The organism is Bacillus sp. FSL M8-0025 (genome assembly GCF_037975475.1).
Lineage (GTDB): Bacteria > Bacillota > Bacilli > Bacillales > Bacillaceae > Bacillus > Bacillus subtilis.
The window spans coordinates 1,715,761-1,773,431 of record NZ_CP150258.1; the positions used below are offsets into that span (position 1 = coordinate 1,715,761).

General features: G+C 44.3%; 36 protein-coding genes (2 of these 36 only partly in view). 34 read left to right on the plus strand and 2 right to left on the minus strand.

The features are described 5' to 3' along the window. The 21 genes from bcbE to mutL form a co-directional block, all read left to right on the plus strand. Positions 1–213 carry the 3' end of a bacillibactin exporter BcbE gene (gene bcbE, locus MKX38_RS08935; protein WP_031600514.1) on the plus strand. It extends 999 nt beyond the left edge of the window, so the window shows 213 of its 1,212 coding nt (coding positions 1,000–1,212); the start codon falls outside the window, past its left edge; the stop codon is at positions 211–213. A 179-nt stretch (positions 214–392) separates the two neighbouring features. After that, positions 393–1,673, plus strand: a complete 1,281-nt coding sequence (locus tag MKX38_RS08940; RefSeq protein ID WP_339189205.1) for a pitrilysin family protein — start codon at positions 393–395, stop codon at positions 1,671–1,673. After that, entirely contained in the window at positions 1,670–2,956 is a 1,287-nt protein-coding gene (locus tag MKX38_RS08945) for a pitrilysin family protein (RefSeq protein WP_003244823.1), read from the plus strand. The genes MKX38_RS08940 and MKX38_RS08945 overlap by 4 nt, the downstream gene beginning before the upstream one ends. A gap of 54 nt (positions 2,957–3,010) precedes the next feature. After that, positions 3,011–3,739: an EF-P-5 aminopentanone reductase gene (gene efpI / locus MKX38_RS08950; RefSeq protein ID WP_038428977.1), complete on the plus strand. Its 729-nt coding sequence runs from the start codon at positions 3,011–3,013 to the stop codon at positions 3,737–3,739. A gap of 80 nt (positions 3,740–3,819) precedes the next feature. Then, on the plus strand, positions 3,820–4,077 hold the full coding sequence (locus MKX38_RS08955; protein WP_003245199.1) for a DUF3243 domain-containing protein: 258 nt from the start codon (positions 3,820–3,822) through the stop codon (positions 4,075–4,077). Between the two features lie 129 nt (positions 4,078–4,206). Continuing rightward, a complete protein-coding gene (locus MKX38_RS08960; protein ID WP_003220998.1) occupies positions 4,207–4,998 on the plus strand; it encodes a YmfK family protein in 792 nt (263 codons plus the stop codon). 66 nt (positions 4,999–5,064) lie between these two features. Then, positions 5,065–5,931: a cell shape determination protein RodZ gene (rodZ, locus tag MKX38_RS08965; RefSeq protein ID WP_010886511.1), complete on the plus strand. Its 867-nt coding sequence runs from the start codon at positions 5,065–5,067 to the stop codon at positions 5,929–5,931. Positions 5,932–5,980: 49 nt separating this feature from the next. After that, entirely contained in the window at positions 5,981–6,562 is a 582-nt protein-coding gene (gene pgsA / locus MKX38_RS08970) for a CDP-diacylglycerol--glycerol-3-phosphate 3-phosphatidyltransferase (RefSeq protein ID WP_003244753.1), read from the plus strand. A 17-nt stretch (positions 6,563–6,579) separates the two neighbouring features. Next, positions 6,580–7,830: a competence/damage-inducible protein A gene (locus tag MKX38_RS08975; RefSeq protein ID WP_003231847.1), complete on the plus strand. Its 1,251-nt coding sequence runs from the start codon at positions 6,580–6,582 to the stop codon at positions 7,828–7,830. Positions 7,831–8,002: 172 nt separating this feature from the next. Continuing rightward, positions 8,003–9,049, plus strand: coding sequence for a recombinase RecA (gene recA, locus MKX38_RS08980; protein ID WP_003245789.1), 1,047 nt, complete (start codon positions 8,003–8,005; stop codon positions 9,047–9,049). Positions 9,050–9,216: 167 nt separating this feature from the next. Next, a complete protein-coding gene (locus MKX38_RS08985) occupies positions 9,217–10,392 on the plus strand; it encodes a serine hydrolase domain-containing protein (protein ID WP_003245877.1) in 1,176 nt (391 codons plus the stop codon). Between the two features lie 275 nt (positions 10,393–10,667). Next, positions 10,668–12,230 carry a ribonuclease Y gene (gene rny / locus MKX38_RS08990; protein WP_003221010.1) on the plus strand — a complete coding sequence of 521 codons (1,563 nt, stop codon included), beginning with the start codon at positions 10,668–10,670 and terminating at the stop codon, positions 12,228–12,230. Between the two features lie 68 nt (positions 12,231–12,298). Further along, positions 12,299–13,093, plus strand: coding sequence for a 2',3'-cyclic-nucleotide 2'-phosphodiesterase (gene ymdB / locus MKX38_RS08995; protein ID WP_003245138.1), 795 nt, complete (start codon positions 12,299–12,301; stop codon positions 13,091–13,093). 199 nt (positions 13,094–13,292) lie between these two features. Then, positions 13,293–13,553: a stage V sporulation protein SpoVS gene (gene spoVS, locus MKX38_RS09000; protein WP_003154135.1), complete on the plus strand. Its 261-nt coding sequence runs from the start codon at positions 13,293–13,295 to the stop codon at positions 13,551–13,553. A 265-nt stretch (positions 13,554–13,818) separates the two neighbouring features. Continuing rightward, positions 13,819–14,862 carry an L-threonine 3-dehydrogenase gene (tdh, locus tag MKX38_RS09005; RefSeq protein ID WP_033883737.1) on the plus strand — a complete coding sequence of 348 codons (1,044 nt, stop codon included), beginning with the start codon at positions 13,819–13,821 and terminating at the stop codon, positions 14,860–14,862. Between the two features lie 12 nt (positions 14,863–14,874). Next, entirely contained in the window at positions 14,875–16,053 is a 1,179-nt protein-coding gene (locus tag MKX38_RS09010; protein ID WP_041336018.1) for a glycine C-acetyltransferase, read from the plus strand. Positions 16,054–16,200: 147 nt separating this feature from the next. Beyond that, the gene (gene miaB, locus MKX38_RS09015; protein ID WP_014664026.1) at positions 16,201–17,730 is read left to right on the plus strand and encodes a tRNA (N6-isopentenyl adenosine(37)-C2)-methylthiotransferase MiaB; all 1,530 of its coding nucleotides are present in this window, start codon (positions 16,201–16,203) and stop codon (positions 17,728–17,730) included. 1 nt (position 17,731) lies between these two features. Next, positions 17,732–18,163: a regulatory iron-sulfur-containing complex subunit RicA gene (gene ricA, locus MKX38_RS09020; protein WP_003231834.1), complete on the plus strand. Its 432-nt coding sequence runs from the start codon at positions 17,732–17,734 to the stop codon at positions 18,161–18,163. Between the two features lie 253 nt (positions 18,164–18,416). Continuing rightward, positions 18,417–18,962: an outer spore coat protein CotE gene (cotE, locus tag MKX38_RS09025; RefSeq protein ID WP_003231833.1), complete on the plus strand. Its 546-nt coding sequence runs from the start codon at positions 18,417–18,419 to the stop codon at positions 18,960–18,962. Positions 18,963–19,094: 132 nt separating this feature from the next. Further along, entirely contained in the window at positions 19,095–21,671 is a 2,577-nt protein-coding gene (gene mutS / locus MKX38_RS09030; protein ID WP_339189207.1) for a DNA mismatch repair protein MutS, read from the plus strand. A 15-nt stretch (positions 21,672–21,686) separates the two neighbouring features. Then, positions 21,687–23,570: a DNA mismatch repair endonuclease MutL gene (mutL, locus tag MKX38_RS09035; RefSeq protein ID WP_339189210.1), complete on the plus strand. Its 1,884-nt coding sequence runs from the start codon at positions 21,687–21,689 to the stop codon at positions 23,568–23,570. A 398-nt stretch (positions 23,571–23,968) separates the two neighbouring features. On the opposite strand, the gene MKX38_RS09040 is transcribed toward mutL, so the two are convergent. Together MKX38_RS09040 and MKX38_RS09045 are read right to left on the minus strand one after the other, a co-directional pair. Beyond that, the gene (locus tag MKX38_RS09040) at positions 23,969–24,424 is read right to left on the minus strand and encodes a regulatory YrvL family protein (protein ID WP_015252068.1); all 456 of its coding nucleotides are present in this window, start codon (positions 24,422–24,424) and stop codon (positions 23,969–23,971) included. 127 nt (positions 24,425–24,551) lie between these two features. Beyond that, the gene (locus MKX38_RS09045; RefSeq protein WP_032725722.1) at positions 24,552–25,109 is read right to left on the minus strand and encodes a hypothetical protein; all 558 of its coding nucleotides are present in this window, start codon (positions 25,107–25,109) and stop codon (positions 24,552–24,554) included. Positions 25,110–25,228: 119 nt separating this feature from the next. Between MKX38_RS09045 and MKX38_RS09050 the strand changes: the two genes are divergently transcribed. The 13 genes from MKX38_RS09050 to pksL all read left to right on the plus strand — a co-directional run. Continuing rightward, positions 25,229–25,846 carry a TetR/AcrR family transcriptional regulator gene (locus MKX38_RS09050; RefSeq protein WP_003231827.1) on the plus strand — a complete coding sequence of 206 codons (618 nt, stop codon included), beginning with the start codon at positions 25,229–25,231 and terminating at the stop codon, positions 25,844–25,846. A 189-nt stretch (positions 25,847–26,035) separates the two neighbouring features. After that, positions 26,036–26,713 (plus strand): MBL fold metallo-hydrolase, encoded by a 678-nt coding sequence (locus tag MKX38_RS09055; RefSeq protein ID WP_163131289.1) that lies wholly within the window; start codon positions 26,036–26,038, stop codon positions 26,711–26,713. 109 nt (positions 26,714–26,822) lie between these two features. Beyond that, positions 26,823–27,089, plus strand: coding sequence for a hypothetical protein (locus tag MKX38_RS09060; RefSeq protein ID WP_120363368.1), 267 nt, complete (start codon positions 26,823–26,825; stop codon positions 27,087–27,089). Next, positions 27,086–27,952, plus strand: coding sequence for an ACP S-malonyltransferase (gene fabD / locus MKX38_RS09065; protein ID WP_326353827.1), 867 nt, complete (start codon positions 27,086–27,088; stop codon positions 27,950–27,952). The genes MKX38_RS09060 and fabD (MKX38_RS09065) overlap by 4 nt, the downstream gene beginning before the upstream one ends. A 502-nt stretch (positions 27,953–28,454) precedes the next feature. Continuing rightward, positions 28,455–29,429, plus strand: coding sequence for an acyltransferase domain-containing protein (locus tag MKX38_RS09070; RefSeq protein WP_339189214.1), 975 nt, complete (start codon positions 28,455–28,457; stop codon positions 29,427–29,429). Continuing rightward, positions 29,426–31,729 carry an ACP S-malonyltransferase gene (fabD, locus tag MKX38_RS09075; RefSeq protein ID WP_339189217.1) on the plus strand — a complete coding sequence of 768 codons (2,304 nt, stop codon included), beginning with the start codon at positions 29,426–29,428 and terminating at the stop codon, positions 31,727–31,729. The genes MKX38_RS09070 and fabD (MKX38_RS09075) overlap by 4 nt, the downstream gene beginning before the upstream one ends. A 61-nt stretch (positions 31,730–31,790) precedes the next feature. Beyond that, a complete protein-coding gene (locus tag MKX38_RS09080) occupies positions 31,791–32,039 on the plus strand; it encodes an acyl carrier protein (protein ID WP_339189220.1) in 249 nt (82 codons plus the stop codon). Next, a complete protein-coding gene (gene pksF / locus MKX38_RS09085) occupies positions 32,017–33,264 on the plus strand; it encodes a polyketide biosynthesis malonyl-ACP decarboxylase PksF (protein WP_029726473.1) in 1,248 nt (415 codons plus the stop codon). The genes MKX38_RS09080 and pksF overlap by 23 nt, the downstream gene beginning before the upstream one ends. Next, complete coding sequence (gene pksG / locus MKX38_RS09090; RefSeq protein ID WP_015383707.1) at positions 33,265–34,527, plus strand: polyketide biosynthesis 3-hydroxy-3-methylglutaryl-ACP synthase PksG; 1,263 nt, start codon at positions 33,265–33,267, stop codon at positions 34,525–34,527. Further along, positions 34,515–35,294 (plus strand): enoyl-CoA hydratase/isomerase, encoded by a 780-nt coding sequence (locus MKX38_RS09095; RefSeq protein WP_010886512.1) that lies wholly within the window; start codon positions 34,515–34,517, stop codon positions 35,292–35,294. The genes pksG and MKX38_RS09095 overlap by 13 nt, the downstream gene beginning before the upstream one ends. A gap of 31 nt (positions 35,295–35,325) precedes the next feature. Further along, positions 35,326–36,075, plus strand: a complete 750-nt coding sequence (locus MKX38_RS09100) for a polyketide synthase (RefSeq protein WP_167408161.1) — start codon at positions 35,326–35,328, stop codon at positions 36,073–36,075. A gap of 44 nt (positions 36,076–36,119) precedes the next feature. Further along, entirely contained in the window at positions 36,120–51,251 is a 15,132-nt protein-coding gene (gene pksJ, locus MKX38_RS09105) for a polyketide synthase PksJ (protein WP_339189223.1), read from the plus strand. Beyond that, a protein-coding gene (gene pksL / locus MKX38_RS09110; protein WP_339189225.1) for a polyketide synthase PksL crosses the window boundary here: on the plus strand, positions 51,235–57,671 show its start. The gene runs 7,192 nt beyond the window's last position; 6,437 of the gene's 13,629 nt are visible here — the first part of the coding sequence; its start codon is at positions 51,235–51,237; its stop codon lies off the right edge, out of view. Before pksJ ends, pksL begins: the two co-directional genes overlap by 17 nt.

A 57,671-nucleotide genomic window follows, 5' to 3' on the forward strand; every position in this document is an offset into this window, starting at 1 on the left:
GAACAATGCGGAACCATTTCCTCCTTCTACAATAGCATGCGCTTTATAGGAGTAGCTCTCGGTCCACCTGTTTTTGCTGCATTAATGTCTAATGCAAACTGGATTATTTTCATACTCTCGGCGTTTTGCAGCATCGTTTCTTTATTTTTAGTGCTCTTTACTGTAGATGCTAAAAAAAGTGAAGAAGAAGAAAAAAACTTAGGGACGGTCTAGCCAGCCGTCTTTTTTTGCGCTTCCTTGCACAGTTTACAACTGTACCTATACAGCATGCGGAGGTTATTGTTTCCTTATAAATCCTACAGTTGCTATAATTACATGAAAGAGTGTTTCTGCGGATGCTGAAAATTGGTCATAATACATACTAATTAAGAAATGAACGAAGGAGGTTCCATATGTCATATGTTAATGAACTCAAATCAAAGCACGGCGGTTTAACCGCACACATTGTAGAAACAGAAAAATTCAAAACCGTCTCGCTTATTTTTAAGATGCTTGCGCCGCTGACAAAGGACCAAGTCACCAAAAGAGCGCTGCTCCCGCATGTGCTTCTTCGCGGAACGAAAAGCCATCCGAAAACCGCAGAATTGCGTTCATATTTGGATGAGCTGTACGGCACATCAGTATCGGCTGATCTCACGAAAAAAGGAGAGCGGCATGTCATTACGTTCAGGCTTGAAATCCCGAATGAAAAATATTTAAAAGACCAAACGCCGCTTCTCGAGAAAGGGCTCCAGCTTCTCGCAGAACTCGTCTTTTCACCTGCTTTGGAGGGAGACGCTTTTCAGTCACAATATGTGGCTCAAGAAAAACGGACGCTTAAGCAAAGAATCCAAGCCGTCTATGATGATAAAATGCGCTATTCGAATTTAAGGCTGATACAGGAAATGTGCAAAAATGAGCCTTACGCGCTTCATGTCAATGGTGAAATCGACGATGTCGATGACATTACGGCAGAGCAATTATACGAAACATACCAAAGCGCTATCCAAAAAGACCAGCTTGATTTATATGTAGTTGGCGATGTGGACAGTAACCAGGTACAATCGGCAATTGATAAGTATTTCAAAACAGAAGAGCGCACTCTTGGCACGATTGAAAACAATCACGCTGATGAAAAAGTTCAGCCAAAAGAAGTAATTGATGAAGAGGATGTCAAGCAAGGAAAACTGAATATCGGCTACCGCACCAGCATCACTTATACAGATCAGGATTATCCTGCTTTACAAGTGTTTAACGGATTGTTCGGCGGATTCTCTCATTCTAAACTTTTCATTAATGTTCGGGAAAAAGCCAGTCTTGCTTACTACGCGGCTTCCCGTATAGAAAGTTTTAAAGGCTTGTTAATGGTGATGTCAGGCATTGAAGTGAAAAATTTTGAACAGGCGGTTTCGATTATTGCTGAGCAATTCCAGGCAATGAAAAATGGCGATTTCAGTGAGCAGGATATAGCACAGACAAAGGCCGTCATTCGAAATCAAGTGCTGGAAACGATTGATACAGCATACGGTTTATCTGAATTTTTATATCAGCAGGCTGCTGCTCAAGTCGAGATTCCTATCGAAGACTTTCTTGCCAATATTGAGAATGTCACAAAAGAGGATATCATTAAAGCCGGCGAAAAGATTCAGCTTGATACGACTTATTTCTTAAAAGGGACGGAGGGTGCATCTTGATCAAACCAATCGAATATGAACAGCTTCAGGAGACGTTGTATCATGAAAAAATGTCCAACGGCCTTGATGTTTACGTTTTGCCGAAAAAAGGCTTCAACAAGACATATGCGGTCTTTACAACAAAGTACGGCTCGATAGATAACCGGTTTGTCCCTTTAGGTAAAAACGAGATGGTTCACGTGCCGGACGGGATTGCGCACTTTCTTGAGCACAAGCTGTTTGAGAAAGCGGACGGAGACGTTTTTCAAGATTTCAGCAAACAGGGGGCTTCTGCCAATGCGTTTACGTCATTTACAAGAACGGCTTACCTTTTCTCAAGCACATCAAATGTTGAACGCAATTTAGAGACGCTTATCGATTTCGTACAGGACCCATATTTTACTGAAAAAACGGTTGAAAAGGAAAAAGGGATTATCGGGCAGGAGATTAATATGTACGACGATAACCCTGATTGGAGGCTTTACTTCGGGGTCATTGAAAACATGTACAAAGAGCATCCTGTCAGAATTGACATAGCGGGAACAGTGGAAAGCATTTCACATATTACAAAAGACCTTCTTTATGAATGCTATGAAACGTTTTATCACCCGAGTAACATGCTCCTTTTCATTGTCGGACCTGTAGATCCTGAAGCGATTATTTCTCAGGTAAGAGAAAACCAGGGGAAAAAGCCGTATACTGATCAGCCGGAGATCAAACGGGAAGAAGTGAAAGAGCAAGAAGCGGTTTTCCGAAAAGAAAAAGAGATCAAAATGAACGTGCAGGGACCGAAATGTCTTGTTGGGCTGAAATCCAAAAATCCGTTTAAATTAGGCAAAGAGCTCTTAAAGCATGAACTTTCAATGAACTTATTGCTTGAAGCTCTTTTTGGCAAAAGCTCTGCCCAGTATGAATCACTTTATGAAAAAGGATATATTGACGAAACGTTTAGCTTTGATTTTACTGCTGAATATGGGTTCGGTTTTGCGGCGATCGGCGGAGATACGCCTGAGCCTGATCAATTGGCTGAAGACATTTCAAGCATGCTTTTGCGCGCCGGTGAACTGATTACTGCTGAAAAGATTGAACTTGCCAGAAAGAAAAAGATTGGCACATTCTTAAAAGCGCTGAATTCCCCTGAATACATTGCCAATCAATTTACCCGTTATGCGTTCTTGGATATGAGTCTGTTTGACGTTGTAACGGTACTCGAGCAGATTACCCTCGAGGATGTCCAGAACGTAATACAAGAGGAAATTGCTGCAGACAGACTGACTGTCTGCAAGGTTGTTCCTAAATCATAAACAAAACATCCCTCCAGTGTGAGGGGTGTTTTTCTGCGGAAAGAAGGAAAGAGGATGAACAAAACAGCACTAATCACCGGAGCAAGCGGCGGCATTGGCAAAAGCATCAGCGAAACCCTTGCAGCTAGAGGATACAATCTGCTGCTGCATTACAATACAAATCAAAATGCGGCAGCGGAGCTTGCTGAAAAACTAAGTCAGATGTTTGGCGTAAATGCGGAGATATTACAAGCTGATCTGTCCGCGCAAGATGGAGCAGATAAGCTGACAAGTTCAATTGTTCAGCCTATTGATGCGATTGTTTTAAACAGTGGAAGAAGCCATTTTGGGCTGATTACGGATGTAGATAACGCAACAGTCCAGGAAATGGTTCAGCTTCATGTGGCGAGTCCGTATATGCTGACGAGAAACCTTCTGCCAGGCATGATTCGGAATAAATCGGGAGCGATTGTGGCTGTCAGCTCGATTTGGGGAGAGACTGGAGCATCCTGTGAAGTGCTGTACAGCATGGCAAAAGGAGCTCAGCATTCGTTTGTAAAAGGATTGGCTAAGGAGCTGGCGCCAAGCGGAATCAGAGTAAACGCCGTAGCGCCGGGCGCAGTTGATACAAATATGATGAATCAATTTACCCCGGCTGAAAAAGAAGAGATCGCTGATGAGATTCCGATCGGCCGGCTGGCCCGGCCGCAAGAAATTGCGGATGCAACAGCTTTTCTCCTGTCTAAAAAAGCGTCATATATCACCGGCCAAATTCTGTCGGTGAATGGCGGCTGGCACTGCTGATCCGAAAATATTCGGTGTATAGTTTCTTTTGTGAAGGACACAATAATCTTGTAACTTCACATGAAATGGAGGAAACAAGCATGTCAGTATTAGAAAACTGGGATAGCTGGAAAAACTTCCTTGGCGACCGTCTAAACTATGCGCAAGATAAAGGTATGAGCCAGGATACGATTACAGATCTTGCGACAGAAATCGGCAGCTACTTGGCTAATGAAGTGGAATCTAAGAACGAGCAGGAAAAAGTGCTGGCAGATCTTTGGAGTGTAGCATCAAAAGATGAACAGCACGCCATTGCCAATATGATGGTTAAGCTTGTTGAAAATAACAGCACTCACTAGGAAGAGAGGGGATTTTTCCTCTCTTTTTTATGTTTTCCTCATCACAGCAACATTCTTCTTTCTAATTAGAGAAAAATGCTTTATGATAAAGGAAGGTAAAATTTTGCCACAATGAAGGGGGTATATCATTTGGCAAAGCTCGAATGGTATTTTGAATATGAAATTCAAGTGAACCGCCCCGGACTGCTCGGGGATATTTCATCTCTTCTTGGGATGCTTTCTATCAACATCGTAACGATAAACGGCGTCGATCTTTCCAGAAGGGGAATGCTCCTCAGGTGCCGCCATATAGATCAAATTAAACGATTAGAATCAATCTTAAAAACGATGGAAACAATTAAAGTAACGAAGCTTAGAGAACCGAGGCTTCGCGACCGTCTTGCCGTACGCCACGGCCGTTATATTCAACGGGATGCCGATGACAAGAAAACGTTCCGCTTTGAACGGGACGAGCTTGGCTTATTAGTCGATTTTATGGCCGAATTGTTCAAAAAAGAAGGCCATAAATTAATCGGAATCAGAGGTATGCCGCGTGTCGGGAAAACGGAATCGATTGTAGCCTCTAGTGTGTGTGCGAGCAAAAGGTGGCTGTTTGTGTCATCAACCTTGCTGAAGCAGACGATAAGAAGCCAGCTGATTGCCGATGAATACAGCACTGAAAATGTCTTTATCGTTGACGGAATTGTGTCAACACGAAGAGGGTCAGAACGCCATCTCCAGCTGGTCCGAGAAATCATGCGGCTGCCTGCAACAAAAGTGGTGGAGCATCCGGACATATTCGTTCAAAATACAGAGTATACACTAGATGACTTTGATTATATTATTGAACTGAGAAATGACCCTGATGAGGTTATTACATATGAACATGCCGAGGAACCCCAAATGTTTGATCAATCCGGGTTTTCAAGCTTTGATTTTTAAAATTGGAAGGTGTTTGTTGTGACTGAACTAGGAATCCGGCTCAAAGAAGCCAGAGAGGAAAAAGCAATGTCATTGGATGATCTCCAAGCGGCAACAAAGATTCAAAAAAGGTATTTAACCGCCTTGGAGGAAGGAAACTATGACATTATTCCGGGGAAGTTTTATGTTCGGGCATTCATCAAGCAATATGCAGAAGCCGTTGGGCTTGATGCGGATCAGCTGTTTGAGGAGCATAAAAAAGATATCCCTAATACGTATCATGATGATGTGTCTGAAAAGATCTCCGGCATGAATCTTCAAAAGGAAATGCCAAAGCCAGCATCTAAGGCGCTGGAGCTGCTGCCAACAATACTTGTTATTCTCGGCGTGATTGTCGTGATTGCCATTGTGTACGCGATCATTCAATTTGCCAATCACAAAAACAGTGATGATCACAATGCGGCATCAGAAAAAGCAATTACGCAAAGTGAGAGCAAGTACGAAATCCCTAAAGATTCAACGCTGAAAGAGAATCAAAATAACAGCTCTGAAAAAGAGACAGACACTAAAAAAGAAACGAAAGAAAACGAAGATAAGAAAAAAGAAAATGACAGTGAGAAGCTGGAGATTAAAGCTGCTGGCACTGAAGGATCGTTAACGACTTATGAAGTGTCCGGCGCTGATAAAATCGAGCTGGAACTGAAGGCATCAGACAGCTCCTGGATTCGAGTGCGCGATGAAAACAGCAGCTCTTTAAAAGAAGGAACGCTGAAAAAAGACGAAACCTATAAAAAAGACATAACTGATCAGAAACAAGTTGATATCCGCACCGGATATGCACCTAATCTGAAAATAAAAATCAACGGTAAGGTTCTTTCATATGAACTTGATCCGAAAAAAGTGATGGCACAAACCATAAAGATTGTAAATAAAAAGGAAGAAAAGTCATCTTAATTACCAGATGACTTTTCTTCACGTCCGAGTATGAAATTGGAGGGGCTTTATGTTTAACTTACCAAATAAAATCACACTAGCTAGAATCGCATTAATCCCAATCTTCATGATTATCATGCTGGCGCCGTTTGACTGGGGCAGGCTCGAAGTTGGAGACGAATCCATCCCGGTCGCACATTTGGCGGGGGCCATTCTATTTATTATTGCATCTACAACAGACTGGGTGGACGGGTATTATGCCCGAAAATTAAATCTCGTAACAAACTTCGGGAAATTTCTTGATCCGCTTGCGGACAAACTGCTCGTATCCGCAGCGTTAATTATCCTTGTTCAATTTGATCTCGCTCCAGCTTGGATGGTCATTGTGATTATCAGCAGGGAGTTTGCCGTGACAGGTTTAAGGCTTGTTTTGGCTGGAACAGGAGAAGTCGTAGCTGCTAACATGCTTGGTAAAATCAAAACCTGGGCACAGATTATTGCGGTATCCGCATTGCTTCTTCATAATCTTCCATTTGAACTTGTGTCATTCCCGTTTGCGGACTTGGCGCTGTGGGTAGCCGTCTTCTTTACTGTCGTTTCAGGCTGGGAATATTTCTCTAAAAACTGGGAAGCGTTAAAAACATCTAACTAAGAAAGAAGGACTTCGTCATGGAATTTCCAAAAAAAGCAGAAATAATTGCAGTCGGTTCAGAGCTGCTGCTTGGCCAAATCGCCAATACAAATGCTCAATTTATCAGCAAACAGCTCGCTGAAATCGGGGTCAACGTATTTTATCATACAGCGGTCGGAGATAACCCGGAGCGGCTGAAGCAGGTCATCCGCATTGCTGAAGAACGCTCTGACTTCATTATTTTTTCAGGAGGGCTTGGACCCACAAAAGATGATCTGACGAAAGAAACGATTGCAAATACGCTGGGACGTCCGCTTGTGTTAAATGATGAGGCATTCCAATCCATTGAGGACTATTTCAAACGAACAAAACGCACGATGTCACCTAATAACCGAAAACAGGCGCTTGTGATCGAAGGCTCTGACGTGCTGGCGAATCACTTTGGAATGGCCCCGGGAATGCTCACAGAGCATGAATCGCGCTATTATATGCTTCTTCCTGGACCGCCGAGCGAATTGCGTCCAATGTTTGAAAACGAGGCAAAGCCTCTTCTGCTGAAAAAGATGGGTTCAAATGAAAAAATTGTGTCAACTGTTCTTCGCTTTTTCGGTATCGGTGAATCTCAGCTTGAAGCCGATTTGGAAGATATTATTGATGCACAAACCAATCCGACAATTGCGCCTTTGGCGGCTGATGGAGAGGTGACGCTGCGTCTGACAGCCAAACACGCCGATGAAAAGGAAACAGAGCGTCTGTTAAAAGAAACAGAGGCCGTTATCTTAGAGCGTGTCGGTGAATTTTTCTATGGTTACGATGATACTTCTCTTGTAAAAGAGCTATCTATAGCGTGTAAGGAAAAAGGCATAACAATTTCTGCGGCAGAAAGCTTTACCGGAGGGCTGTTTTCTGAATGGCTGACGGATCATAGCGGTGCCTCAAAATTATTTGCCGGGGGCGTTGTTTGCTATACAAACGACGTGAAGCAGAATGTGCTTGGTGTCAAGAAGGAAACATTAGATCGTTTTGGGGCGGTCAGCAAGGAGTGCGCATCCGAACTGGCTAAGGGTGTTCAAAAACTCACTGGCAGCGATATCGGCATTAGCTTTACTGGTGTAGCAGGACCTGATGCTCAAGAAGGGCATGAGCCTGGGCATGTGTTTATCGGCATTTCCGCAAATGGTAAAGAAGAGGTTCACGAGTTTCACTTTGCGGGCTCCAGAACGGGGATCAGAAAACGCGGCGCTAAATACGGCTGCCATTTAATCTTAAAGCTTTTAGAGCAAAAATAATATTTTCAGCACATTATCCTCCTAAGAAAACATGATTTCTCTGATACATTATGATATTTTGATAGGAATCACGCCAAGAAAAAATCCGAATATGCGTTCGCTTTTTTCTTGGCAAATCCCTTCAAACAGGGTATAGTATATGTAGTGGTAACATAAAGGAGGAAAAAATAGAATGAGTGATCGTCAGGCAGCCTTAGATATGGCTCTTAAACAAATAGAAAAACAGTTCGGCAAAGGTTCCATTATGAAACTGGGAGAAAAGACAGATACAAGAATTTCTACTGTACCAAGCGGCTCCCTCGCTCTTGATACAGCACTGGGAATTGGCGGATATCCTCGCGGACGGATTATTGAAGTATACGGTCCTGAAAGCTCAGGTAAAACAACTGTGGCGCTTCATGCGATTGCTGAAGTTCAGCAGCAGGGCGGACAAGCCGCGTTTATCGATGCGGAGCATGCGTTAGATCCGGTATACGCGCAAAAGCTCGGTGTTAACATCGAAGAGCTTTTACTGTCTCAGCCTGACACAGGCGAGCAGGCGCTTGAAATTGCGGAAGCATTGGTTCGAAGCGGGGCAGTTGACATTGTCGTTGTCGACTCTGTAGCCGCTCTCGTTCCGAAAGCGGAAATTGAAGGCGACATGGGAGATTCGCATGTCGGTTTACAAGCACGCTTAATGTCTCAAGCGCTTCGTAAGCTTTCAGGGGCCATTAACAAATCGAAGACAATCGCGATTTTCATTAACCAAATTCGTGAAAAAGTCGGTGTTATGTTCGGGAACCCGGAAACAACACCTGGCGGCCGTGCGTTGAAATTCTATTCTTCCGTGCGTCTTGAAGTGCGCCGTGCTGAACAGCTGAAACAAGGCAACGACGTAATGGGGAACAAAACGAAAATCAAAGTCGTGAAAAACAAGGTGGCTCCGCCGTTCCGTACAGCCGAGGTTGACATTATGTACGGAGAAGGCATTTCAAAAGAAGGCGAAATCATTGATCTAGGAACTGAACTTGATATCGTGCAAAAAAGCGGTTCATGGTACTCTTATGAAGAAGAGCGTCTTGGCCAAGGCCGTGAAAATGCAAAACAATTCCTGAAAGAAAATAAAGATATCATGCTGATGATCCAGGAGCAAATTCGCGAACATTACGGCTTGGATAATAACGGAGTAGTGCAGCAGCAAGCTGAAGAGACACAAGAAGAACTCGAATTTGAAGAATAAAAATAAAATAAGTTTCAAATGATACAAAAGGCTGAGTGAAAAACTCAGCTTTTTTGTATTTTGCAAAAAAATGATAAAAATATTGCTTTTTTTGACAACTTTTTTAGGGCTTTATTCGTCTAACAAAACGTGTGCAAAATGGAATTTATTTTGGGAGGAAAAAATGAATGACAAGCCCAACCCGCAGAAGAACTGCGAAACGCAGACGGAGAAAATTAAATAAAAGAGGAAAACTGTTGTTTGGTCTTTTAGCAGTGATGGTTTGCATTACGATTTGGAATGCTCTTCATCGAAATAGTGAAGAAAACGAACCATCTCAAGAAACTGCAGCGGTTTCAAATACCGATCAGAAAAAAGAGGTCAAAAAGAAAACTGCCAAAAAATCAGAGGAACAAATCAAAACAGTGGATCGAAACCAAAAAATCAGCAATTATTTAAAAGAGATCGGTTTCAGCGGAACAGCCATGATTGTCAGAAATGGAGAAATCGTAACAAATAAAGGTTTTGGCTATGCTGACCGTAAACACTACATTCAAAATAATCCATTGACATCTTTTTATGTCGGTTCATCACAAAAAGCGCTGATTGCAACTGCTATTTTGCAGCTTGAGGAAAAGGGGAAACTTCAGACAAGTGATCCGGTAAGCACGTATTTACCTCATTTTCCCAACGGACAAACGATTACTTTGAAGAATCTGCTTACACATACATCGGGGATAAACGGACATATTGAAGGAAACGGCGCCATTACTCCGGACGATTTAATAAAAGATATAGAACTTCAGGGAATCAAACGTCAGCCGGGCGTATGGGACTACAAGGATTCCAACTATTCTGTTCTTGCTTATATTATTGCTGAAGTAAGCGGTGAGCCCTATGAACAGTACATAAAGAATCATATTTTTAAACCTGCGGGAATGACGCATGCAGGCTTTTACAAAACATATGAAAAAGAACCTTATCCTGCCGTCGGGTATAAGATGGAGGGCAGCAAAACAGTTACACCGTATATACCTGATTTATCCCAGCTGTATGGAGCGGGTGATATTTATATGAGCGCTATAGATATGTACAAATTTGACCAAGCGCTGATAGACGGAAAACTGTATTCGCAAAAAAGCTATGAAAAGATGTTTACGCCAGGGAGCAGCTCCACATACGGCATGGGATTTTATGTTGCTCCCGGAAGCTATTCAAACCATGGTGTTATGCCGGGCTTCAATATCTTGAACAGCTTTAGCAAATCTGGGCAAACCATTGTTATTTTGTTCTCAAACATTCAAAATAATGCTAAATTGGGCCAAGTGAACAATAAAATATACCAGCTTCTAAATCAAGAATGATTGGCGATCTTCTTTTGGATGAATTGCATTCGGCACGTGAAAAGAAGACTGGCCTGCAAACGTTAAGATGGCAAGCTTGACAAGTATTTCCGACACATTTACAATGAAGTTGTAACATTTGTTTTTTTAACATGATTGTTAAACCATTTAAACTTGACAAGGGCGATGAACACACTCATTCCCTGTGAAGGTTCTGTATGTTGAGAAAACTAGACAATGTACATGCCGACACTTTTTAAGCAACAACCAAGTTCATAGCAAGAGGAGGTGAAAGTATGACCCCAATTATGATGGTTCTCATCTCCATTTTGCTGATTCTACTCGGTTTAGTTGTTGGCTACTTTGTTCGTAAAACCATTGCCGAAGCGAAAATTGCGGGCGCACGCGGTGCAGCCGAGCAAATTCTTGAAGATGCGAAGCGTGATGCTGAAGCACTGAAAAAAGAAGCTCTGCTTGAAGCAAAGGATGAAATCCACAAACTTCGAATAGATGCTGAACAGGAAGTTCGTGAAAGACGAAATGAGCTTCAAAAACAAGAAAACCGTTTACTCCAAAAGGAGGAAAACCTTGATCGCAAACATGAGGGAATTGATAAACGGGAAGCGATGTTGGAGAAGAAAGATCATTCTCTGAATGAACGACAACAACATATTGAAGAGATGGAAAGCAAAGTGGATGAGATGATTCGTATGCAGCAGTCTGAGTTGGAACGAATTTCGAGTCTAACTCGTGACGAAGCGAAACAAATCATTCTTGAGCGGGTTGAAAACGAGCTTTCACATGACATCGCCATCATGACAAAAGAAACTGAAAACCGTGCGAAAGAAGAGGCGGATAAGAAAGCGAAAAACATTCTTTCACTCGCCTTACAGCGCTGCGCAGCGGACCACGTTGCCGAAACAACGGTATCAGTTGTCAATCTTCCAAATGATGAGATGAAAGGACGTATCATCGGACGGGAAGGGCGTAACATTCGTACGCTTGAAACGCTGACAGGAATTGACCTGATTATTGATGATACGCCTGAAGCTGTCATTCTTTCCGGATTTGATCCGATCAGACGTGAGACAGCCAGAATTGCTCTTGATAAACTCGTTCAGGATGGCCGTATTCATCCGGCACGGATTGAAGAAATGGTTGAAAAATCTCGCCGCGAGGTCGATGACTATATTCGTGAGATGGGTGAGCAGACGACATTTGAGGTTGGCGTTCACGGCCTCCACCCAGATCTCATCAAGATTCTCGGCCGCTTAAAGTTCCGTACAAGCTACGGTCAAAATGTGCTTAAGCATTCCATGGAAGTCGCATTCTTGGCCGGTCTAATGGCATCGGAGCTTGGTGAAGACGCAAAGCTTGCTAAACGTGCGGGTCTTCTTCACGACATCGGGAAAGCAATTGACCATGAAGTAGAAGGAAGCCACGTTGAAATCGGGGTAGAGCTTGCGACCAAATATAAAGAGCACCCAGTCGTGATTAACAGTATTGCATCACACCACGGGGATGAGGAGCCGACTTCCATTATCGCTGTGCTGGTAGCTGCAGCAGATGCGCTTTCCGCTGCAAGACCTGGCGCAAGAAGTGAGACGCTCGAGAATTATATTCGAAGACTTGAAAAACTCGAAGAAATTTCTGAGTCCTACGAAGGTGTTGAAAAATCATTTGCCATTCAGGCTGGACGCGAAGTGCGTATTATGGTGAAGCCGGATTCAATTAATGATCTTGAGGCTCATCGACTGGCGCGAGATATCCGCAAGCGAATTGAGGACGAGCTCGATTATCCAGGTCATATTAAGGTGACAGTAATCAGAGAGACTCGAGCCGTAGAGTATGCAAAATAAAGTGATGCGCTAAGCATCACTTTATTTTTTTGACAGCAAGGAATTTTCAAGAAGAAAGGATTTACAAAATGAGAATTTTATTTATCGGAGATGTTGTCGGTTCACCGGGCCGTGACATGGTCAAAGAATATGTACCAAAGCTAAAAACAAAATATAAGCCTCACTTTACCATTATTAATGGTGAAAACGCCGCACATGGAAAAGGCCTGACGGAAAAAATTTATCACAGCTTAATCCAGTCCGGCGCAGATGCAATCACAATGGGGAACCACACATGGGACAAAAAAGAAATATTTGATTTTATAGATGACGTTCCGAACTTGGTTCGCCCGGCAAACTTTCCTGAAGGAACACCGGGGAAAGGGATCACATATGTGAAAGCAAACGGCAAAGAACTAGCAGTCATTAATTTGCAGGGACGTACGTTTTTGCCGCCGCTTGATGACCCGTTTTTAAAAGCGGATGAATTGATCGCAGAAGCTGCGAAAAGAACACCGTACATTTTTATCGACTTTCATGCCGAAGCGACAAGTGAAAAGCTCGCACTTGGCTGGTACACGGATGGACGGGCGTCGGCTGTAGTAGGAACTCATACACATGTGCAAACAGCGGATAACCGCATTTTGCCGAAGGGAACGGCATATATTACTGATGTGGGAATGACTGGCCCGTATGACGGTATACTGGGGATGGACAGAGAGACGATTATTAAGCGATTCAAAACGAACCTTCCAGTCCGGTTTACTGTCGCTGAAGGAAAAACAACGCTCAGCGGAGTTGTCATTGACATTGACGATCAAACGAAAAAAGCCGTGAAAATTGAGCGTATTTTAATCAACGATGATCACATGTTCTTTGAATAATTGAACATATGGTTATTTTATAAAAATATTAAAAAGAAAAGCAGGAATATAGCAACTCCTTAGTGAATATAGTAAAAATGGAAGGTAGCCCGCTATTTTTGAAAAGCATTGTGGGGATGGCTTTTTGGATAGCAACATCTAATAATGATTGTTCTAATGAACACTCACTTATCCATTGTAAAACTAAGGGGGAGCAGAAATGGAAATCTTAAAAGTTTCAGCAAAATCGAGTCCAAATTCAGTGGCAGGTGCGCTTGCAGGCGTGTTGAGAGAGCGAGGAGCTGCCGAGATTCAAGCGATCGGAGCGGGTGCATTAAACCAGGCTGTAAAAGCTGTGGCGATTGCCAGGGGATTTGTGGCGCCTAGCGGCGTTGATTTGATTTGTATTCCGGCTTTTACAGATATTCAAATCGATGGGGAAGAAAGAACAGCGATTAAATTAATCGTGGAGCCTCGCTAAAAACAAATAAAGCATTCTCAACCTGTTTGCGTAATGCAAACAGGTTGTTTTTCATTTATTGTGATATTTTCTCCCGATAGTATTTTTAGCACATAAATGAGCGAATATACAAAATCAGAAATGAGCTAAAACGTTTCAAAAAAAATTTCCGCCCATTTTTCAAGACAGATACTTTTGTCCTTCTGGAAAAGACAGGGCTGTTTACGCTTATTCCATATCATGGTACAATCCGAATATAACAAGAATTTTTCAAGGAGGATTGTACATGCAGAGTGGAAAGATGAAAGCTCTAATGAAAAAGGACGGGGCGTTCGGTGCTGTGCTGACTGAAGTTCCCATTCCTGAGATTGATAAACATGAAGTCCTCATAAAAGTGAAAGCCGCTTCCATATGCGGCACGGATGTCCACATTTATAATTGGGATCAATGGGCACGTCAGAGAATCAAAACACCCTATGTTTTCGGCCATGAGTTCAGCGGCATCGTAGAGGACGTGGGAGAGAATGTCAGCAGTGTAAAAGTGGGAGAGTATGTGTCTGCGGAAACACACATTGTCTGTGGTGAATGTGTCCCTTGCGTAACAGGAAAATCTCATGTGTGTACCAATACTGCTATAATCGGAGTGGACACGGCAGGCTGTTTTGCAGAGTATGTAAAAGTTCCAGCTGATAATATTTGGAGAAATCCCGCTGATATGGACCCGTCGATTGCTTCCATTCAAGAGCCTTTAGGAAATGCAGTTCATACCGTACTCGAGAGCCAGCCTGCAGGAGGAACGACTGCAGTCATTGGATGCGGACCGATTGGTCTTATGGCTGTTGCGGTTGCAAAAGCAGCAGGAGCTTCTCAGGTGATAGCGATTGATAAGAATGAATACAGGCTGAGGCTTGCAAAACAAATGGGAGCGACTTGTACTGTTTCTATTGAAAAAGAAGACCCGCTCAAAATTGTAAGCGCTTTAACGAGTGGGGAAGGAGCAGATCTTGTTTGTGAGATGTCGGGTCATCCCTCAGCGATTGCCCAAGGTCTTGCGATGGCTGCAAATGGCGGAAGATTTCATATTCTCAGCTTGCCGGAACATCCGGTGACAATTGATTTGACGAATAAAGTGGTATTTAAAGGGCTTACCATCCAAGGAATCACAGGAAGAAAAATGTTTTCAACATGGCGCCAGGTGTCTCAGTTGATCAGTTCAAACGTGATCGATCTTGAACCTGTTATTACCCATCAGTTTCCGTTAGAGGAGTTTGAAAAAGGTTTCGAACTGATGAGAAGCGGGCAGTGCGGAAAAGTAATTTTAATTCCATAAAGGGGGATAAACATGACGAAGGAATTTGAGTTTTTAAAAGCAGAGCTTGATAGTATGAAAGAAAACCATACATGGCAAGACATAAAACAGCTTGAATCTATGCAGGGCCCATCTGTTACAGTGAATCACCAAAAAGTCATTCAGCTATCTTCTAATAATTACCTCGGATTCACTTCACATCCTAGACTCATCAACGCCGCACAGGAGGCCGTTCAGCAGTATGGAGCCGGCACCGGATCAGTGAGAACGATTGCCGGTACATTTACAATGCATCAAGAGCTTGAGAAAAAGCTGGCAGCCTTTAAAAAAACGGAGGCGGCACTTGTATTCCAATCAGGCTTCACAACAAACCAAGGCGTACTTTCAAGTATTCTATCAAAAGAGGACATTGTCATCTCAGATGAATTGAACCATGCCTCTATTATTGACGGAATTCGACTGACAAAGGCGGATAAAAAGGTGTATCAGCACGTCAATATGAGTGATTTAGAGCGGGTGCTGAGAAAGTCAATGAATTATCGGATGCGTCTGATTGTGACAGACGGCGTATTTTCCATGGATGGCAACATAGCTCCTCTGCCTGATATTGTAGAGCTCGCTGAGAAATATGACGCATTTGTGATGGTGGATGACGCCCATGCATCCGGAGTACTTGGCGAAAACGGCAGGGGAACGGTGAATCACTTCGGTCTTGACGGCAGAGTTCATATTCAGGTCGGAACATTAAGCAAGGCAATCGGAGTGCTCGGCGGCTACGCTGCAGGTTCAAAGGTGCTGATCGATTATTTGCGCCATAAAGGCCGTCCATTTTTATTCAGCACATCTCATCCGCCGGCAGTCACTGCAGCTTGTATGGAAGCGATTGATGTCTTGCTTGAAGAGCCGGAGCATATGGAGCGCTTGTGGGAGAATACTGCCTATTTTAAAGCAATGCTTGTGAAAATGGGTCTGACTCTCACGAAGAGTGAAACGCCGATTCTTCCTATTTTAATTGGTGATGAAGGTGTGGCAAAGCAATTTTCAGATCAGCTCCTTTCTCGCGGTGTTTTTGCCCAAAGTATCGTTTTCCCGACTGTAGCAAAGGGAAAAGCCAGAATTCGCACGATTATAACAGCAGAGCACACCAAGGATGAACTGGATCAGGCGCTTGATGTCATCGAAAAGACGGCAAAGGAGCTCCAGCTATTGTAACAAGAGGAAGAGTTTACTCTTCCTCTTTTGATTCCTTATTGATTATTATTCTCAATGAGTGTACAATGATAGGTTGCCAGTTGTGCAGAGCTTCAATAACCTTTATACTGAAGGGTGGAAGTTTGGTTTGAAAGGAGAAAATATGACATGAATGAAAAACAAAAATTAGAGAGCGGACAAGTTAATCCATCGGACAAAAAATCCGAGAAGGATTACAGCAAGTACTTTGAAGCTGTTTACATTCCGCCTTCTTTAAAAGACGCGAAAAAACGAGGCAAGGAAGCCGTTACTTATCATAATGACTTTAAAATTTCTGAACAATTTAAAGGATTGGGAGACGGAAGAAAGTTCTATATCCGTACGTACGGCTGCCAAATGAATGAACACGATACAGAGGTTATGGCAGGGATCTTTATGGCGCTCGGTTACGAAGCGACAAACTCTGTTGACGATGCCAATGTCATTTTGTTAAATACATGTGCAATCCGTGAAAATGCTGAAAACAAGGTGTTTGGTGAGCTCGGGCACTTAAAAGCACTGAAAAAAAACAATCCCGATCTGATTTTAGGCGTGTGCGGCTGTATGTCCCAAGAGGAATCAGTCGTGAACCGTATTTTGAAAAAACATCCGTTTGTCGATATGATTTTCGGAACGCATAACATTCATCGCCTGCCGGAGCTTTTGTCAGAAGCATACCTTTCAAAAGAAATGGTTGTAGAAGTTTGGTCTAAGGAAGGGGACGTTATTGAAAACCTTCCGAAAGTCCGAAATGGAAAAATTAAGGGCTGGGTCAATATCATGTACGGCTGTGACAAATTCTGTACGTATTGCATTGTGCCTTACACACGCGGAAAAGAAAGAAGCCGCCGCCCTGAAGATATCATTCAGGAAGTGAGAAGGCTTGCAAGTGAAGGCTATAAGGAAATTACTCTGTTAGGCCAAAACGTAAACGCGTATGGAAAAGACTTTGAAGATATGACGTACGGACTTGGTGATTTGATGGATGAACTGAGAAAAATCGATATCCCGAGAATCCGTTTTACAACGAGTCATCCGCGCGACTTTGACGACCGCCTCATTGAAGTGCTGGCAAAAGGCGGAAATCTGCTTGATCACATTCATCTTCCGGTTCAATCAGGAAGCTCAGAAGTTCTGAAGCTGATGGCCCGCAAATATGACAGAGAGCGTTACATGGAGCTGGTGCGAAAAATTAAAGAAGCAATGCCAAACGCTTCTTTGACAACGGACATTATCGTCGGATTTCCAAATGAAACGGACGAACAGTTTGAAGAAACGCTTTCTCTATACCGTGAAGTGGAGTTTGACAGCGCCTATACGTTCATTTACTCTCCGCGTGAAGGCACTCCGGCTGCTAAGATGAAAGATAATGTACCGATGCGTGTGAAAAAAGAACGCCTGCAGCGTCTAAACGCACTGGTGAATGAAATTTCTGCTAAAAAAATGAAGGAATACGAAGGCAAGGTTGTCGAAGTATTAGTTGAGGGTGAAAGCAAAAATAACCCTGATATTCTTGCCGGCTATACTGAAAAAAGCAAGCTTGTCAATTTCAAAGGGCCGAAGGAAGCCATCGGCAAAATCGTCCGCGTGAAAATCCAGCAAGCGAAAACATGGTCGCTTGACGGAGAAATGGTAGGAGAAGCAATCGAGGTGAAATGAGATGACGCTCTACTCAAAAAAAGACATTGTGCAGCAGGCACGAAACCTTGCAAAAATGATCTCTGAAACAGAAGAGGTTGATTTTTTCAAACGGGCTGAAGCGCAAATCAATGAGAATGACAAAGTGTCCACAATCGTTAATCAGATTAAAGCCCTGCAAAAGCAGGCTGTCAATCTGAAGCATTATGAAAAGCATGAAGCGCTCAAACAAGTAGAAGCAAAAATTGACGCGCTGCAAGAAGAGCTTGAAGAGATTCCTGTTATCCAGGAATTCAGAGACTCGCAGATGGAAGTAAATGACCTATTGCAGCTCGTTGCACACACCATTTCCAACCAAGTCACAAATGAAATCATCACATCAACCGGAGGCGACCTGCTGAAAGGGGAAACCGGTTCAAAGGTGAAGCATTCAAATAACAGCTGTTCTCTCTAAACACGGTGCCTTTACAGGCCCGTGTTTTTTTATGTGTGGGTTATGAACTAAATAATCTATGTACCAAATGTTCAATTGGTTTTTCTGTGCGCAGCCGCGTGTAAACTTTATCGCACTTATAAGTAAAGTTTCTAGGCTCACCTGCATACAATGGAACAGAAACTTTGTATTTTTATATTTTATTTATAAAAATGCACACTAGACAAATGCCCAGCATAAGATAACACGAAGAAGAACAAGGAGGCATGCCGGAATGTCTGAATACAGGGAAATTATTACGAAGGCAGTAGTAGCGAAAGGCCGAAAATTCACCCAATGCACCAACACCATCTCGCCTGAGAAAAAACCGAGCAGCATTTTGGGTGGTTGGATTATTAACCACAAGTATGACGCTGAAAAAATTGGAAAAACGGTAGAAATTGAAGGGTATTATGATATAAACGTATGGTACTCTTACGCGGACAACACAAAGACAGAGGTTGTCACAGAACGGGTAAAATATGTAGATGTCATTAAACTCAGATACAGAGACAATAATTACTTAGATGATGAGCATGAAGTGATTGCCAAAGTGCTTCAGCAGCCAAACTGCCTTGAAGTGACCATTTCGCCGAATGGAAATAAAATCGTTGTGCAGGCAGAAAGAGAATTTTTGGCGGAAGTGGTAGGGGAAACAAAGGTAGTTGTTGAGGTCAATCCTGACTGGGAAGAGGATGACGAGGAAGATTGGGAAGATGAGCTTGATGAAGAGCTTGAAGACATCAACCCGGAGTTTTTAGTGGGAGATCCTGAAGAATAAAAAAGGGACTAGGGGAGACAGTACCCCCAAGTCTCTTTTTTATATTGATATATCATTCTTTTATCACTTTTTGTTTATGTTATAATGAAGGTTGGAAAATAGAAACGTTGATACATAGTGAGGGGTTAAACAATGGCCGGTTATACGCCTATGATACAGCAATATTTAAAAATAAAGGCAGAGCACCAGGATGCCTTTTTATTTTTTCGCCTGGGTGATTTTTATGAAATGTTTTTTGAGGACGCCAAAAAAGCGTCACAAGAGCTGGAAATTACGTTAACGAGCAGAGATGGCGGTGCGGCTGAAAAAATACCGATGTGCGGTGTGCCGTATCATTCTGCTTCCGCGTATATTGAACAGCTTATTAAAAAAGGATACAAAGTGGCGATCTGTGAACAGACGGAAGATCCGAAAGCCGCAAAGGGCGTTGTGAAAAGAGAAGTGGTTCAGCTGATTACGCCCGGAACTGTAATGGACGGCAAAGGCATCCATGAATCGGAAAATAATTTTATCGCATCTGTTTCAGCCTGCTCGAACGGATACGGACTTGCGCTGTCTGATTTAACAACGGGAGAAAATTTGGCTGTTTTGATTGAACGGCTTGAAGACGTCATATCAGAAATTTATTCAGTCGGCGCACGGGAAATCGTGGTTTCAGGAAGCTTGGATGCCGATACAGTGGCACAGCTGAGAGAGCGGTGCGGTGCAACGATCTCAATTGAAGATGGAGAAACAGACGAACACGTAACGATCATTGAGCACTTAAATAATGAAGATATAACAAAAACATTTATGCGCTTATATACGTATTTGAAAAGAACCCAAAAGCGCAGCCTTGATCATCTTCAGCCCGTGCAGGTGTATGAGCTTGAGGAAGCGATGAAAATTGACTTGTACTCAAAGCGTAATCTGGAGCTGACCGAAACGATTCGTTCGAAAAATAAAAAAGGCTCCCTTTTGTGGCTGCTGGATGAAACAAAAACGGCAATGGGAGGCCGGCTGCTTAAACAGTGGATTGACCGGCCGCTTATCAGAGTCAATCAAATCGAAGAGCGCCAAGAAATGGTGGAAACATTAATGTCCCATTTCTTTGAACGGGAAGATCTGCGTGAACGTTTAAAAGAAGTATATGACTTAGAACGCCTTGCCGGACGCGTTGCATTCGGAAATGTCAATGCCCGGGATTTGATTCAGCTGAAGGAATCGTTAAAGCAAGTTCCTGGCATCAAACAGCTGGTTGCTTCACTGGCTCATGACAAGGCCAAGGAACGTGCAGAGCGCATTGACCCTTGCGGGGATGTACTTGAACTGCTGGAAGAAGCGCTGTACGAAAACCCTCCTTTATCGGTAAAAGAAGGGAACCTGATTAAAGATGGTTATAATCAAAAGCTTGATGAATATCGTGATGCAAGCAGAAACGGAAAAGACTGGATTGCCCGCCTGGAACAGCAGGAGCGGGAATACACAGGCATTCGCTCTTTAAAGGTCGGCTTTAATAAAGTTTTCGGTTATTACATTGAAGTGACAAAAGCAAATTTGCATTTGCTTGAGGAAGGGCGTTATGAGCGGAAGCAGACGTTAACCAATGCAGAGCGCTACATTACACCTGAATTAAAAGAAAAAGAAGCGCTCATTTTAGAGGCGGAAAATAACATCTGTGAGCTGGAGTACGAGCTGTTTACCGAGCTGCGCGAGAAAGTGAAGCAGTATATTCCGCGGCTGCAGCAGCTTGCAAAACAGATGAGCGAGCTGGACGCACTGCAATGCTTTGCGACAATCAGTGAAAATCGCCACTACACGAAACCGGAGTTCTCTAAAGATGAAGTCGAAGTGATTGAAGGCAGACACCCGGTTGTTGAAAAAGTCATGGACAGCCAGGAATATGTCCCGAACAACTGCATGATGGGCGATAACAGACAAATGCTTCTCATTACAGGTCCAAACATGTCAGGGAAAAGCACGTATATGAGACAAATCGCGCTCATTTCCATTATGGCGCAAATCGGCTGCTTTGTACCCGCGAAAAAAGCGGTGCTTCCGATTTTTGATCAAATTTTTACGCGAATCGGCGCTGCAGATGATTTGATTTCCGGACAAAGTACATTTATGGTAGAAATGCTTGAAGCGAAAAATGCGATTGTCAATGCGACGAAAAACAGCCTCATTCTGTTTGATGAAATCGGGCGGGGAACGTCCACTTATGACGGCATGGCGCTGGCACAGGCGATTATTGAATATGTTCACGATCATATCGGCGCCAAGACGCTGTTCAGCACACACTATCACGAGCTGACCGTTCTTGAGGACAAGCTGCCCCAGCTGAAAAACGTTCATGTTCGCGCTGAAGAATATAACGGAACGGTTGTCTTTCTTCATCAAATTAAAGAAGGTGCGGCTGATAAAAGCTATGGTATCCATGTAGCTCAGCTTGCCGAACTGCCGGGAGATCTGATTGCGCGCGCTCAAGATATTTTAAAAGAGCTTGAGCATTCAGGAAACAAACCGGAAGTGCCGGTGCAGAAACCTCAGGTGAAAGAAAAGCCGGCACAGCTGTCCTTTTTTGACGAAGCGGAAAAGCCGGCTGAAACACCAAAGCTTTCAAAAAAAGAAAAGCAAGTGATCGATGCTTTCAAATCACTTAATATACTGGATATGACACCGCTTGAAGCGATGAATGAAATGTACAAGCTGCAAAAGAAATTACATTAAAACGGGGTGATGAATGTGGCAAAAGTCATCCAGCTGTCAGATGAGCTTTCAAATAAAATAGCGGCGGGCGAGGTTGTGGAACGGCCCGCCTCAGTCGTCAAAGAATTGGTGGAAAATGCGATCGACGCTGACAGCACAGTCATTGAAATCGATATTGAGGAAGCAGGCCTTGCATCCATTCGGGTCTTGGATAACGGCGAAGGAATGGAGAATGAAGATTGCAAGCGAGCTTTCCGCCGCCACGCAACGAGTAAAATAAAAGATGAAAATGATTTATTCAGGGTGAGAACGCTCGGTTTCAGGGGAGAAGCCCTGCCGAGTATCGCGTCAGTCTCTCATCTGGAGATTACAACAAGCACTGGTGAAGGAGCTGGGACGAGGCTCGTCCTCCAAGGAGGAAACATCATTTCCGAATCGCGTTCCTCAAGCAGGAAGGGAACTGAAATTGTCGTTTCCAACCTGTTTTTTAACACACCGGCCCGTTTGAAATATATGAAAACCGTTCATACAGAGCTTGGAAACATTACAGACGTGGTTAACCGTATTGCTCTGGCGCATCCAGAGGTATCGATCCGCTTGCGCCATCATGGGAAAAACCTGCTTCAAACGAACGGAAACGGAGATGTGCGCCATGTACTGGCAGCGATTTACGGCACGGCTGTCGCCAAAAAAATGCTTCCGCTGCATGTGAGCTCCTTGGATTTTGAAGTAAAGGGATATATCGCCCTCCCAGAGATTACACGGGCGTCGAGGAACTATATGTCGTCTGTGGTCAATGGCCGTTACATTAAAAATTTCCCGCTCGTCAAAGCGGTTCATGAAGGCTATCATACGCTTCTGCCGATCGGACGCCATCCGATTACTTTTATAGAAATTACGATGGATCCGATTTTAGTCGATGTCAACGTGCATCCATCGAAGCTTGAGGTTCGGCTCAGCAAGGAAACAGAGCTTCATGACTTAATTCGTGACGGAATTAAAGATGTATTTAAACAGCAGCAGCTGATTCCGAGTGCCCAGCTCCCGAAAAAATCGGCACCTGTTATCAAAAATGAGCAGCAGTTCATAACCTTTGATGAAAAGCCTCCGGAAAGAAAAGTTCCGGAAAAAGTGCATGCGCCATCTTATTCACCAATGAAGCTCAGCTCAGTCGTGAAAGAGCCGGTTGATGCGGAGGAAGAATTGCCTCCTCTCCAATTTGATGCTCCTCCTATCGTTGATCAGGAACAAACCCTTGAGGTGTCCGATGTTTCAGAAGAACTGCCTGAAACATTTGAGCAGGAATGCCATGAGGAACAGCAGCAGCCAGCGTCTGAGCGGGTTCCGATTATGTACCCGATCGGCCAGATGCACGGGACTTATATATTGGCACAAAACGAAAACGGCCTGTATATTATCGACCAGCACGCCGCCCAAGAACGTATTAAATATGAGTACTTTCGTGAAAAGGTGGGGGAGGTTGAGCCTGAGGTGCAAGATATGATTGTACCGCTGACGTTCCACTACTCCACAAATGAGGCTTTGATTATTGAACAGCACAAACAAGAGCTCGAAAGCGTCGGTGTCTTTTTAGAGTCATTCGGCTCTAACAGTTACATCGTCCGCTGCCACCCGGCCTGGTTTCCAAAGGGAGAAGAAGCAGAGCTCATAGAAGAAATCATTCAGCAGGTGCTCGACTCCAAAAATATAGATATTAAAAAACTTCGCGAGGAAGCGGCGATTATGATGAGCTGCAAAGGCTCCATCAAAGCAAATCGCCACCTCAGAAACGACGAAATCAAAGCGCTTCTGGACGACCTCCGAAGCACATCAGACCCATTTACATGCCCGCACGGCCGCCCGATCATCATACACCATTCCACTTATGAGATGGAAAAGATGTTCAAACGCGTGATGTAGCGGGGGTGGTAAGCATTGATCCATTCTCTGAATGGATCAATGCTTTTTTTGTACTCCTTCGAGTGTCAGATTATAAGAAACGGTTGTAAACGTGTGAGCAGTGTTAACGCATTATACTTCATGGTTCCTCTGTATAACAAAATTTCCATTTACAGACAATTGGGATTAATGTATATTTTGGGTGAGGGGGTGGAAGCACATGGCATGTGGTCCGAAGATCATTATCTTTTTGGATGAACTTGATGATCCGAATGTAAGAATCATTTTAGAATGCAGAATTTAATTACAACATTGTGTTTTGCTCCCTGTTCGTGTGAACAGGGAGTTTTTTTCGTTTATATAACTGGTGATGTCCAAATATAGGGTGTTATGAATTTTCCATATCTGCCATCGGCATTTTAAGCTGCTTCTCTATTAGGCTGGTTATCAAAAGCAAGTTCAATGAAAGCCATGAAAGCTGATATCACAACAAGCAAGACATCTGGAATATAAATAGACTGCATAAAGTAATCTGCAAAACAGATCGTTATAAGATTGCTGATAAAATACAGTATAAAAGCAAAAAGTGCAGTCTTTTTCAATGAAAGTGATTTTGCCAAAATGATAGAGATAATCTTTGTGAGTGGGTCTATGATTAATCCTACAGCAAAGCAGGCTAAAATAAATAAAGCTAATGTTTGATTGGAAGCGTATGTGATGCCAAGTATGGAGAATAAGCCTTTCATCCCGAAGAAAAAGCCGCCGAAGATGACTGCAAGCGCAATGGCCGCGATAAAAGTGATAGATACAATTCCGATTAATTTTGATCTCAGGTTAAAATCTTTAGAGTGCTCGTTCTGTTCTTTTTGGTTCAAGTATGACACTCCCTTCACCTGCTTACTCATACAAACAGCACCCTTGAATCAGCCCAAAATATCTATAAGTCTATTTTAACAAAACCAAAAAAGGCCTTTCCACTAGGGAAAGGCCTTTTTCATCATGTTAACTCCTGAGATTCGCCGAAGCTTTCTCTTTTTTTGGCCAAATAAAATAGCTGGCTGTAATGAGAAAGTCAATGCCTATAATGACAGTCCACAGTTTAAGAATGCCGCTCAACGCCTCGGTTCGGGAAGAGTCATTGATAAAATAGATCATCCCTGCCAATAGTCCCGCACCAATTAAGTAGGCCAGCACATGTCTTAGCCAGCCTTTCGCACCGTGCTTGGCATGGTCCATTCCAAAACGTTTCAGCGGTTTTGCGCCTTTTTTTGTCACATAATATTGAAACTTTTCATCTGCCCATTGAATCATTTGTTTCCCATAAGCGATCGATATACCGATGTAAACAGCTGCAATCCCATGGGCTGCGGTCGCTGAGGCTCCGCGGTAAAGGTCCACACCAGTTGCCGCTAACAAAATCAAATCGATAACTGGAGTTAAGGCAAGGAATAGCAGTCCTAATGTATGTCGTTTGAATACGTAACGTACAGCAAGCCCCAAAACAATGACAACCCAAAACGCAATTTCACAGAAAACAATCATCCATGCGATACCGTTCAATCCATTCCCCTCTTTTCAATACAGTTGTATTATTTAAATAATATGTTACCATCTTTGTTTTTGTAACACAACTGTATTATAAAATTGCCCTCTCATTTTTTTCTTGTTACAATAAAGCTATGCCAAAACAAATTGACCATGAGAAAAGAAGAAAACAAATTGCAGAAGCAACGTGGCGCGTCATTTTAGAACGAGGGATGGAGGGAGCATCAGCCAGGAACATTGCAAAGGAAGCAGGATTGTCATTAGGTGCGCTGCGCCATTATTTCTCTACACAGGATGAATTGCTTGCTTTTGCAATGAAACTTGTCCAAGAAAAGGTGACGGACCGAATTAAGGACATTGCAGTGAGGGATTTGCTCCCTAAGGAAAAAGTGTTGCAAATTTTGCTTGAAATGGTCCCAACGAATGAAGAAACGATTAGAGAGATGGAGGTTTGGTTTGCTTTTACTGCTTACGCCAGACATAAAAAGGATATGTTTGATGCGAGTCATGACGGGATTTTCAGCGGCATGCGGAATCTGATTGCCTATTTAGATGAATCCGATTTACTGAAGCAGAATGCTGATAAAGACATTGAAGCTGAGAGACTTTACGCGCTTGTTGACGGCTTGGCTTTACATGCCATGCTTGACCCTGTGCGAGTGAATAAAGACCGAATCAAGCGGGTCATTATGCAGCATGTAGAGTCAATTTGCGTGGAAGATACACGTGAGACACAAAAACGACATCCTTAAGGCACTAGTGCGAAAAGCGATTCTTGTTGGGCATGCGTCCAAAAGAGTCGCTTTTTTATTTTCAAAGAACAAGGATCTCTGAAAAAAATGGAAAACAATCATGCTGTTTGGTAAAGTGGAATGAAAGACGGACTAAGGGGTGAACACTGGTCCATCGTTTAAGAACTTTACATGATAGGGATGGTATAAATGAATCTTACTTACAAGGTGCATCCAATTAAAACAAGGTATCAAGGCTGGACGAATTATTGCTATATCATTGAAGATATTGTAAGCAGATCTGCAATTGTTGTTGATCCCTCATGGGAATTGAGTAAGATAACCACTACACTTTCTCAACTCGAAGCGGAATTAAAGGCAGTCGCATTGACACACTCTCATTATGATCATGTAAATCTGGTAGACCCGCTGACGAAGATGTTTAACGCTCAAGTTTATATGTCAAAAAAAGAAATTGACTATTATCAATTCCGATGCAGAAATTTAATTAGCCTAGATGATCATCAGACAATCAGCATAGGAAACACAAGAGCACAATGCCTTCTCACACCGGGGCATACAGCCGGCGGAATGTGTTATTTGTTTTCTGAGAGTATTTTTACCGGAGATACGGTGTTTACAGAAGGGTGCGGCATATGTGAGGATGATGGCAGCTCTGCGGAAGAGATGTTTGATAGTATTCAAAGAATAAAGTCGGAGGTTTCACCCCATGTACGGGTGTATCCTGGTCACTCATTTGGCAAATCGCCCGGCCATTCGATAAAGGATCTTTATCAGCATAATATTTACTTTCAAATTGATAAGAAAGAATATTTTGTGAAATTTCGCACTCGTAAAAACCAAAAAGGTATTTTTGATTTTAAATAATCCTTCTGAATCTATTATCCTATTTTTCTTCGAATATCTAAATGATTTTTATTTTCGAAAATGATTATATAGAAGGTGTTATTTATTTTGAAAACTCATTTGAAAGAAAATGAAGCGTATTATCATGATATGGCGCCCTATACGTAATCCGGGTCTTTTTTCTTATGTTCTGTTATATCTCCTGATCCTTTATTCCTCAATGGAAAAAAGCAGAAAAACAATCGAGCAAACTGTAGGAAAAATTAACTTGACGGATAATATTTACAGAGGTTACCATCAACATGAACATGCTACTATTTATCCGGTCATCACTATTATAAAATCATACAGAAGTGAAACACATCTACTAATCGGAAGGGTGGCTTTGAGAGAATGATCACATATGTTTTTCCAGGTCAGGGTTCACAGAAACAGGGAATGGGTAGCGGCCTATTCGATGAATTTAAAGAACTGACGGATCAGGCAGATGAGATCTTAGGATATTCAATCAAACGTCTTTGCCTGGAAAATCCTTATTCCAATTTAAACAAAACGCAATTTACTCAGCCGGCATTATATGTGGTAAACGCACTAAGCTATCTGAAAAAAATCAAGGATGAAGAAGTTAAACCTGACTTTGTCGCCGGGCACAGCTTGGGTGAATACAATGCGTTATTTGCAGCTGAAGCCTTTGATTTTGAGACAGGTTTACAGCTTGTCAGAAAAAGAGGCGAGCTGATGAGTCTGATAAGCAACGGCGGTATGGCAGCTGTTATGGGACTAAATGAAGAGCAGGTTGCAAAGGCTCTGAAAGAATATCATTTACATGATGTTGATATCGCTAATGTGAATGCCCCATATCAAATTGTAATTTCAGGAAAAAAAGATGAGATTGAAAAAGCCGCATCTCTTTTTGAAACGATGACTGAAGTTACAATGGTACTCCCCTTAAACGTAAGCGGCGCGTTTCATTCCAGATACATGAATAAGGCAAAAGAAGAATTTGAGGAGTTCCTTCATGCCTTTTATTTTTCGCCTCCGTCTATCCCGGTTATTTCTAATGTGTATGCCAAACCGTATACATACGAATTCATGAAACAGACGCTGGCTGATCAAATTAATCATTCAGTGAAATGGACTGACAGCATAAGATACTTAATGAAAAAAGGCCATATGGAGTTTGAGGAGGTAGGGCCTGGAAATGTTTTAACTGGGTTAATTCATCGCATAAAGAAAGATGCGGAAGCAATGCCCCGCTAAAGCATTTGCCCCTATGGCCATGTATCTCATCAATCAGGTCTAAACACAAATTTCCTTTCATTTAAGGTATAAAGTTTTAAAGATTCAATCGTTCGATTGACACTGTTTCTAATTGAATAACTTTATATACTGTTACATAAAGAGGCTGATAAATTAAGTTAGACATTTGAACTATGTCAGCCGGTCTGTCAAACCATCGCTCCCACATCTAGATGGTCCATTTTTTAACCGCACCCACCAATCATAGAGTCGATGTTTTTTGCTGATCCTGTTATCATGTTACATCAATTTTGAGATATCAACATACATCTACGATCACGTCATAAATGAACCGCATCCAGAGCACCAATAGCAATCCTTCCAAGTTGAATCTCCTTTACTTTTTCACATATGTCTTTTCCATTTATTAATTTCATTTCAATCGCTGCTATGTGCTTTACAACATACATGGAAATGAGAAATCCAATAGCCGTTATAAATATAAAAAAAGAAGGTTATACACATGAAAGAACCGCTTGTTTTTATGTTTTCCGGGCAAGGTTCCCAATACTATCACATGGGGAAAGAACTATTTAAGGAAAATGCCGTGTTTCGCCAATCAATGCTTAAAATGGATGCCATTGCAGCACGGCGAATCGGCACATCCATTGTTGAAGAAATCTACCATCAAGATAAACGTGTGTCAGATCCGTTTGACAGTATTCTTTTTTCCCACCCCGCCATTTTTATGATTGAGTATTCCTTATATAAGGTTTTGGAAGACAGGGGAATTTATCCTGATTACGTATTGGGATCAAGTCTGGGAGAATTCGCAGCAGCGGCAGTTTCTGGTGTGTCAGACGCAGAGGATATACTGGATTGCATACTTGAACAGGCTATTATCATCCAAAATTCCTGCGATAAAGGAAAAATGCTGGCCATTCTGGACAAACCGCAATTGCTGAATGATTATCCGCAACTGTTTGGAAATAGTGAACTCATTTCTATCAATTATGATTCGCACTTCGTCATTTCTGGTGAAGAAGATCATATAAGGAGGATTATGGAGGATTTAAAGGAGAAGCAGATTCTTTGCCAGCTGCTTCCTGTGTCCTATGCCTTTCATTCTTCGCTTATTGATCCGGCAGAGAGTGCCTATGCAGAATTTTTAAGATCAATATCTTTTCAAAAACCGTCAATACCGATTGTATCGAGCTTAACGGGAAGCTGCCTTCACGTAATGGACGAGAATTTCTTTTGGAATGCGGTCAGAAAGCCAATGATGTTTCGTGAAGCGATTCGATATTTGGAAAGCCAGCATACATGCAAGTTTATCGATTTAGGGCCATCCGGCACCTTAGCTGCTTTTGTGAAACAGCTGATTCCGGGTGATTCAGCTGACCGTTGCTGCTCAATCATAACACCATTTCATCAGGAGCTGAAAAATCTGAATACGGTTGAGTATTTCCGTACACCAGAAAGGAAGTTTACAAGATGATTACATATGTCTTTCCAGGGCAAGGCTCCCAGCAAAAGGGGATGGGACAAGGCCTATTTGAACAATATCAGCATTTGACTGATCAAGCAGATCAAATATTGGGCTATTCAATAGAGAAGCTATGTACCGAAAAATCATATCTGGATGTAAATCATACTGAATACACGCAGCCGGCTTTGTACGTTGTTAATGCACTCAGTTACTTGAAGAGAGTGGAGGAGACCGGCAGAAAACCTGATTTTGCGGCAGGACACAGCTTAGGAGAATACAATGCGCTGATGGCAGCCGGTGCATTTGATTTTGAAACCGGATTAAGGCTCGTCAAAAAAAGAGGAGAATTGATGGGACGAATTACAGGGGGCGGAATGGCTGCTGTGATCGGCCTGAGTAAGGAACAAGTTACAGCCGTTTTAGAAGAGCACCGTCTTTATGACATTGATGTGGCAAATGAAAATACGCCCCGGCAAATTGTGATTTCTGGCCCGAAAAACGAGATTGAAAAAGCTCGGGCTGTTTTTGAAAACACCAAGGATGTAAAGCTGTTTCATCCATTAAATGTGAGCGGAGCTTTTCATTCCAGATATATGAATGAAGCCAAACAGGTATTTAAGCAATATATTGACTCATTCCAGTTTGCACCTTTGGCGATCCCGGTTATCTCCAATGTCTATGCAGAACCATACCATCAGGAACGGTTAAAAGATACATTATCTGAACAGATGGACAACACAGTGAAATGGACGGACAGCATTCGTTTCTTGATGGGAAGAGGAGAAATGGAGTTTGAAGAGATTGGGCCTGGAACTGTTTTAACCGGTCTCATTCATCGGATTAAAAATGAAGCTGAACCATTGACATATATATCGAAAAAGAACCCCGCGATCAGTGCGCATTTAAAGGAGCAACGCAATGTTCAAGCCGGGATTACGGCAGAATCTTTAGGAAGTGCTGAATTTAAACAAGATTATCATCTTACATATGCTTATCTTGCAGGAGGAATGTACCGCGGCATTGCTTCGAAAGAAATGGTAGTAAAGCTGTCAAGAGCGGGAATGATGGGGTTCTTTGGCACAGGAGGTCTGAGCCTGAAAGAGGTTGAAGATGCGATCCATGCTATACAAGGTGAATTAGGGGAAGGACAAGCCTACGGCATCAATCTGGTCCACAATATGAAACATACTGAATCAGAAGAAAAAATGATCGATCTTTTATTGAGGAATCAAGTGAGCATTGTGGAGGCTTCAGCATTTTTAAGTGTCACTCCTGCATTAGTAAGGTACCGCGCAAAAGGAGTGAAACGAAATCAAAATGGTGACGTTATATGCTCAAATCGTCTCATAGCAAAAATATCACGGCCGGAAGTTGCAGAGTCATTTCTGAGTCCTGCGCCTGAGAATATGCTGCAAAAGCTTTTAGGAGAAAATAAAATCACTATGAACGAAGCTGAGTTGTTGCGGTGCATTCCGATGGCAGACGATATTTGTGTAGAAGCTGATTCAGGCGGTCATACAGATGGCGGTGTAGCATACAGCCTGATGCCGGCGATGACATCTTTAAGAGATGAAATGATGAAAAAATATCAATACCGGAAAAAAATAAGAGTTGGTGCAGCTGGAGGAATTGGAACACCAGAGGCAGCGATGGCGGCTTTTATGCTAGGAGCTGATTTTATTCTAACAGGCTCAATCAATCAATGTACGGTTGAGGCGGCAACAAGTGATAAAGTAAAGGATTTGCTTCAGCAGATGAATGTACAAGATACAGCCTATGCGCCTGCAGGTGATATGTTTGAATCAGGCAGTAAAGTGCAGGTGCTAAAGAAAGGCGTGTTCTTTCCCGCACGGGCAAACAAGTTATATGAACTGTATCAGCGATATGGGTCTATACGTGAGCTGGATGCAAAGATGCTGGCCCAGCTTGAGGAGAAATACTTTAAACGCAGTATAGAAGACATATATAAAGATATTGCATTGCATTATCCCGCTGCAGACATTGAGAAGGCTGAACAAAATCCGAAGCATAAAATGGCTTTGATTTTCCGATGGTACTTCAGATACAGCTCAAAATTGGCAATCAGCGGAAGCGAACATTCGAAGGTCGATTATCAAATTCACTGCGGTCCCGCGCTGGGAGCCTTTAATCAATGGGTTAAAGGATCGCAATTAGAAAATTGGCGAAACCGCCATGTGGATGAAATCGGGAAAAAATTAATGACAGAAACTGCAGTATTGCTTCATGAACGGATGCAATCGATGTATCAGCCGTCGCATGAAACAGACAATATAAAAATAAAAGTTTGAATATTATGAAAATATACCTATAAAAATCATTAAAATAATCCCTCGAAGGAGAGAGCGTATTATGGATAAACAGAGAATCTTTGAAATACTAATCACCAATATTTGCGAGGTGCTTCCTGAATTAGACGGACACAGATTTGAGCCTGAAGATCAGCTAGTTGAGCTAGGAGCTGACTCTGTAGACAGAGCTGAAATTATCACGATGGTGCTAGAGGATTTATCGTTAAAAATCCCTCGCATTGAGCTATCCGGGGTGAAAAACATCGGTGAATTAGCTGAGGTGCTTTATGACAAAGTGCAATCTGCCTGAGGTGGTGGTGACCGGTGTAGGCGTTACGGCCTCTATCGGTCAAGGGAAAGAGGACTTTGCTTCCTCGCTGCTGTCCGGCAGACATGCCTTTGATGTCATGAAGCGTTCAGGCAGACAAAAAGACAGCCGGTTTATCGGAGCCGAAATTGCGTCATTGTCTTATCCTGACCGACTCTCTAAAAAAATGTTGCGAAAAGCATCATTCTCCAGCCGCGCTGCATTGGTAACTCTCACAGAGGCTTGGGAGGAGGCTGAATTGGACGATGCAGATTCCTCACGTATCGGACTGGTTGTTGGCGGGTCAAATTTTCAACAGAGAGAAAACTTTGAAGTTTATGAAAGGTATCAAGACCGCTCCGGTTTTATTTCTCCGGCGTATGGCCTGTCTTTCATGGACAGCGATCTTTGCGGGATATGTACAGATCAGTTTGGCATCACGGGATTAGCATATACGGTGGGAGGAGCCTCGGCCAGCGGCCAGTTAGCAGTCATTCATGCGATACAGCAAGTCCTGTCAGGCGAAGTTGATACTTGCATTGCACTTGGTGCTTTAATGGATCTTTCTTATATGGAATGCGAGGCGCTAAGGGCTTTAGGCGCTATGGGGACGGACAAATATGCTGATGAACCTGAAAAAGCGTGCCGTCCCTTCGATCAAAACAGAGACGGGTTTATCTATGGAGAATCGTGCGGTGCATTGGTAATAGAACGAAAGGAGACGGCTTTACGAAGAGGTCTTAAACCTTATGCAGCATTGTCTGGCTGGTCAATCAAACTGGACGGAAACCGGAATCCTGATCCTTCATTAGAAGGAGAGATTCATGTCATCCAGAAGGCACTGGAGCGTGCCAGGCTTTTACCAGAAGATATTGATTATATTAATCCTCATGGAACAGGCTCTTTTATTGGAGATGAAATAGAATTAAAGGCGCTCCGTGCATGCCGGCTTTCCCATGCTTATATCAATGCAACAAAATCGATAACCGGACACGGGCTTAGTGCGGCGGGCATCGTAGAGATTATTTCTGTTTTGCTGCAAATGAAAAAATCTGCCCTGCATCCGAGCCGGAATTTGGATCATCCAATCGATGATTCCTTTCATTGGGTAAATGAGAAATCGATTTCATACCGCATCAAAAATGCGCTGAGCTTAAGCATGGGGTTTGGCGGAATGAACACCGCGGTTTGTATACAAAACATTGAGAAATGTGGAGGCGAATCATAAATGGTTTCAGCCGGAATAGAAGCGATGAATGTCTTTGGCGGAACGGCATACCTTGATGTCATGGAGCTGGCCAAATACAGACACTTAGATACTGCGAGATTTGAAAACTTATTAATGAAAGAAAAAGCGGTAGCGCTGCCTTATGAAGATCCCGTGACCTTCGGAGTCAATGCAGCTAAGCCGATTATTGATGCTTTATCTGAAGCAGAGAAGGACCGGATTGAATTGCTGATCACTTGCTCTGAATCCGGGATCGACTTTGGGAAATCGTTAAGTACATATATCCATGAATATTTAGGTCTCAACCGCAACTGCCGTTTGTTTGAGGTTAAACAGGCGTGTTATTCAGGGACAGCGGGATTTCAGATGGCGGTGAATTTTATATTATCCCAAACTTCTCCGGGTGCCAAAGCACTGGTTATCGCCAGTGATATTTCACGTTTTTTAATCGCTGAGGGCGGAGACGCTTTAAGCGAAGATTGGTCTTATGCGGAACCGAGCGCCGGAGCGGGAGCGGTGGCCGTTTTAGTTGGCGAAAATCCCGAGGTGTTTCAAATAGATCCCGGAGCAAATGGTTATTACGGCTATGAAGTGATGGACACGTGCCGCCCCATTCCCGACAGTGAAGCGGGAGATTCTGATCTGTCTTTAATGTCATATTTGGATTGCTGCGAACAGACCTTTCTGGAATATCAAAAGCGTGTACCGGGTGCCAATTATCAGGACACGTTTCAATATCTTGCTTACCATACTCCCTTTGGCGGGATGGTGAAAGGTGCGCACCGGACAATGATGCGTAAGGTGGCGAAGGTGAAAACATCCGGGATTGAGCCAGATTTTTTAACTCGGGTAAAACCAGGTTTAAACTACTGTCAACGAGTTGGAAATATTATGGGGGCAGCCTTGTTTCTGGCATTGGCCAGCACGATAGACCAAGGGAGATTTGATACGCCTAAACGAATTGGCTGTTTTTCCTACGGATCCGGCTGCTGTTCTGAATTTTACAGCGGAATTACAACTCCGCAAGGCCAGGAGCGTCAGCGAACATTTGGTATTGAGAAGCATTTGGATCGCCGGTATCAGCTCTCCATGGAAGAGTATGAGCTGCTGTTTAAGGGGAGCGGGATGGTGCGGTTTGGGACGCGCAATGTAAAGCTGGACTTTGAGATGATACCGGGCATCATGCAGTCCACTCAAGAGAAGCCGCGCTTGTTTTTAGAAGAAATTTCTGAGTTTCATCGGAAGTACAGGTGGATCTCGTGACCTATCAAACGATAAAGGTCCGCTTTCAAGCATCGGTTTGCTATATTACCTTTCACCGTCCTGAAGCGAATAATACGATTAATGACACGCTGATAGAAGAATGCTTGCAAGTGTTAAACCAATGTGAAACATCAACGGTGACGGTTGTCGTTTTAGAGGGGCTTCCCGAGGTGTTTTGTTTCGGAGCGGATTTTCAAGAAATCTATCAGGAAATGAAAAGGGGCAGAAAACAGGCAAGCTCCCAAGAGCCTCTCTATGATTTGTGGATGAAATTGCAGACCGGCCCTTATGTCACGATTTCGCATGTCAGGGGAAAAGTGAATGCCGGCGGTCTTGGATTTGTATCTGCCACAGATATTGCCATTGCTGATCAGACGGCGTCATTCAGTCTCTCTGAGCTGCTATTCGGCCTGTACCCTGCTTGTGTTTTACCGTTTCTGATCCGCCGTATCGGCCGGCAGAAAGCGCATTATATGACGCTTATGACAAAGCCGATTTCCGTTCAGGAAGCCAGTGAATGGGGGTTAATAGATGCTTTTGATGCTGAAAGTGACGTGCTGCTGAGAAAGCATTTATTGCGTTTGCGGAGGCTGAATAAAAAAGGAATCGCACATTATAAACAGTTTATGAGCTCACTTGATCATCAAGTCAGTCGTGCGAAAGCCACCGCTTTAACTGCAAATCAAGACATGTTTTCTGATCCTCAAAACCAAATGGGAATCATCAGGTATGTTGAAACAGGACAATTCCCATGGGAGGATCAGTAACCGTTTCAATCAGAACCGTTAGGAGGACATCATGACGCATTCTGTTGTAGAGCTTATCGAAATTGAATCCGCCATTATTCAGGTAAAGATGCAAGATCGCACTCATAAAAACGCGTTTTCACAAGAACTTACAGATGGTTTAATTCAAGCGTTTGAATACATACGGCAGAACCCCAAATACAAAGCGGTCATTTTGACAGGATATGATAATTATTTTGCTTCAGGAGGAACGCAAGAAGGACTGCTTCGAATTCAACAGGGATTGACCAAGTTCACTGATGACAATCTTTATTCTCTGGCGCTGGATTGTGAGATTCCAGTTATTGCGGCAATGCAGGGCCATGGAATTGGAGGCGGCTTTGTCATGGGGCTCTTTGCTGACATAGTCATTCTGAGCAGAGAAAGCGTGTATACGGCTAATTTTATGAAATACGGATTTACGCCTGGAATGGGCGCTACCTTTATCGTTCCTAAAAAACTGGGTTTCAGCCTGTCCCAGGAAATATTATTGAATGCGGGCAGCTACCGCGGAGCTGATCTTGAAAAAAGAGGGGTTCCTTTTAAGGTGCTGCCCCGTGCAGAAGTGTTAGATTATGCAGTGGAGCTGGCGCAAGAACTGGCGGAAAAGCCGAGAAACTCACTGGTTACACTGAAAGATCATTTGGTTGCCCCGCTTCGCGATCAGCTGCCGCGCGTCATTGAACAGGAACTGATGATGCATGATAAAACATTTCATCATGAAGAAGTCAAAAGTAGAATCAAAGGTTTATATGGTAATTAACTGAAAATATATATAAATTTTGCAGGTGAAATGGAGGCAGCGTGATGAGAAATAATGATAATATCCGCATATTAGCTAATCCTTCTGTCAGTCATGGGGAGCCTTTACATATATCTGAAAAGCAGCCGGCAACAATACCTGAAGTTTTATACAGAACGGCGGCGGAGCTTGGGGATACAAAGGGAATCATTTATTTGCAGCCGGATGGGACTGAAGTTTACCAATCATACAGACGATTATGGGATGATGGACTGCGTATTGCGAAGGGGCTTCGCCAATCAGGCCTGAAAGCAAAACAAAGCGTGATTTTGCAGCTTGGTGACAATTCACAGCTTCTCCCTGCGTTCTGGGGGTGTGTGTTAACAGGGGTGGTTCCGGCTCCATTAGCCGTTCCACCAACGTATGCTGAATCGAGCAGCGGCACTCAAAAGCTGAAAGACGCATGGACGCTTCTTGACAAGCCAGCGGTGATTACGGACCGAGGGATGCACCAGGAAATGCTCGATTGGGCAAAAGAACAAGAGCTTGAAGGGTTCAGGGCAATTGCTGTAGAGGATCTGCTCAGCGCTGAAGCGGACACAGATTGGCATCAATCCAGTCCTGAAGACTTAGCGCTTTTATTGCTGACTTCAGGCAGTACGGGAACGCCCAAAGCAGTTATGCTTAATCATCGTAACATTATGAGCATGGTGAAAGGTATTATTCAAATGCAAGGCTTCACCAGAGAGGATATTACGTTTAACTGGATGCCGTTTGACCATGTCGGAGGGATCGGAATGCTGCATTTGCGGGATGTTTATCTTGGCTGTCAGGAAATTAACGTCTCAAGCGAAACAATCTTAATGGAGCCGTTGAAATGGCTGGATTGGATTGATCATTACCGAGCTTCTGTTACGTGGGCGCCGAATTTTGCGTTTGGTCTGGTCACTGATTTTGCAGAAGAAATAAAAGATAGGAAATGGGATCTGTCTTCAATGCGATACATGCTCAATGGCGGTGAAGCAATGGTAGCCAAGGTAGGGCGCAGAATACTTGAGCTTTTAGAACCACATGGACTGCCTGCTGACGCCATCCGACCTGCATGGGGAATGTCCGAAACTTCATCGGGCGTTATTTTTTCTCATGAATTTACCCGGGCTGGAACAAGTGATGATGATCATTTTGTTGAAATAGGCTCTCCAATCCCCGGCTTCTCTATGAGAATTGTGAATGACCATAATGAATTGGTTGAAGAGGGCGAGATCGGCCGTTTTCAAGTCTCGGGTCTTTCTGTTACTAGCGGTTATTACCAGCGGCCTGATTTGAATGAGAGTGTGTTTACAGAAGACGGCTGGTTTGAAACCGGAGATCTTGGCTTTTTGCGAAACGGGCGCTTAACCATAACAGGCCGTACGAAAGATGCAATTATCATTAACGGCATTAATTATTACAGTCATGCAATTGAGTCTGCAGTTGAAGAATTATCTGAAATTGAAACTTCTTATACTGCTGCTTGCGCTGTCCGTCTGGGCCAGAATTCAACAGATCAGCTGGCTATCTTCTTTGTTACTTCCGCAAAATTAAATAATGAGCAGATGTCTCAGCTTCTTAGAAACATACAATCCCATGTCTCACAGGTGATCGGAGTCACCCCGGAATATTTGCTGCCTGTACAAAAAGAAGAGATTCCAAAAACGGCTATCGGAAAGATCCAGCGCACCCAGCTAAAAACTTCATTTGAAAATGGAGAGTTCGACCACTTGCTACATAAACCCAATCGGATGAACGATGCGGTCCAGGATGAGGAGATGCAGCAAGCAGACCATGTGAAAAGAGTAAGGGAAGAAATACAGGAGCATCTGCTCACCTGTTTGACTGAGGAGCTGCATGTTTCCCGCGATTGGGTGGAGCCAAATGCAAATATCCAAAGTCTTGGTGTGAATTCTATCAAGATGATGAAGCTCATTCGATCGATCGAGAAAAACTACCATATCAAACTAACAGCCAGAGAGATACATCAATATCCTACAATTGAACGCTTAGCCAGCTATCTATCAGAACATGAAGACCTCAGCAGCTCGTCTGCTGACAAAAAGGGCACGGACACATATAAAACCGAACCGGAAAGGAGTCAGGCAACTTTTCAACCTCTTTCTGAGGTTCAAAAAGGATTATGGACATTGCAAAAAATGTCACCCGAAAAAAGTGCATATCACGTACCTCTCTGTTTTAAATTTTCGTCAGGGCTTCACCATGAAACATTCCAGCAGGCTTTTGGCCTTGTATTGAATCAGCACCCAATCTTAAAGCACGTCATCCAAGAGAAAGACGGAGTGCCATTTCTTAAAAATGAGCCAGCACTTTCAATTGAAATCAAGACAGAAAATATCTCAAGTTTGAAAGAGTCTGATATTCCTGCTTTTCTTAGAAAGAAAGTAAAGGAACCGTATGTAAAAGAAAACAGCCCGTTAGTGCGTGTCATGAGCTTTTCCAGATCTGAACAAGAGCATTTTTTATTAGTTGTCATTCACCATTTGATTTTTGACGGAGTTTCGTCTGTCACATTTATACGCAGTCTGTTTGATACCTATCAGCTTCTTTTAAAAGGACAGCAGCCGGAAAAAGCTGTTTCTCCTGCTATTTATCATGATTTTGCGGCATGGGAGAAAAACATGCTTGCTGGCAAAGACGGTGTGAAGCACCGTACATATTGGCAGAAACAGCTATCGGGAACTTTGCCGAATCTTCAGCTGCCTAATGTCAGCGCAAGTTCAGTCGATTCTGAGTTTAGAGAGGATACATACACCAGGCGGCTGTCCAGCGGCTTCATGAATCAGGTCAGAACGTTTGCGAAAGAGCATTCTGTAAATGTCACGACGGTATTCTTAAGCTGCTATATGATGCTGCTTGGCCGTTACGCCGGCCAAAAGGAACAGATCGTCGGCATGCCGGCCATGGTGAGGCCGGAAGAAAGATTTGATGATGCCATTGGACATTTTCTCAATATGCTCCCGATTCGGAGTGAGCTGAACCCGGCAGACACTTTTTCTAGCTTTATATCAAAATTGCAATTAACGATATTGGATGGGCTTGATCATGCAGCATATCCTTTTCCAAAAATGGTAAGGGATCTGAATATTCCTCGCAGTCAAGCAGGTTCACCGGTATTTCAAACCGCTTTTTTCTATCAGAATTTTCTTCAATCCGGAAGCTATCAAAGCTTGCTGAGCCGCTATGCTGACTTCTTTTCTGTCGATTTCGTTGAGTATGTTCACCAAGAGGGCGAATACGAATTAGTATTTGAACTGTGGGAAACAGAAGAAAAAATGGAGCTGAACATCAAGTACAATACTGGGCTGTTTGATGCGGCTTCTATATCCGCCATGTTCGACCATTTTGTTTATGTAACAGAGCAGGCGATGTTGAATCCTTTTCAGCCTTTAAAAGAGTATTCTTTATTACCTGAGGCAGAGAAGCAGATGATTCTCAAAACATGGAACGCCACAGGAAAAACGTATCCATATATAACTTTTCATGAGTTGTTTGAGCAGCAGGCGAAAAAGACGCCTGATAGAGCGGCTGTCAGCTATGAAGGTCAAACATTGACGTATCGGGAGCTTGATGAGAAAAGCACACAGCTGGCCATTTATTTGCAGGCGCATGGAGTGGGTCCTGACCGTCTGGCGGGGATCTATGTGGATCGATCGCTGGACATGCTAGTGGGTTTATTAGCGATCCTCAAGGCTGGGGGAGCCTATGTGCCGCTAGACCCGTCCTATCCGGCTGAACGATTAGAATACATGCTTGAGGACAGTGAAGTTTTCATTACACTGACGACATCGGAATTAGTAAATACGTTGAGTTGGAACGGTGTCACAACAGCCCTTTTAGATCAAGATTGGGATGAAATTGCTCAAACAGCCTCTGATCGAAAAGTGCTTACACGCACTGTCACGCCAGAGAACTTGGCATATGTCATTTATACATCCGGCAGCACAGGAAAGCCAAAAGGTGTCATGATACCGCATAAAGCTTTGACAAACTTTCTCGTTTCGATGGGGGAAACACCAGGTCTTACGGCAGAGGATAAAATGCTTGCTGTCACAACCTACTGTTTTGATATCGCAGCTCTGGAATTATTTTTGCCTTTAATAAAGGGCGCACACTGCTATATTTGTCAAACGGAGCATACAAAAGACGTTGAAAAACTGAAACGGGACATCTGCACGATCAAACCGACAGTGATGCAGGCAACCCCCGCTACGTGGAAGATGCTCTTTTATTCAGGCTGGGAAAATGAAGAGAGTGTGAAAATTTTATGCGGAGGCGAAGCATTGCCTGAGACATTAAAACGATATTTCTTAGATACGGGCAGCGAAGCCTGGAATATGTTCGGGCCAACCGAAACAACTATCTGGTCAGCGGTTCAGCGCATTAACGATGAATGCTCTCATGCCACGATAGGAAGGCCAATCGCCAATACACAAATCTATATTACGGATTCTCAGCTCGCGCCAGTGCCGGCAGGTGTCCCGGGTGAGCTGTGCATTGCAGGAGACGGTGTGGCGAAGGGCTACTACAAAAAGGAAGAATTAACGGACTCGAGATTCATTGACAACCCTTTTGAGCCTGGGTCTAAGCTTTATAGAACGGGAGACATGGCCCGCTGGCTTCCGGGAGGGCGAATTGAATATATAGGCCGCATCGATAATCAAGTAAAAATCCGCGGATTCCGTATTGAACTTGGTGATATTGAAAGCAGGCTTAGTGAGCATCCCGGCATTCTGGAATGCGTTGTGGTCGCAGATATGGATAACCTAGCTGCCTATTATACAGCTAAACATGCAAATGCTTCTCTCACAGCGAGAGAGCTGCGTCATTTTGTGAAAAACGCTTTGCCTGCCTATATGGTGCCTTCTTATTTTATTCAGCTTGATCATATGCCGTTAACTCCGAACGGAAAGATAGATAGAAACAGCCTTAAGAATATCGATTTATCAGGGGAGCAGCTAAAGCAAAGGCAGACCTCTCCTAAGAACATTCAGGATACTGTTTTTACCATTTGGCAGGAAGTGCTGAAAACGAGTGACATTGAATGGGATGACGGATTTTTCGATGTGGGCGGGGATTCGCTTCTCGCGGTCACTGTGGCTGATCGCATCAAACATGAACTATCCTGTGAGTTTTCTGTCACAGACCTGTTTGAGTATTCAACCATTAAAAATATCAGCCAGTACATCACTGAACAGCGAATGGGCGATGCAAGTGACCATATGCCGACAGACCCGGCAGCTCATATAGAAGATCAGTCTACCGAGATGAGTGATCTCCCAGACTATTATGACGATAGTGTAGCGATTATTGGCATATCGTGTGAATTTCCAGGGGCAAAAAATCATGATGAATTTTGGGAGAACCTCAGAGACGGCAAGGAAAGCATAGCGTTTTTCAATAAAGAAGAGCTTCAGCGCTTTGGCATTTCAAAGGAGATAGCGGAGAATGCCGACTATGTCCCGGCTAAAGCTTCAATTGAGGGGAAAGACAGATTTGATCCAAGCTTCTTTCAAATCTCTCCTAAAGACGCTGAATTTATGGACCCTCAGCTTCGAATGCTGCTGACTCATTCATGGAAAGCAATAGAAGATGCCGGTTATGCTGCGGGACAGATTCCACAAACCAGTGTCTTTATGTCGGCAAGCAATAATTCTTATCGCGCGCTGTTACCGTCAGATACAACAGAGAGCCTGGAGACGCCGGACGGCTATGTTTCGTGGGTGCTTGCACAGAGTGGGACGATTCCGACAATGATTTCTCATAAGCTCGGGCTGAGAGGGCCAAGCTATTTCGTTCATGCCAACTGCTCATCATCTCTGATTGGATTGCATTCTGCCTATAAAAGCCTGCTGTCGGCTGAATCTGATTATGCTTTAGTTGGCGGTGCAACGCTGCATACTGAGTCAAATATCGGATATGTGCATCAGCCGGGGCTGAACTTTTCGAGTGATGGACATATTAAAGCTTTTGACGCTTCAGCTGACGGAATGATAGGCGGTGAGGGCGTTGCTGTTGTATTGCTGAAAAAAGCAGCTGATGCTGTAAAGGACGGGGATCATATCTATGCCTTGCTGAGAGGCATTGGTGTAAATAACGACGGCGCTGACAAAGTCGGCTTTTATGCTCCAAGCGTTAAAGGACAGGCTGACGTGGTCCAACAGGTCATGAATCAAACGAAGATACAGCCTGAATCCATCTGCTATGTAGAAGCACACGGGACCGGAACGAAGCTGGGGGACCCGATCGAGCTGGCGGCTTTAACAAACGTTTACAGGCAATATACAAATAAAACGCAATTTTGCGGCATTGGGTCGGTGAAAACCAATATCGGACATTTAGATACAGCCGCCGGTCTTGCGGGTTGCATTAAGGTCGTGATGAGTCTTTATCATCAAGAGCTTGCACCGAGTATCAATTATAAGGAGCCGAATCCAAATACAGACTTAGCCAGCTCTCCTTTTTACGTCGTCGATCAAAAGAAAACGTTAAGCCGTGAGATCAAAACGCATAGGGCTGCACTTAGCTCGTTTGGGCTTGGCGGGACAAATACCCATGCCATTTTTGAACAATTCAAAAGGGATTCAGATAAGGGAAAGATAGACGGAACCTGCATCGTCCCGATCTCGGCGAAAAATAAAGAGAGGCTGCAAGAGTATGCAGAAGACATTCTGGCCTATTTAGAAAGAAGAGGGCTTGAGAACAGCCAGCTGCCTGATTTTGCGTATACCCTTCAGGTGGGGCGCGAAGCGATGGAGCATCGCGTTGTCTTTATTGCCGATCATGTAAATGAGTTAAAACAGAGGCTCACAGATTTTATCAATGGAAAAACAGCGATTGAAGGCTGTTTTCAAGGAAGTAAGCACAATGCCAGAGAGGTTTCATGGCTGACGGAGGATGAGGACAGCGCTGAACTCATACGTAAGTGGATGGCCAAAGGAAAAGTAAACAAGCTTGCAGAAATGTGGAGCAAGGGAGCGCATATAGATTGGATGCAGCTTTACAAGGGAGAGCGCCCAAACAGAATGAGTCTGCCGACTTATCCATTTGCAAAGGAACGATACTGGCCGTCGCAGGATGACCGCAAACCGGTGGCGCAGATATCCGGAAATCAGACAGGGATCGGCTCTATTCATCCATTGCTTCATCAGAATACATCTGATTTTTCTGAACAGAAATTCAGTTCGGTTTTCACTGGTGACGAATTCTTCCTGAGAGACCATGTGGTAAGAGGAAAGCCTGTGCTTCCTGGTGTTGCGTACCTTGAAATGGTGTACGCGGCTATAAACCAGGCGGCAGGAAGTGAAATTGGCCAAGATGTCAGAATCAGATTGAATCATACAGTCTGGGTTCAGCCTGTTGTGGTTGACAGACATTCAGCTCAAGTGGATATCAGTCTCTTTCCTGAAGAAGATGGAAAAATCACCTTTGACATTTACAGTATACAGGAAGACGGGGACGACCCTGTTATTCATAGTCAAGGCAGTGCGGAGCTGGCATCTGCTGCCGAAACGCCAGTCGCAGATCTCACTGAAATGTCACGCCGCTGCGGCAAAGGAAAGATGTCGCCTGATCAATTTTACGAAGAAGGCAGAAGCAGAGGAATGTTCCATGGCCCGGCCTTTCAAGGAATTAAGAATGTGAATATAGGAAACAGAGAGGTTTTGGTGCAGCTGCAGCTTCCAGAAATCGTTTCTGGAACGAATGAACAGTTTGTGCTGCACCCAAGTATCATGGACTCCGCCTTGCAGACAGCAACAATATGCATCATGCAGGAATTGACGGATCAAAAGCTGATTTTGCCATTTGCGCTTGAGGAGCTTGAAGTGATCAAAGGGTGTTCTTCTTCTATGTGGGCTTATGCTCGCTTAAGTGACAGCGATCACTCCGGAGGGGTTGTTCAGAAAGCGGATATCGATGTCATTGACGAGAGTGGAAGCGTATGTGTCAGGATCAAAGGATTTTCAACGAGAGTATTAGAAGGGGAGGTTCATACTTCAAAGCCTTCAACACGGCACGAACGCTTAATGCTTGAACCGGTGTGGGAAAAACAGAATGAAGAACGAGAGGACGAAGATCCTTCGTACACGGAGCATATCATTGTTCTCTTCGAAACTGAACGAAGTGTCACAGACAGCATTGCCTCCCACATGAAAGATGCCCGTGTGATTACTCTAAACGAAGCTGTAGGACATATTGCTGAACGTTATCAATGTTACACGCAGAACATTTTTGAACTCCTGCAAAGCAAGGTCCGTGAGCTTTCTGCAGGCCGTATCATCATTCAAGCGATTGTTCCGCTGGAAAAAGAGAAGCAATTGTTTGCCGGCGTTTCCGGTCTGTTTAAAACAGCAGAAATAGAGTTCAGCAAACTGACTGCTCAGATCATCGAAATTGAGAAACCTGAAGAGATGATAGACCTTCACCTCAAGCTGAAAGACGACAGCCGGAGACCATTTGACAAACAGATTCGATATGAGGCTGGACACCGTTTTGTGAAAGGCTGGAGGGAAATGGTGCTTCCTTCAGCTGATACGCTTCACATGCCGTGGAGAGACGAAGGTGTTTATCTAATCACAGGCGGAGCAGGAAGCTTAGGCCTTCTGTTTGCAAAGGAAATTGCCAATCGAACTAGCCGGTCTACTATTGTGCTGACGGGACGATCTGTTTTAAGTGAGGATAAGGAAAACGAACTGGAGGCTCTTCGAAGCATCGGAGCGGAGGTTGTCTATCGAGAGGCTGATGTAAGTGATCAGCATGCGGCTCGTCATCTTTTTGAGGAAATCAAAGAAAGATATGGCACTCTCAATGGAATTATTCACGGTGCAGGCAGCATTAAAGATCGCTTCATCATTCATAAAACGAATGAAGAGTTTCAAGAAGTGTTGCAGCCAAAAGTGAGCGGGTTGTTACATGTAGACGAATGCAGCAAGGATTTCCCATTGGACTTTTTCATTTTCTTCTCATCTGTTTCGGGATGTTTAGGAAACGCTGGACAAGCCGATTATGCGGCAGCCAATTCGTTTATGGATGCATTTGCTGAATACCGCCGTTCTCTTGCGGCATCAAAAAAGAGATTCGGCTCCACCATTTCCTTCAATTGGCCGTTATGGGAAGAAGGCGGTATGCAAGTCGGCGCTGAAGATGAAAAGAGAATGCTGAAAACCACGGGAATGGTCCCGATGCCGACAGATAGTGGCTTGAAAGCATTTTATCAAGGGATAGTATCTGATAAGCCGCAAGTTTTTGTGATGGAAGGACAGCTTCAGAAAATGAAGCAAAAACTGCTTTCCGCAGGATCGAAAGCCAAGCGGAACGATCAGAGAAAGGCGGATCAGGATCAAGGACAAACTAGAAAATTGGAAGCAGCCTTAATCCAAATGGTTGGCGCAATTTTGAAAGTAAACACTGACGATATCGATGTCAACACAGAGCTGAGTGAGTACGGATTCGACTCAGTTACATTCACTGTCTTTACAAACAAGATCAACGAAAAATTTCAGTTGGAGCTAACACCGACCATTTTCTTTGAATATGGCAGCGTCCAAAGCCTGGCTGAATATGTAGTTGCTGCGTATCAGGGCGAATGGAATCAAGATGCTACTGCTAAAGGCATAGATGAAAGAACAAACTCATTGCACAGTTTAAACAGCCTGGAGGCATCATTAAGCAACATGGTCAGTGCAATTTTAAAAGTAAATAGTGAAGATATTGATGTCAATACAGAGCTGAGTGAATACGGATTTGATTCCGTTACATTTACGGTCTTTACAAACAAGATTAACGAAGAATTTCAGTTGGAGCTAACGCCGACCATTTTCTTTGAATATGGAAGTATCCAAAGCCTGGCTGAGTATTTGACTGCTGAACATGAGGACACCCTGGTTCAGGAGCGCGAAAAACCAGAGGGGCAGGAAGAGTTACAGACAAAATCCCCTGAAGCGCCGAAAATCACATCACGTAGAAAGCGCCGCTTTACACAGCCTGTTATTGCAAAAGCAGAAAGAAACAAAAAGCAGGCTGCCGATTTTGAGCCGGTTGCAATAGTCGGCATCAGCGGCCGATTCCCTGGCGCTATGGATATAGATGAATTTTGGGAAAACCTAGAAGAAGGGAAAGACAGCATCACAGAAGTTCCAAAAGATCGATGGGATTGGCGGGAGCATTATGGAAACCCAGACACTGACGTCAATAAAACCGACATCAAATGGGGCGGATTTATTGACGGTGTCGCTGAGTTTGATCCGTTGTTTTTTGGTATTTCGCCGCGAGAAGCTGATTATGTAGACCCTCAGCAGCGCTTGTTAATGACATACGTGTGGAAGGCACTGGAAGATGCGGGTTGCTCGCCGCAAAGCCTTTCGGGTACAGGGACCGGTATCTTTATCGGTACGGGAAACACCGGTTATAAAGATCTATTCCATAGAGCGAATCTTCCAATTGAAGGCCATGCTGCTACAGGTCATATGATTCCTTCGGTAGGCCCGAATAGAATGAGTTATTTTTTAAATATTCATGGTCCGAGCGAGCCAGTAGAGACGGCTTGTTCCAGTTCTCTTGTAGCCATTCACCGTGCTGTGACTGCGATGCAAAACGGTGATTGTGAGATGGCGATCGCTGGAGGCGTGAATACGATCTTAACGGAGGAGGCGCATATTAGCTACAGCAAGGCGGGGATGCTCAGCAAAGACGGCAGGTGTAAAACCTTCTCCGCCGATGCGAATGGCTATGTCAGAGGCGAAGGGGTCGGAATGGTCATGTTGAAAAAGCTGGAAGATGCCGAGCGCGACGGAAATCATATTTACGGCGTTATTCGGGGGACGGCGGAAAATCACGGCGGAAGAGCCAATACACTGACATCGCCTAATCCGAAAGCACAAGCTGATTTGTTGGTGCGTGCATATCGCCAAGCAGGCATAGATCCAAGCACTGTCACATATATCGAAGCACATGGAACAGGGACGGAATTGGGCGATCCGATTGAAATAAATGGGCTGAAAGCCGCGTTTAAGGAACTATCCAATATGAAAGGCGAGAGCCAGCCGGATGTTCCGGATCACCGTTGCGGCATCGGCTCAGTTAAAAGCAATATCGGTCATTTAGAGCTAGCAGCCGGTATTTCCGGTTTGATCAAAGTGCTTTTGCAAATGAAGCATAAAACGTTAGTGAAAAGCCTGCATTGCGAGACGCTTAATCCTTATCTTCAGCTGACAGACAGTCCGTTTTACATCGTTCAGGAAAAACAGGAATGGAAGTCTGTCACAGATCGTGACGGAAACGAGCTTCCGCGCCGTGCCGGAATCAGTTCGTTTGGGATTGGCGGAGTAAACGCGCATATTGTGGTTGAAGAATATATGCCAAAAGCCAATTCAGAACACACGGCTACAGGACAGCCAAACGTGATTGTGCTGTCGGCTAAAAATAAAAGCAGGCTGATAGATCGTGCTTTGCAATTGCTTGAGGCGATCCGCAATAAAAAATATACAGATCAGGAGTTGCACCGCATCGCTTACACCCTGCAGGTCGGGCGCGAAGAAATGGATGAGCGTCTGGCGTGTGTTGCGGGGACAATGCAGGAACTTGAAGAGAAACTGCAGGCGTTTGTTGACGGTAAGGAAGAAACAGACGAATTTTTCCGGGGACAGTCTCATCGAAATAAAGAGACCCAGACTATATTTACAGCAGATGAAGATATAGCGTTGGCACTTGATGCTTGGATCAGAAAAAGAAAATACGCCAAACTTGCTGATTTATGGGTCAAAGGGGTCTCAATCCAGTGGAACACATTATACGGAGAGACCAAACCGCGCCTGATCAGCCTCCCTTCATATCCGTTTGCGAAGGATCACTATTGGGTGCCGGCAAAGGAACATTCAGAAAGAGACAAAAAAGAACTGGTTAATGCGATTGAAGATCGGGCTGCATGCTTTTTGACGAAACAATGGTGTTTGAGTCCAATTGGCTCAGCAGTGCCGGGGACAAGAACTGTTGCCATCCTGAGCAATCAAGAGACAGCAGATTTAGCAGCAGAAGTGTCTTCGTATTTTCCGAATCATCTCTTATTAGATGTGAGCCGGATAGAAAATGATCAGTCAGACATTGATTGGAAAGAGTTTGACGGCCTAGTGGATGTCATCGGATGCGGTAAGGATGATGAGGGCCGGCTGGATTGGATTGAATGGGTGCAAAGACTGGTTGAATTCGGGCATAAAGAGGGGCTCAGGCTGCTTTGTGTGACGAAGGGGCTCGAATCGTTTCAAAACACATCTGTCCGGATGGCTGGCGCCTCACGGGCTGGGTTGTATCGAATGCTCCAATGCGAGTACAGCCATCTTATATCAAGGCATATGGATGCAGAGGAGGTTACTGATCATCGCCGTCTCGCGAAGTTGATCGCTGATGAGTTTTATTCCGATTCTTATGATGCGGAGGTTTGCTACAGGGATGGTTTACGGTATCAAGCTTTTCTAAAAGCTCATCCGGAAACAGGTAAGGCCACGGAACAGAGCGCGGTCTTCCCGAAAGATCATGTGCTTCTCATTACAGGCGGCACACGAGGCATCGGACTATTATGCGCCCGTCATTTTGCAGAGTGCTATGGAGTGAAAAAACTGGTGCTGACCGGACGAGAACAGCTTCCACCGCGAGAGGAATGGACTCGTTTTGACACCTCGAACACATCAGTTGCCCAGAAAATCCAGGCAGTGCGGGAGCTGGAAGCGAAGGGTGTACAGGTGGAGATGCTGTCGCTGACGTTATCTGATGATGCTCAGGTTGAGCAAACGCTGCAACATATCAAGCGAACATTAGGACAGATTGGCGGTGTCATTCATTGTGCAGGTCTGACGGATATGGATACGCTGGCATTTATCCGAAAAACTTCAGATGATATCCAGCGGGTGATGGAACCTAAGGTGTCAGGTCTTACAACGTTATATCGCCATGTGTGTAACGAGCCTTTACAGTTTTTTGTCTTATTTTCTTCTGTTTCAGCCATTATTCCGGAGCTTTCGGCGGGACAAGCTGACTATGCGATGGCCAATTGCTATATGGATTATTTTGCAGAAGCACATCAGAAACATGCGCCGATCATCAGTGTTCAGTGGCCGAACTGGAAAGAAACCGGTATGGGTGAAGTGACAAATCAAGCGTATCGGGACAGCGGCTTGTTGAGCATTACGAATTCAGAAGGCTTACGTTTTCTAGATCAAATTGTATCGAAAATGTTCGGACCGGTTGTTCTCCCTGCAATGGCGAATCAAACAAACTGGGAGCCGGAACTGCTGATGAAGAGGAGGAAACCGCATGAGGGCGGTTTGCAGGAAGCTGCTTTACAGAGCCCGCCAGCCAGAGACATTGAAGAGGCCGATGAAGTTTCCAAATGTGATGGATTATTATCTGAAACACAGTCCTGGCTTATTGATCTGTTTACCGAAGAGCTGAGAATAGATCGTGAAGACTTCGAGATTGACGGGTTGTTTCAGGATTATGGCGTGGATTCGATCATTTTGGCACAGGTGCTCCAGCGTATAAACCGCAAATTAGAGGCAGCGCTCGATCCATCGATTCTATATGAATACCCGACAATTCAAAGATTCACAGATTGGCTGATCGGTTCTTATTCCGAAAGGCTGTCCGCTTTATTCGGAGGCAGGATATCGGATGCATCAGCACCTTTGGAGAACAAAATAGAGGTGGAGGCACCTGTTCCTGCGGAGGATCGAGCTCTTACACCTCAGATTCAGGCGCCAGCGATTTTGTCACCGGACTCTCATGCAGAAGGTATTGCCGTTGTCGGACTCTCTTGCCGATTCCCTGGGGCAGATACATTGGAGTCATATTGGTCGTTACTATCCGAGGGGCGTTCGTCAATCGGCCCGATTCCGGCAGAGCGTTGGGGCTGTAAGACGCCATATTATGCCGGCGTGATTGATGACGTCAGCTATTTTGATCCTGATTTCTTTTTGCTTCATGAAGAAGACGTAAGGGCGATGGATCCGCAAGCACTACTCGTATTGGAAGAGTGTCTGAAACTCTTGTATCACGCCGGTTATACGCCTGAGGAAATAAAGGGAAAGCCCGTCGGTGTTTATATCGGAGGCAGAAGCCAGCACAAACCTGATGAAGACAGCCTTGATCATGCCAAGAATCCGATCGTGACAGTCGGCCAAAATTATTTAGCGGCTAATCTTTCACAATTTTTTGATGTCCGCGGCCCGAGTGTTGTAGTTGACACCGCATGCTCGTCAGCTTTGGTCGGCATGAATATGGCCATTCAGGCGCTGCGTGGCGGAGATATTCAATCCGCCATAGTCGGCGGTGTCAGCTTACTGAGCTCAGATGCCTCTCACAGGCTGTTTGACCGGCGCGGCATTTTAAGCAAGCATTCATCCTTCCATGTGTTTGATGAGCGTGCTGACGGAGTTGTGTTAGGTGAAGGCGTCGGAATGGTCATGCTAAAAACGGTAAAACAGGCACTGGAAGACGGAGATACCATATATGCTGTTGTGAAAGCGGCCTCGGTCAATAATGACGGAAGAACGGCGGGGCCTGCAACACCTAATCTGGAGGCGCAAAAGGAAGTCATGAAAGATGCGCTTTCCAAAAGCGGAAAAAAACCAGAGGACATCAGCTATCTTGAGGCAAACGGGTCAGGTTCAATCGTAACCGATCTCCTTGAGCTAAAAGCGATCCAATCAGTGTACCGTTCTGGGCACTCATCGCCTCTTTCTCTTGGCTCAATCAAGCCGAACATCGGGCATCCGCTATGTGCTGAAGGGATCGCCAGCTTCATTAAGGTTGTGCTGATGCTGAAAGAGCGCCGCTTTGTCCCATTTTTATCAGGTGAAAAAGAGATGGCGCATTTCGATCAACAGAAAGCGAACATCACGTTCAGCCGAGCCCTGGAAAAATGGACAGATTCGCAGCCTACTGCGGCTATTAACTGCTTTGCCGATGGGGGGACGAATGCCCATGTCATCGTAGAGGCGTGGGAAAAAGATGAAAAACACGCCATCAAGCGCAGTCCAATATCGCCTCCTCAATTAAAGAAACGAACGCTTTTGCCAGGCGAGCCAAAGCTGGAAGCGGAGACTTCGAAAATGACTGCGGCAAACATATGGGATACTTATGAGGTGGAGGTCTAACGTGAAAAAGATAACGAAACAACTCACATTATCGTTAAAAAATCCGTTTATTTATCACCATGTGGTTTACGGACAAAATGTCCTGCCGGGATTGGCTTATATCGATATAATCTACCAGATATTCAGAGAACACGGTTTCTCCTGCTCAGAGCTTCAGCTGCGGAATTTATCCATCTATCAGCCATTGACGGCGGAACAGGATGCATTAATTGTTTTGAATATCCAATGCGCGGAGAAAAAAGAAGGACAGTGGCAAATCACAGCCAAGGGAATTGAAAAACGTGATGGGAAAGAAGCTTCAGAAGAAAAGCTCTATATGAAGGCTGACATGCACGCAGACTCCCCAGCCATATTTGAAGAAACACTGGATCTCAGTCAAATCAAAGCATCTGCACAGAACGTTGTTCAGCTTGATGATGTATATGAACAATGCAGACGTCAGGAATTGGTGCACAGCGAATATATGAAAGCAAGTGGCTGCATCTATGAAGAGGAAGACGGCGTCCTTCTTGAGCTTTCTCTCGGTTCGGAAGCCATGCTTCACGCAGAAGGCTTTATGTTTCACCCGACTCTCATAGACGGGAGCGGGGTGGGTGCCAATCATTTGCTCACATCTTTGCTTAAAGGAGAACAGAGGCTGTATTTGCCTCTGTTCTATGAATCCTTTTCAGCTTCTGCACTTTTGCAAACGGATTGCATGACAAGAATTAAGCGCTCCTCCGTCCGGCGGGAAAAAGAGCTGATTTATGTAACACTTGAATTTATTAATGCGTCGGGAGAAAAAGTGGCTGAGTTGAAAAACTTTACAAGCAAACTGGTGCGAGAAGCGGAGCTGATTAGCGGAAAACATCAAGATGCACAGGAGACACAGATGACAAGAGCGGACACTGCTGAGCGTGATAAACCTGCTGACATGGTATCTTCTCCCGTTAATTCCTTTAGTGGGGCTGAACAGTTCGTAAGTCAATTAATCGCAGAGAAAATCAATAAGCCGGTAGAACAAGTTGAAAAACATGTCGGTTATTACCAAATGGGACTGAATTCATCGGGCTTGCTTGAGGTGGTAGAAACGATCAGTGATAAGATCGGTGAGAGTCTTTCGCCGACTCTTCTGTTTGAGCATACCACCATAGCGGAGCTGTCAGCGTTTCTTGCCGAGGAATATGCTGAGCATTTTAGTGCCGCTGGTTCTCTTGGCCAGAATGAAAGAGCACGGGTTTCCGACAGCATAAACGACCATAAGACTGTTGAAGCTTCTCGTCCTGCACCTATTGAGGCAGCAGGCGATATTGCGATTATCGGCTTGGCGGGCAGGTATCCGAAGGCAACCAATATTCATGAATTTTGGAACAATCTGAAAGAGGGGAAGGACTGCGTTAGCGAGATTCCTGAGTCGCGCTGGGATTGGCAGCGACTTGAAGGAATCACATCTCCTTCGGGTAAGGACATTTCCAAATGGGGAGGATTTATTGATGATCCCGACTGCTTCGATCCTCAATTTTTCAGAATCACGCCAAGAGAAGCGGAGACAATGGACCCTCAAGAGCGGCTGTTTTTAGAAACATGCTGGGAAACGATTGAAGATGCGGGCTATACGCCAAAGACGTTGGCCAAGCCTAAAGGACGAAATAAAAGGCAGCATGTAGGAGTATTTGCCGGTGTCATGCACAAGGATTATACATTAGTTGGAGCTGAAGAAGCATCAGCAGAAAATGTGTTTCCTCTTTCGCTCAACTATGCGCAAATCGCCAACCGTGTTTCTTACTTTTGTAATTTCCACGGTCCGAGTATGGCTGTCGATACGGTATGTTCATCCTCTTTGACCGCAGTGCACTTGGCGTTGGAAAGCATACGTCACGGTGAGTGCGATGTTGCGTTAGCAGGCGGAGTGAACCTGTCTTTGCACCCGAATAAATATATGACATACGGGGTCTGGGATATGTTTTCCACTGACGGACACTGCCGTACGTTTGGAAAGGATGGGGACGGTTATGTGCCTGCCGAGGGTATAGGCGCGGTTTTATTAAAGCCTTTGCGCCAGGCGGAGGAAGACGGAGATCGCATTTATGCAGTTATTAAAGGAAGTGCTGTGAATCATGTGGGCACTGTAAGCGGCATTTCAGTGCCGAGTCCTGTTTCTCAAGCTGATCTGATTGAGACATGCTTGGAGAAAACGGGAATCGACCCGCGGACGATCAGTTATGTGGAAGCCCATGGAACCGGCACGTCCTTAGGAGATCCGATCGAAATACAGGGATTAGTGAAAGCGTTCCGCCAATATACGCAGGATCGGCAGTTCTGTTCAATCGGTTCTGTAAAGTCAAACATTGGGCACGCCGAATCCGCCGCGGGGATCAGTGGTTTAAGCAAGGTTGCCCTTCAGCTTCACCATCAAAAACTTGTGCCTTCTTTGCATTCGGAAGAACTGAATCCTTACGTTGATTTTGAAAAGTCTCCATTTTATGTACAGCATGAAACAGAAACGTGGAAGCAGCCTGTTATCAAGGAGAATGGGGAAGAGGTCCCTTATCCGCGGCGGGCTGGTATCAGTTCCTTCGGAGCAACTGGTTCAAACGCACATATTATCCTTGAGGAATATATTCCTCAAGCAGCGGAGCAGGACGTTTCTTTGTCCTCAGATTCTGACATATTCGCAGTTATTCCGCTTTCTGCCCGTAATCAAGAACGTCTCCGTGTATATGTAAAACGTCTCTTGGATTTTCTTCATGATGGGATTCAGATTAGAGATTTGGCGTATACATTGCAGGTAGGCCGTGAACCAATGGAAGAACGGGTTTCTTTCTTAGCATCCGGAATTCAAGAATTAAGCGACCAATTGAAGGCTTTTATAGAAGGACAAAAAACCATTCAGCATTGCTGGAAGGGCCGCGTGTCAAGAGGAAGCGAACCATCGCGTCCCGCCGAATCGGTACATAAATTGCTGGAGCAAAGAAAACTCGATCAAATTGCGGAGCAGTGGGCGAACGGATCTGTGGTTGACTGGAAGCTGCTTTACGACGGAAACAAACCAAAGCGGATCAGCCTGCCGACTTACCCATTTGAGAGGGTGCGTTATTGGGTGCCGAAAGCGGAGAAAAAGACTGATCGTTTAAAGGAGGAGCGACACATCCTGCATCCTCTCCTGCATCAAAATGTGTCCGACATATCGGGTGTCCGCTTCCGTTCAGCGTTTACAGGACGTGAATTTTTCTTGAAGGATCATGTCATAAAGGGCGAACACATTTTACCTGGCGCAGCTTTATTGGAGATGGTTCGGGCAGCTGTGGAAAGGGCAGCTGCGGATCAGTTCCCGACAGGATTCCGGCTCCGGAATATCGTCTGGGTCCGGCCGTTCACCGTCACAGAACAGCAGAAAGATATAGATGTACGTCTATATCCTGAGGAGAATGGTGAGATTACATTTGAAATCTGCCGGGACCCTGAAAGCGCAGAGGAGTCGCCGATTGTATATGGGCAAGGGAGTGCAGTGCTTTGTGAGGCTGGTGAAAATCCGGTTATCAACATTGAAGAACTGAAGGCAAGCTATAATGGCCGTACGCTGTCACCTTTTGATTGCTACGAGGCTTATACAGAAATGGGTATTCATTATGGTGACAGCCACAGAGCGATCGACAGCCTATATGCCGGCGAAAACGGAGTTCTAGTGAAATTGACGATGCCTCCTGTAATCTCTGATACAGAAGACCATTATATTCTGCATCCGAGCATGATAGATTCGGCATTTCAAGCATCTATCGGTTTGAGGCTGGGAGGAGCTACGAGTTTAGAAGACAGAAAGGCAATGCTGCCTTTTGCCATACAGGATGTCCAAATCTTCAAAGGCTGCGAGGCATCTATGTGGGCGCGGATCACATATAGCGAGGGCAGTACAGCTGGGGATCGTATGCAGAAGCTTGATATCGATTTATGCAATGAAGAGGGGCAGGTTTGCGTGCGATTGACGGGCTATTCTGCAAGAGTGTTAGAAACAGGTCAAGAAGATCCTTCTGAAGCGACTGACACGCTATTGTTCGAACATATTTGGGAAGAACGTGCTGCAGAGAGGAAAGAGCTCATAGAGTACGACACACATAAAGTCGTTGTCTGTGATGTTGGAGAACAAATGGAAAGCCTCCAAAATCATCTTGACTGTACAGTTCTGCAGCATGATACAGAGACAATTGATGAACGGTTTGAAGGTTATGCCATACAGTTATTTGAAGAAATCAAACAGCTAATGCACTCAAAAACAGGGGGACATACATTCATTCAAGTGGCGGTGCCTGCGTTGGACGAGCCTCAGCTATTAAGCGGCTTAACTGGATTGCTCAAAACGGCTGAACTGGAAAATCCAAAACTGACAGGACAGTTGATCGAAATAGAGACCGGGATGTCAGCTGGTGACCTATTCGAAATATTGGAGGAAAACAGACGCTATCCGCGTGACACGCATATCCGCCACTGGCAAGGGAAGCGATTTGTAAGCAAGTGGAAAGAAGTGTCTGGTGAGCACCTAAGAGCTGATATGCCATGGAAGGATAAAGGCGTGTATCTGATCACAGGCGGTGCAGGCGGTCTTGGATTCATCTTTGCAACTGAAATTGCGAACCAAACGAATGACGCGGTTGTGATCCTGACAGGACGCTCTCCGCTTGATGAAAGGAAGAAGAAGAAGCTTCAAGCCTTACAGAAACTTGGCATCCAAGCGATTTACAGACAAGCTGATCTGGCTGACAAACAAGCGGTTGATGCCTTATTAAAAGAAACCCAAAACGTTTACGGAGACTTAGATGGCATCATTCATAGCGCCGGTTTAATAAAAGATAATTTCATTATGAAGAAAAAGAAAGAAGAGGTTCAAACCGTTCTTGCTCCAAAGGTCACAGGACTGGTTCACCTTGACGAAGCAACGAAAGATATTCCGCTCGATTTCTTTATCCTTTTTTCCTCAGGTGCCGGAGCAGTAGGAAGCGCGGGACAGGCTGATTACGCAATGGCCAATGCATTTATGAATGCATTTAGCGAATATCGTAATGGCCAAGCAGAGCTGCACAAGCGTTACGGAAAAACTCTTTCAGTGTGCTGGCCGCTGTGGAAAGACGGGGGCATGCAAATTGATGCGGAAACTGCAAGGATGCTGAAAAGAGAAACAGGCATGGTGGCCATGGAAACAGATCGTGGGATTCAGGCGCTATATCATGGCTGGACGTCAGGAAACCCGCAAGTGTTAGTTGCTTCTGGTGTTACTGATCGGATTCGTGCATTTTTACATGAAACGGGACATGGCAAAGGCCAATCTCACAATATCAAAAAAAGCAGTCTCAATCAGGAGGCAGAAAAAGCAGACATGATCGGGGAAGCTGATGAAGAGATACTAAGAGAAAAAGCGGAGAACTATTTTAAACAGGTGCTTTCTTCGGTGATTAAGCTGCCAGCCGGCCAGATTGATGCTGAAGCTCCTCTCGAGGATTACGGGATCGATTCTATCATGATCATGCATATAACAGGTCAATTAGAAAAAGTATTCGGTTCTTTGTCCAAGACGCTGTTCTTTGAATATCAGGATATTCGCTCATTAACACGGTATTTTATTGATTCCCGCAGAGAAAACCTGCTGGACATCTTGGGAATTGAAACAGGAAAACCTTCTGCTGCGGAAAATACAAAAACTGATTCAGAGCCTGAAAAGAGAGAAATCTCTGTTGCCCCAAGAAAGTCTGGATTCTTTCCTTTGCAAGAAAAAGGGCAACAACAGTTAAGAGAAAAGGGAACAGAGGAAATTGCGATCATCGGTATCTCAGGGCGCTATCCACTGGCAGACAACATTAATGAATTGTGGGAGAACCTGAGAGACGGTCGAGACTGTATTACTGAAATTCCTGCAGACCGCTGGGATCACAGTCTTTATTATGACGAAGATAAAGACAAGCCTGGAAAAACCTACAGCAAGTGGGGAGGCTTCTTGAAGGATGTAGACAAGTTTGATCCGCAGTTTTTCCATATTTCGCCGCGTGAGGCAAAATTAATGGACCCTCAAGAGCGTTTATTTTTGCAGTGTGTGTATGAAACGATGGAAGACGCAGGCTATACAAGGGAGCATCTCGGCCGTAAGCGTGATTCGGAGCTTGGCGGAAGCGTCGGTGTTTACGTCGGTGTCATGTACGAAGAATATCAGCTGTACGGGGCACAAGAGCAGGTGCGGGGAAGGTCTCTGGCTTTAACGGGAAATCCATCATCCATCGCGAACCGAGTATCTTATTATTTTGATTTTCACGGACCGAGTATTGCTTTAGACACCATGTGTTCTTCTTCTTTAACGGCTATCCACTTGGCCTGCCAAAGCCTGCAGCGCGGAGAGTGTGAGGCGGCATTCGCGGGCGGCGTGAATGTGTCAATCCATCCAAATAAATATTTGATGCT

Excerpts from the sequence above, each read along its gene's own strand:
- fabD (WP_326353827.1), top strand. The coding sequence starts at position 27,086 with ATGATCACATATGTTTTTCCAGGTCAGGGTTCACAGAAACAGGGAATG.
- rodZ (WP_010886511.1), top strand. The coding sequence starts at position 5,065 with ATGTCATTGGATGATCTCCAAGCGGCAACAAAGATTCAAAAAAGGTAT.
- efpI (WP_038428977.1), top strand. The coding sequence starts at position 3,011 with ATGAACAAAACAGCACTAATCACCGGAGCAAGCGGCGGCATTGGCAAA.
- rny (WP_003221010.1), top strand. The coding sequence starts at position 10,668 with ATGACCCCAATTATGATGGTTCTCATCTCCATTTTGCTGATTCTACTC.
- MKX38_RS09100 (WP_167408161.1), top strand. The coding sequence starts at position 35,326 with ATGACGCATTCTGTTGTAGAGCTTATCGAAATTGAATCCGCCATTATT.
- MKX38_RS09055 (WP_163131289.1), top strand. The coding sequence starts at position 26,036 with ATGAATCTTACTTACAAGGTGCATCCAATTAAAACAAGGTATCAAGGC.
- pgsA (WP_003244753.1), top strand. The coding sequence starts at position 5,981 with ATGTTTAACTTACCAAATAAAATCACACTAGCTAGAATCGCATTAATC.
- spoVS (WP_003154135.1), top strand. The coding sequence starts at position 13,293 with ATGGAAATCTTAAAAGTTTCAGCAAAATCGAGTCCAAATTCAGTGGCA.
- MKX38_RS08975 (WP_003231847.1), top strand. The coding sequence starts at position 6,580 with ATGGAATTTCCAAAAAAAGCAGAAATAATTGCAGTCGGTTCAGAGCTG.
- MKX38_RS08985 (WP_003245877.1), top strand. The coding sequence starts at position 9,217 with ATGACAAGCCCAACCCGCAGAAGAACTGCGAAACGCAGACGGAGAAAA.
- recA (WP_003245789.1), top strand. The coding sequence starts at position 8,003 with ATGAGTGATCGTCAGGCAGCCTTAGATATGGCTCTTAAACAAATAGAA.
- MKX38_RS09080 (WP_339189220.1), top strand. The coding sequence starts at position 31,791 with ATGGATAAACAGAGAATCTTTGAAATACTAATCACCAATATTTGCGAG.
- MKX38_RS09050 (WP_003231827.1), top strand. The coding sequence starts at position 25,229 with ATGCCAAAACAAATTGACCATGAGAAAAGAAGAAAACAAATTGCAGAA.
- fabD (WP_339189217.1), top strand. The coding sequence starts at position 29,426 with ATGATTACATATGTCTTTCCAGGGCAAGGCTCCCAGCAAAAGGGGATG.
- ricA (WP_003231834.1), top strand. The coding sequence starts at position 17,732 with ATGACGCTCTACTCAAAAAAAGACATTGTGCAGCAGGCACGAAACCTT.
- MKX38_RS09070 (WP_339189214.1), top strand. The coding sequence starts at position 28,455 with ATGAAAGAACCGCTTGTTTTTATGTTTTCCGGGCAAGGTTCCCAATAC.
- pksJ (WP_339189223.1), top strand. The coding sequence starts at position 36,120 with ATGAGAAATAATGATAATATCCGCATATTAGCTAATCCTTCTGTCAGT.
- MKX38_RS09060 (WP_120363368.1), top strand. The coding sequence starts at position 26,823 with ATGAAGCGTATTATCATGATATGGCGCCCTATACGTAATCCGGGTCTT.
- MKX38_RS08940 (WP_339189205.1), top strand. The coding sequence starts at position 393 with ATGTCATATGTTAATGAACTCAAATCAAAGCACGGCGGTTTAACCGCA.
- miaB (WP_014664026.1), top strand. The coding sequence starts at position 16,201 with ATGAATGAAAAACAAAAATTAGAGAGCGGACAAGTTAATCCATCGGAC.
- tdh (WP_033883737.1), top strand. The coding sequence starts at position 13,819 with ATGCAGAGTGGAAAGATGAAAGCTCTAATGAAAAAGGACGGGGCGTTC.
- ymdB (WP_003245138.1), top strand. The coding sequence starts at position 12,299 with ATGAGAATTTTATTTATCGGAGATGTTGTCGGTTCACCGGGCCGTGAC.
- mutS (WP_339189207.1), top strand. The coding sequence starts at position 19,095 with ATGGCCGGTTATACGCCTATGATACAGCAATATTTAAAAATAAAGGCA.
- pksF (WP_029726473.1), top strand. The coding sequence starts at position 32,017 with ATGACAAAGTGCAATCTGCCTGAGGTGGTGGTGACCGGTGTAGGCGTT.
- MKX38_RS09010 (WP_041336018.1), top strand. The coding sequence starts at position 14,875 with ATGACGAAGGAATTTGAGTTTTTAAAAGCAGAGCTTGATAGTATGAAA.
- MKX38_RS08955 (WP_003245199.1), top strand. The coding sequence starts at position 3,820 with ATGTCAGTATTAGAAAACTGGGATAGCTGGAAAAACTTCCTTGGCGAC.
- cotE (WP_003231833.1), top strand. The coding sequence starts at position 18,417 with ATGTCTGAATACAGGGAAATTATTACGAAGGCAGTAGTAGCGAAAGGC.
- pksG (WP_015383707.1), top strand. The coding sequence starts at position 33,265 with ATGGTTTCAGCCGGAATAGAAGCGATGAATGTCTTTGGCGGAACGGCA.